This window comes from Ruegeria sp. BHSB196 (genome assembly GCF_059613135.1).
Genome location: NZ_JBXWRY010000011.1, coordinates 1 through 53072, shown reverse-complemented (window position 1 = coordinate 53072; position 53072 = coordinate 1). Strand labels below are relative to the sequence as shown.

The 53072-nt window shown below is 65.8% G+C and carries 63 protein-coding genes (1 of these 63 running past the window's edge); 36 read left to right on the top strand and 27 right to left on the bottom strand.

All coding sequences use genetic code 11. The annotated features are described in order from the left end of the window. The 4 genes from AC2FNJ_RS08320 to cobD all read right to left on the bottom strand — a co-directional run. Positions 1-1114 carry the 5' portion of a TCR/Tet family MFS transporter gene (locus AC2FNJ_RS08320; protein ID WP_496763757.1) on the bottom strand. Its footprint begins 80 nt before the window's first position, so 1114 of the gene's 1194 nt are visible here — the first part of the coding sequence; its start codon is at positions 1112-1114; its stop codon lies beyond the left edge, outside the window. 90 nt (positions 1115-1204) lie between these two features. Continuing rightward, positions 1205-2368, bottom strand: coding sequence for a lytic murein transglycosylase (locus AC2FNJ_RS08315; protein ID WP_496763756.1), 1164 nt, complete (start codon positions 2366-2368; stop codon positions 1205-1207). Positions 2369-2388: 20 nt separating this feature from the next. Then, positions 2389-3309, bottom strand: coding sequence for an adenosylcobinamide-phosphate synthase CbiB (cbiB, locus tag AC2FNJ_RS08310; protein WP_496763755.1), 921 nt, complete (start codon positions 3307-3309; stop codon positions 2389-2391). Beyond that, positions 3306-4283, bottom strand: coding sequence for a threonine-phosphate decarboxylase CobD (gene cobD, locus AC2FNJ_RS08305; RefSeq protein WP_496763754.1), 978 nt, complete (start codon positions 4281-4283; stop codon positions 3306-3308). The genes cbiB and cobD overlap by 4 nt, the downstream gene beginning before the upstream one ends. Before the next feature lie 187 nt (positions 4284-4470). Here cobD and AC2FNJ_RS08300 point away from each other — a divergent pair, with 187 nt between their 5' ends. After that, entirely contained in the window at positions 4471-4833 is a 363-nt protein-coding gene (locus AC2FNJ_RS08300; RefSeq protein WP_496763753.1) for a response regulator transcription factor, read from the top strand. Here the strand turns inward: AC2FNJ_RS08300 and AC2FNJ_RS08295 are convergent. After that, the gene (locus tag AC2FNJ_RS08295) at positions 4815-5804 is read right to left on the bottom strand and encodes a glutathione S-transferase family protein (RefSeq protein WP_496763752.1); all 990 of its coding nucleotides are present in this window, start codon (positions 5802-5804) and stop codon (positions 4815-4817) included. The two genes, AC2FNJ_RS08300 and AC2FNJ_RS08295, sit on opposite strands and share 19 nt — an antisense overlap. A gap of 211 nt (positions 5805-6015) precedes the next feature. Between AC2FNJ_RS08295 and AC2FNJ_RS08290 the strand changes: the two genes are divergently transcribed. Beyond that, a complete protein-coding gene (locus AC2FNJ_RS08290) occupies positions 6016-6369 on the top strand; it encodes a hypothetical protein (RefSeq protein WP_496763751.1) in 354 nt (117 codons plus the stop codon). Between the two features lie 10 nt (positions 6370-6379). On the opposite strand, the gene AC2FNJ_RS08285 is transcribed toward AC2FNJ_RS08290, so the two are convergent. Next, on the bottom strand, positions 6380-7552 hold the full coding sequence (locus AC2FNJ_RS08285; RefSeq protein ID WP_496763750.1) for a MalY/PatB family protein: 1173 nt from the start codon (positions 7550-7552) through the stop codon (positions 6380-6382). A 94-nt stretch (positions 7553-7646) separates the two neighbouring features. Here AC2FNJ_RS08285 and def (AC2FNJ_RS08280) point away from each other — a divergent pair, with 94 nt between their 5' ends. The 7 genes from def (AC2FNJ_RS08280) (at position 7647) to AC2FNJ_RS08250 (ending at position 12127) form a co-directional block, all read left to right on the top strand. Continuing rightward, complete coding sequence (gene def / locus AC2FNJ_RS08280) at positions 7647-8165, top strand: peptide deformylase (RefSeq protein WP_496763749.1); 519 nt, start codon at positions 7647-7649, stop codon at positions 8163-8165. After that, positions 8162-8659: a peptide deformylase gene (gene def, locus AC2FNJ_RS08275; protein ID WP_496763748.1), complete on the top strand. Its 498-nt coding sequence runs from the start codon at positions 8162-8164 to the stop codon at positions 8657-8659. The genes def (AC2FNJ_RS08280) and def (AC2FNJ_RS08275) overlap by 4 nt, the downstream gene beginning before the upstream one ends. Next, on the top strand, positions 8656-9150 hold the full coding sequence (gene def, locus AC2FNJ_RS08270; RefSeq protein WP_496763747.1) for a peptide deformylase: 495 nt from the start codon (positions 8656-8658) through the stop codon (positions 9148-9150). The genes def (AC2FNJ_RS08275) and def (AC2FNJ_RS08270) overlap by 4 nt, the downstream gene beginning before the upstream one ends. A 6-nt stretch (positions 9151-9156) precedes the next feature. Next, positions 9157-10071 carry a methionyl-tRNA formyltransferase gene (gene fmt, locus AC2FNJ_RS08265; RefSeq protein ID WP_496763746.1) on the top strand — a complete coding sequence of 305 codons (915 nt, stop codon included), beginning with the start codon at positions 9157-9159 and terminating at the stop codon, positions 10069-10071. A gap of 6 nt (positions 10072-10077) precedes the next feature. Next, on the top strand, positions 10078-10314 hold the full coding sequence (locus AC2FNJ_RS08260) for a hypothetical protein (protein ID WP_496763745.1): 237 nt from the start codon (positions 10078-10080) through the stop codon (positions 10312-10314). A gap of 1 nt (position 10315) precedes the next feature. Continuing rightward, entirely contained in the window at positions 10316-10552 is a 237-nt protein-coding gene (locus AC2FNJ_RS08255) for a GlsB/YeaQ/YmgE family stress response membrane protein (RefSeq protein WP_496763744.1), read from the top strand. Positions 10553-10627: 75 nt separating this feature from the next. Then, positions 10628-12127 carry a caspase family protein gene (locus tag AC2FNJ_RS08250; protein WP_496763743.1) on the top strand — a complete coding sequence of 500 codons (1500 nt, stop codon included), beginning with the start codon at positions 10628-10630 and terminating at the stop codon, positions 12125-12127. Here AC2FNJ_RS08250 and rnhA read toward each other — a convergent pair. The 4 genes from rnhA to AC2FNJ_RS08230 form a co-directional block, all read right to left on the bottom strand. Continuing rightward, positions 12112-12582 (bottom strand): ribonuclease HI, encoded by a 471-nt coding sequence (gene rnhA / locus AC2FNJ_RS08245; protein ID WP_496763742.1) that lies wholly within the window; start codon positions 12580-12582, stop codon positions 12112-12114. The two genes, AC2FNJ_RS08250 and rnhA, sit on opposite strands and share 16 nt — an antisense overlap. Beyond that, positions 12575-13162 carry a class I SAM-dependent methyltransferase gene (locus AC2FNJ_RS08240; RefSeq protein WP_496763741.1) on the bottom strand — a complete coding sequence of 196 codons (588 nt, stop codon included), beginning with the start codon at positions 13160-13162 and terminating at the stop codon, positions 12575-12577. The genes rnhA and AC2FNJ_RS08240 overlap by 8 nt, the downstream gene beginning before the upstream one ends. Further along, positions 13162-14112: a 4-hydroxy-3-methylbut-2-enyl diphosphate reductase gene (gene ispH, locus AC2FNJ_RS08235; protein ID WP_496763740.1), complete on the bottom strand. Its 951-nt coding sequence runs from the start codon at positions 14110-14112 to the stop codon at positions 13162-13164. The genes AC2FNJ_RS08240 and ispH overlap by 1 nt, the downstream gene beginning before the upstream one ends. Before the next feature lie 206 nt (positions 14113-14318). Then, positions 14319-14894 carry a LabA-like NYN domain-containing protein gene (locus AC2FNJ_RS08230; protein ID WP_496763739.1) on the bottom strand — a complete coding sequence of 192 codons (576 nt, stop codon included), beginning with the start codon at positions 14892-14894 and terminating at the stop codon, positions 14319-14321. Positions 14895-15032: 138 nt separating this feature from the next. On the opposite strand from AC2FNJ_RS08230, the gene folK reads away from it, so the two are divergent. The 8 genes from folK to rnc all read left to right on the top strand — a co-directional run bounded on the left by folK (position 15033) and on the right by rnc (position 21677). After that, positions 15033-15602, top strand: coding sequence for a 2-amino-4-hydroxy-6-hydroxymethyldihydropteridine diphosphokinase (gene folK / locus AC2FNJ_RS08225; RefSeq protein WP_496763738.1), 570 nt, complete (start codon positions 15033-15035; stop codon positions 15600-15602). Positions 15603-15695: 93 nt separating this feature from the next. Beyond that, a complete protein-coding gene (gene rpoZ, locus AC2FNJ_RS08220) occupies positions 15696-16049 on the top strand; it encodes a DNA-directed RNA polymerase subunit omega (protein ID WP_496763737.1) in 354 nt (117 codons plus the stop codon). A gap of 26 nt (positions 16050-16075) precedes the next feature. Continuing rightward, positions 16076-18208, top strand: coding sequence for a RelA/SpoT family protein (locus AC2FNJ_RS08215; protein WP_496763736.1), 2133 nt, complete (start codon positions 16076-16078; stop codon positions 18206-18208). 15 nt (positions 18209-18223) lie between these two features. Next, positions 18224-18922, top strand: a complete 699-nt coding sequence (locus tag AC2FNJ_RS08210) for a DUF2062 domain-containing protein (protein WP_496763735.1) — start codon at positions 18224-18226, stop codon at positions 18920-18922. Continuing rightward, complete coding sequence (locus AC2FNJ_RS08205) at positions 18915-19688, top strand: pyridoxine 5'-phosphate synthase (protein WP_496763734.1); 774 nt, start codon at positions 18915-18917, stop codon at positions 19686-19688. The genes AC2FNJ_RS08210 and AC2FNJ_RS08205 overlap by 8 nt, the downstream gene beginning before the upstream one ends. A 1-nt stretch (position 19689) precedes the next feature. Then, positions 19690-20109, top strand: a complete 420-nt coding sequence (gene acpS / locus AC2FNJ_RS08200; RefSeq protein WP_496763733.1) for a holo-ACP synthase — start codon at positions 19690-19692, stop codon at positions 20107-20109. Between the two features lie 57 nt (positions 20110-20166). Then, positions 20167-21003, top strand: a complete 837-nt coding sequence (lepB, locus tag AC2FNJ_RS08195) for a signal peptidase I (RefSeq protein ID WP_496763732.1) — start codon at positions 20167-20169, stop codon at positions 21001-21003. Then, positions 21000-21677 carry a ribonuclease III gene (gene rnc / locus AC2FNJ_RS08190; protein WP_496763731.1) on the top strand — a complete coding sequence of 226 codons (678 nt, stop codon included), beginning with the start codon at positions 21000-21002 and terminating at the stop codon, positions 21675-21677. The genes lepB and rnc overlap by 4 nt, the downstream gene beginning before the upstream one ends. 13 nt (positions 21678-21690) lie before the next feature. Here the strand turns inward: rnc and AC2FNJ_RS08185 are convergent, their stop codons facing one another. Next, positions 21691-22365, bottom strand: coding sequence for an N-acetylmuramoyl-L-alanine amidase (locus tag AC2FNJ_RS08185; protein WP_496763730.1), 675 nt, complete (start codon positions 22363-22365; stop codon positions 21691-21693). A gap of 204 nt (positions 22366-22569) precedes the next feature. Here AC2FNJ_RS08185 and era point away from each other — a divergent pair, with 204 nt between their 5' ends. The 3 genes from era to AC2FNJ_RS08170 all read left to right on the top strand — a co-directional run bounded on the left by era (position 22570) and on the right by AC2FNJ_RS08170 (position 24211). After that, positions 22570-23478, top strand: coding sequence for a GTPase Era (gene era / locus AC2FNJ_RS08180; RefSeq protein ID WP_496763729.1), 909 nt, complete (start codon positions 22570-22572; stop codon positions 23476-23478). Then, the gene (locus AC2FNJ_RS08175; RefSeq protein WP_496763728.1) at positions 23475-23804 is read left to right on the top strand and encodes a DUF1491 family protein; all 330 of its coding nucleotides are present in this window, start codon (positions 23475-23477) and stop codon (positions 23802-23804) included. Before era ends, AC2FNJ_RS08175 begins: the two co-directional genes overlap by 4 nt. A gap of 74 nt (positions 23805-23878) precedes the next feature. Beyond that, a complete protein-coding gene (locus tag AC2FNJ_RS08170; RefSeq protein ID WP_496763727.1) occupies positions 23879-24211 on the top strand; it encodes a hypothetical protein in 333 nt (110 codons plus the stop codon). 24 nt (positions 24212-24235) lie between these two features. Here AC2FNJ_RS08170 and AC2FNJ_RS08165 read toward each other — a convergent pair whose 3' ends face one another. Next, the gene (locus AC2FNJ_RS08165; protein WP_496763726.1) at positions 24236-24541 is read right to left on the bottom strand and encodes a hypothetical protein; all 306 of its coding nucleotides are present in this window, start codon (positions 24539-24541) and stop codon (positions 24236-24238) included. 125 nt (positions 24542-24666) lie between these two features. On the opposite strand from AC2FNJ_RS08165, the gene recO reads away from it, so the two are divergent. Then, a complete protein-coding gene (gene recO / locus AC2FNJ_RS08160; protein WP_496763725.1) occupies positions 24667-25392 on the top strand; it encodes a DNA repair protein RecO in 726 nt (241 codons plus the stop codon). Here the strand turns inward: recO and AC2FNJ_RS08155 are convergent. Then, a complete protein-coding gene (locus AC2FNJ_RS08155) occupies positions 25376-25768 on the bottom strand; it encodes an META domain-containing protein (RefSeq protein WP_496763724.1) in 393 nt (130 codons plus the stop codon). The genes recO and AC2FNJ_RS08155 overlap by 17 nt on opposite strands. Positions 25769-25979: 211 nt before the next feature. On the opposite strand from AC2FNJ_RS08155, the gene AC2FNJ_RS08150 reads away from it, so the two are divergent. The 3 genes from AC2FNJ_RS08150 to AC2FNJ_RS08140 all read left to right on the top strand — a co-directional run bounded on the left by AC2FNJ_RS08150 (position 25980) and on the right by AC2FNJ_RS08140 (position 27863). After that, entirely contained in the window at positions 25980-26798 is an 819-nt protein-coding gene (locus tag AC2FNJ_RS08150; RefSeq protein ID WP_496763723.1) for a class I SAM-dependent methyltransferase, read from the top strand. Between the two features lie 281 nt (positions 26799-27079). Further along, positions 27080-27415: an ArsR/SmtB family transcription factor gene (locus AC2FNJ_RS08145; protein WP_496763722.1), complete on the top strand. Its 336-nt coding sequence runs from the start codon at positions 27080-27082 to the stop codon at positions 27413-27415. Next, positions 27408-27863, top strand: coding sequence for an SRPBCC domain-containing protein (locus AC2FNJ_RS08140; protein ID WP_496763721.1), 456 nt, complete (start codon positions 27408-27410; stop codon positions 27861-27863). Before AC2FNJ_RS08145 ends, AC2FNJ_RS08140 begins: the two co-directional genes overlap by 8 nt. 53 nt (positions 27864-27916) lie before the next feature. On the opposite strand, the gene AC2FNJ_RS08135 is transcribed toward AC2FNJ_RS08140, so the two are convergent. The 3 genes from AC2FNJ_RS08135 to AC2FNJ_RS08125 all read right to left on the bottom strand — a co-directional run bounded on the left by AC2FNJ_RS08135 (position 27917) and on the right by AC2FNJ_RS08125 (position 33565). Next, on the bottom strand, positions 27917-29326 hold the full coding sequence (locus AC2FNJ_RS08135; RefSeq protein WP_496763720.1) for an adenylate/guanylate cyclase domain-containing protein: 1410 nt from the start codon (positions 29324-29326) through the stop codon (positions 27917-27919). Between the two features lie 123 nt (positions 29327-29449). After that, the gene (locus tag AC2FNJ_RS08130; protein WP_496763719.1) at positions 29450-31669 is read right to left on the bottom strand and encodes a tetratricopeptide repeat protein; all 2220 of its coding nucleotides are present in this window, start codon (positions 31667-31669) and stop codon (positions 29450-29452) included. Positions 31670-31873: 204 nt separating this feature from the next. Next, positions 31874-33565, bottom strand: coding sequence for an acyl-CoA dehydrogenase family protein (locus AC2FNJ_RS08125; protein WP_496763718.1), 1692 nt, complete (start codon positions 33563-33565; stop codon positions 31874-31876). Between the two features lie 142 nt (positions 33566-33707). Here AC2FNJ_RS08125 and AC2FNJ_RS08120 point away from each other — a divergent pair, with 142 nt between their 5' ends. Beyond that, positions 33708-34472, top strand: coding sequence for a sulfite exporter TauE/SafE family protein (locus tag AC2FNJ_RS08120; protein ID WP_496763717.1), 765 nt, complete (start codon positions 33708-33710; stop codon positions 34470-34472). A gap of 6 nt (positions 34473-34478) precedes the next feature. Here AC2FNJ_RS08120 and AC2FNJ_RS08115 read toward each other — a convergent pair whose 3' ends face one another. The 4 genes from AC2FNJ_RS08115 to AC2FNJ_RS08100 form a co-directional block, all read right to left on the bottom strand. Continuing rightward, positions 34479-35021: a hypothetical protein gene (locus AC2FNJ_RS08115; RefSeq protein ID WP_496763716.1), complete on the bottom strand. Its 543-nt coding sequence runs from the start codon at positions 35019-35021 to the stop codon at positions 34479-34481. Between the two features lie 14 nt (positions 35022-35035). Next, positions 35036-35329, bottom strand: a complete 294-nt coding sequence (locus tag AC2FNJ_RS08110; protein WP_496763715.1) for a hypothetical protein — start codon at positions 35327-35329, stop codon at positions 35036-35038. 292 nt (positions 35330-35621) lie between these two features. After that, on the bottom strand, positions 35622-36035 hold the full coding sequence (locus AC2FNJ_RS08105; RefSeq protein ID WP_496763714.1) for a nuclear transport factor 2 family protein: 414 nt from the start codon (positions 36033-36035) through the stop codon (positions 35622-35624). Between the two features lie 21 nt (positions 36036-36056). Beyond that, the gene (locus tag AC2FNJ_RS08100) at positions 36057-37655 is read right to left on the bottom strand and encodes a phosphoenolpyruvate carboxykinase (protein ID WP_496763713.1); all 1599 of its coding nucleotides are present in this window, start codon (positions 37653-37655) and stop codon (positions 36057-36059) included. A gap of 349 nt (positions 37656-38004) precedes the next feature. On the opposite strand from AC2FNJ_RS08100, the gene AC2FNJ_RS08095 reads away from it, so the two are divergent. The 7 genes from AC2FNJ_RS08095 to AC2FNJ_RS08065 are packed head-to-tail and all read left to right on the top strand — an operon-like array spanning position 38005 to position 43412. Next, positions 38005-38709 (top strand): response regulator, encoded by a 705-nt coding sequence (locus AC2FNJ_RS08095; RefSeq protein WP_496763712.1) that lies wholly within the window; start codon positions 38005-38007, stop codon positions 38707-38709. 34 nt (positions 38710-38743) lie between these two features. Further along, positions 38744-40450, top strand: a complete 1707-nt coding sequence (locus AC2FNJ_RS08090) for an ATP-binding protein (protein WP_496763711.1) — start codon at positions 38744-38746, stop codon at positions 40448-40450. Between the two features lie 2 nt (positions 40451-40452). Further along, positions 40453-40923 (top strand): HPr kinase/phosphorylase, encoded by a 471-nt coding sequence (locus AC2FNJ_RS08085; protein WP_496763710.1) that lies wholly within the window; start codon positions 40453-40455, stop codon positions 40921-40923. Then, positions 40920-41801 carry an RNase adapter RapZ gene (gene rapZ / locus AC2FNJ_RS08080; RefSeq protein ID WP_496763709.1) on the top strand — a complete coding sequence of 294 codons (882 nt, stop codon included), beginning with the start codon at positions 40920-40922 and terminating at the stop codon, positions 41799-41801. Before AC2FNJ_RS08085 ends, rapZ begins: the two co-directional genes overlap by 4 nt. Then, entirely contained in the window at positions 41798-42190 is a 393-nt protein-coding gene (locus tag AC2FNJ_RS08075; RefSeq protein ID WP_496763708.1) for a PTS sugar transporter subunit IIA, read from the top strand. Before rapZ ends, AC2FNJ_RS08075 begins: the two co-directional genes overlap by 4 nt. Positions 42191-42206: 16 nt before the next feature. Continuing rightward, positions 42207-42476 (top strand): HPr family phosphocarrier protein, encoded by a 270-nt coding sequence (locus AC2FNJ_RS08070; protein ID WP_496763707.1) that lies wholly within the window; start codon positions 42207-42209, stop codon positions 42474-42476. Between the two features lie 42 nt (positions 42477-42518). After that, positions 42519-43412 carry a lysophospholipid acyltransferase family protein gene (locus AC2FNJ_RS08065; protein WP_496763706.1) on the top strand — a complete coding sequence of 298 codons (894 nt, stop codon included), beginning with the start codon at positions 42519-42521 and terminating at the stop codon, positions 43410-43412. Positions 43413-43418: 6 nt separating this feature from the next. Here AC2FNJ_RS08065 and AC2FNJ_RS08060 read toward each other — a convergent pair whose 3' ends face one another. After that, positions 43419-44294 (bottom strand): 3-hydroxybutyryl-CoA dehydrogenase, encoded by an 876-nt coding sequence (locus tag AC2FNJ_RS08060; RefSeq protein WP_496763705.1) that lies wholly within the window; start codon positions 44292-44294, stop codon positions 43419-43421. Between the two features lie 164 nt (positions 44295-44458). On the opposite strand from AC2FNJ_RS08060, the gene AC2FNJ_RS08055 reads away from it, so the two are divergent. Then, positions 44459-45286 carry a DUF6473 family protein gene (locus tag AC2FNJ_RS08055; RefSeq protein ID WP_496763704.1) on the top strand — a complete coding sequence of 276 codons (828 nt, stop codon included), beginning with the start codon at positions 44459-44461 and terminating at the stop codon, positions 45284-45286. 51 nt (positions 45287-45337) lie between these two features. Here the strand turns inward: AC2FNJ_RS08055 and AC2FNJ_RS08050 are convergent, their stop codons facing one another. From AC2FNJ_RS08050 to AC2FNJ_RS08025, 6 genes are all read right to left on the bottom strand, one after another. After that, positions 45338-46267 (bottom strand): electron transfer flavoprotein subunit alpha/FixB family protein, encoded by a 930-nt coding sequence (locus AC2FNJ_RS08050; protein WP_496763703.1) that lies wholly within the window; start codon positions 46265-46267, stop codon positions 45338-45340. After that, positions 46267-47025: an electron transfer flavoprotein subunit beta/FixA family protein gene (locus AC2FNJ_RS08045; protein ID WP_496763702.1), complete on the bottom strand. Its 759-nt coding sequence runs from the start codon at positions 47023-47025 to the stop codon at positions 46267-46269. The genes AC2FNJ_RS08050 and AC2FNJ_RS08045 overlap by 1 nt, the downstream gene beginning before the upstream one ends. A gap of 189 nt (positions 47026-47214) precedes the next feature. Continuing rightward, on the bottom strand, positions 47215-47787 hold the full coding sequence (locus AC2FNJ_RS08040; protein ID WP_496763701.1) for a cob(I)yrinic acid a,c-diamide adenosyltransferase: 573 nt from the start codon (positions 47785-47787) through the stop codon (positions 47215-47217). Next, positions 47788-47991 carry a twin transmembrane helix small protein gene (locus AC2FNJ_RS08035; RefSeq protein WP_496763700.1) on the bottom strand — a complete coding sequence of 68 codons (204 nt, stop codon included), beginning with the start codon at positions 47989-47991 and terminating at the stop codon, positions 47788-47790. 87 nt (positions 47992-48078) lie between these two features. Further along, the gene (locus AC2FNJ_RS08030; RefSeq protein WP_496763699.1) at positions 48079-48906 is read right to left on the bottom strand and encodes an SDR family NAD(P)-dependent oxidoreductase; all 828 of its coding nucleotides are present in this window, start codon (positions 48904-48906) and stop codon (positions 48079-48081) included. Between the two features lie 69 nt (positions 48907-48975). After that, the gene (locus AC2FNJ_RS08025) at positions 48976-49611 is read right to left on the bottom strand and encodes an SH3 domain-containing protein (RefSeq protein WP_496763698.1); all 636 of its coding nucleotides are present in this window, start codon (positions 49609-49611) and stop codon (positions 48976-48978) included. 199 nt (positions 49612-49810) lie between these two features. Between AC2FNJ_RS08025 and AC2FNJ_RS08020 the strand changes: the two genes are divergently transcribed. The 3 genes from AC2FNJ_RS08020 to AC2FNJ_RS08010 all read left to right on the top strand — a co-directional run. Beyond that, on the top strand, positions 49811-52159 hold the full coding sequence (locus AC2FNJ_RS08020; RefSeq protein ID WP_496763697.1) for a DNA topoisomerase IV subunit A: 2349 nt from the start codon (positions 49811-49813) through the stop codon (positions 52157-52159). A gap of 97 nt (positions 52160-52256) precedes the next feature. Then, complete coding sequence (locus AC2FNJ_RS08015; RefSeq protein WP_496763696.1) at positions 52257-52853, top strand: hypothetical protein; 597 nt, start codon at positions 52257-52259, stop codon at positions 52851-52853. A 108-nt stretch (positions 52854-52961) separates the two neighbouring features. Continuing rightward, the coding region (locus AC2FNJ_RS08010; protein WP_170744588.1) for a GTP-binding protein at positions 52962-53072 on the top strand (111 nt) is incomplete at its 3' end.

Below are 53072 nucleotides of genomic sequence, written 5' to 3'. Positions count from 1 at the left end.
ACGGCCCGTCGCCGCTGACGAACCGCTCGAACACACCGGTCATCAGCAACGGCGCGGCCACCGCCGCGACCGAAGACAGCGACGCGATCACCCCCTGCACCAATCCCTGCTGGTCTTCGCCCACACGATTGGCGGCAAAGGCGGTCATCAGGGGCGGCGCCATGTCCGACAGGGCCGCGACCGGCAAGAATACCGCCACCGCCCAGACCGAACCGGCAAAACCGAAACCCACCATCCCGATCACGGCGGCGATGGTGGCAAAGAGCAGCGTCCGGTAATCGCCCAGGCGCCGCGTCAGTTGCGGCAGCACGCCGGCCTGCACCGCGGCGATCAACACGCCGTAGGCCGACAGGGTCAGCCCGATGGTGACCCCGTTCCAGCCGAAAACCTCGCGCCCCCAGAAGGCCCAGAGCGTCGGATAGACCATGTTGGCGAACTCGAAGACAAAGGTGCAGATCAGCGGAATCGCCAGCCCCGGCATCACGAAGGCCCGCGCGATGCTGCCAAAGGGGTTCAGGTCGCGCCTGCCGAAGGGCCGGCGGTTTTCCGGCCTGAGGGATTCCGGCAGGACAAACACCCCGAATGCCACGTTCAGCGCCGACAGCACCGCGGCAATCCAGAACGGCGCCGTGATGTGCCAGCCCGAGGCAAGCCCGCCCAGCGCCGGCCCGAGGACGAACCCGATGCCAAAGGCCGCCCCGATCATGCCGAAGCGCGCGCCGCGCTCCTCCGGTTCCGAGATGTCGGCGATGTAGGCCGTCGCCGTGATGTACGTGGCCCCGGCCATTCCGGCGAGGATCCGGCCAACCAGCAACAGCCAGTAGGTCTCGGCCAGGGCCATGATGACATAGTCGATCGTCAGCGTTGCAAGCGCCGCGATCAGCACCGGCCGGCGCCCGTGGGCATCTGAAAGGCTGCCGACCACCGGGCCGAACAGAAACATCGCCGCCGCATAGGCGGACATCATGATCCCGCCCCAGAACGCGCCCTCGGCCGTGCTGCCCGCGCCGACCCGGTTCATCAGGTCGGGCATGATCGGGAACACGATTCCGATGCCGATGGCGTCGATCATCAGCGTGATCAGAATGAAGAGGAAGGGACCGTTCAGCTTCATGCCGCCACCCGACACGTGTGGGCTCGGATTGGCAAGGTGAAAAACCCCAACCGCGCGCCGGACAAGGGATCCGGCCGGGCCGGGGTCTTCTCACAACCGGTTCAGCAACTCCACCGTCGGCCAGGCATCGGCGGGCAGTCCCAGCCGCGCCTGTTCGACCTGCACCGCGCCGCGCGTTCCGGCCCCCAGGATGCCGTCGATCTCGCCCACGTCATGGCCTCGCGCCCGCAGCTTGCGCTGAAGCTGTTTCATCTGCGGTCCCGACAGGCCCGGCTGCGGATTGCCCGCGTCATAGACCGGCGCACCCTCCAGCCGCGTCGCGAAATAGGCGGCGGTCAGGACATAGACAAAGCTCTGGTTCCACTCGAAATAGACGTCGAAATTCGGATAGGCGAGAAAGGCCGGCCCCCTGTGCCCCTGCGGCAGAATCAGCGAGGCCGGCAGATCCGCCAACGACCCGTCGCGCGCCCTGACCCCCATCGCCTGCCAGTCCGACACCGGCCGGCTCTTGCCCGGCCCCGACAGCGACCAGTCCATCCGCTCCGGCACCGTTACCTCCTGCAGCCACGGCTCGCCGGGCCGCCAGCCCAGATGCGACAGCATCCTGGCCCCGGACACCAGCGCATCCGGAGCCGAGGTCTTGAGCGACACGGTACCGTCGCCATCCGCATCGACGCCGTTGTCCAGAATGTCCTGCGGCAGCATCTGCACCATGCCGATCTCGCCCGCCCAGGCGCCGGTCGTGCGCTGCGGGTCGAACCCGCCGCGTTCGTACAGTTCGATGGCGGCAAAGATCTGCGGCCGGAACAACTCGGGCCTGCGGCAGTCATGCGCCAGCGTCACCAGCGCGTCGCGCGTGTTGAAATCCCCCTGAAAGCCGCCGTAATCCGTCTCGAACGCCCAGAACGCCAGCAGGACACCGCGGGACACGCCGTATTCCGCCTCGATCCGGTCGAATACCGCGTCATGTTTCCGGTCCATCTCGCGCCCCCGGTCGATCCGGTTCTGCGAGATCAGGCGGCGCGAGAACTCGATGAACGGTTTCTGAAACACCCCCTGCGCCCGGTCCGCCTTCAGCACCTTGGCATCCTGCCGCACGCCGCCGAAAAACGCATCCACGGCCTTGGCGTCATGGCCGCGTGCCACGGCTTCGGCCTTGAGGTCCGTGACGAAGGCGTTGAAATCCCCCCCGCATTGCGCATCGGCCTGCGCGGCAAGAAGAACGGCGGCGAGCGGGCCGAGGATCAGACGCATGGGCAAGGCTTCCTGTCGGGTCAGAACAATAGGTCCAGCACAAACCACAGCAGAACCAGCCCAAAGGCAAGCCCCCAGACCCGCCACAGCATGTCGGCCGCGCGGTCGATCTCATAAGCGCCGATGCTCCGGCGGGCATCGCCGTTCATCCAGGCCAGGTCGCGCATCTGCCCGTGATAGCTGCGCGGCCCCGCCAGCGCCACGTCCAGGGCACGCGCCATGGCCGCCTCGGGCCAGCCGGCATTGGGCGAGACATGGCGGCGCGCATCGGCCACGATCGCGCGCCACCGGCCCAGGCAGCCGGACAGGCCGGCGATCATCAGGCCGGTCAGCCGCGACGGGATCAGGTTCAGCAGATCGTCCAGACGGGCGGCGGCCCAGCCGAACTCGGCATAGGTCGCGTTGCGGTATCCGACCATGCTGTCGGCGGTGTTGACGACCTTGTAGACCAAGAGCCCCGGCAGACCCGCCACCAGAAACCAGAACGCCGGCGCGATCACCCCGTCGCTGAGGTTTTCCGCGGCACTCTCGATGGCGGCCCGCGCCACCTGGCTTTCCTCCATCGCGGAGGTGTCGCGCGACACGATCCGGCCCACCGCCGCGCGCCCCTCGGGCAGCGACCGGCGCAGGGCGTCGGCCACGTCGCGCACATGGCTCACAAGCGAGTTCTGCGCCAGCAGGATCGCACAGGTGACGACCTCCACGACCGGCCCAAACGCCGACAGCACCGCCCCGGCCGCCACGCTCCCGGCCAGCAGCGCGGCCACCAGCGCGACGCCCTTCATCCGCCGGTCCCGGCCGCTGTTCCAGCGCCGGTCCAGGGCGGCGATCACATTGCCGAACAGAACCGCCGGGTGACGGATGCGCGACCACAGCCAGTCGGGCTCGCCCAGCACCGCGTCCAGGGCCATGGCGCAGGCCAGCAGAAAGGCCGGACTCACAGCGCCGCCTCGATCCGGTCCCAACTACCGGCGGGCGGCAGGCCCAGCCGCAGCCAGCTGCGGGAATAGGGAAAGATGCGGCTCCAGACATGCGCGCGCGCCAGCCGATCCTGCCAGGCGGCGGCATCCCCGACCTCATAGAGGCGAAACAGCGACGTGCCGCCGACGACCCGCGCACCCTTGCCGGTCATCAGCGCGTCGAGCCGCCCGGCCTCGGCCGTCAGCCTGTCGCGCGTGGCACGGGCCCAGCCCGTGTCGGCCAGCGCCCGCGCGCCGATCCGCAGCGCCGGGCCGGACACCGCCCAGGGACCGGTCAGGTCGTTCAGCCGCGCGACGGCCTCGGGGCGGGCAACCGCGAATCCCAGCCGCAGCCCGGCCAGCCCCCAGAATTTGCCGAAACTTTTCAGAACCACCGTTCCGGGGCGCGCGGCCAGATCGACCAGCGACGCTTCGGGCGTCACGTCGCAAAAGCTCTCGTCGATGATCGTGAGCGGAGCCGCGGCGTCGGCGGCGCGCCACAGCCGCCCGTCCGGATTGTTGGGATGAACCAGCACCCGCGCCTCGGCCGGACCGGTCGCGCGCACGGTCCAGCCCTGCGCGGCAAAGGCGGCGGCGTGTTCGTTGTAGGTGGGCGGGGTGATCTCGACCGTTCCGGGCGCCGCCAGCGCCGGCAGCCGCGCGACGATCGCCGACGCGCCCGGTGCGGGCAATATCGCGGCCCCGTCCGGAACGCCCCAGAAGGCGCGCGCCGCCGCAACCAGCGCCTCCAGCGCCGCCTGATCGGGCAGGGCGGTCCAGTCCGACGCCGCAAGATCGCCAACCGGATAGGGGTGCGGGTTGATGCCGGTCGAAAGGTCGATCCAGTCCGCCCGCGTCCCGCCATAAACCGCCACGGCCCGGTCCAGCCCGCCGCCATGGTCGCGCGGGGCGCGGGGATCGATCGGGGCGTGATCCATGTCCGGCGTCTGTGCCATGCGCGGTCCCTGCTGAAAAAAGCGCCATCGGGTGCCCTGCTTCAAGCGGATTTTCGCCACCGACACAAGCGAAACCGCAGGGCATCGGCGGGGCCGGGCCGCGATTAACCCTTTGTTAATGAAATGGCCGGATCACGGGATCGGGGGAACGGCACGTCTCCATGCATGAGGTGCCGAGGTTTTCGGAATGAATGTTCTGATCGTCGAAAGCAACCCGGATCTGGGCCAGCTCTGGCAACGGCATCTGCAGCGGCAAGGGGCCGAGGTGACGCTCGTCGCCTCGCAGGAGGCGGCGATCCTGGCGCTCTACAACACCGCCTTCGACATCATCGTGCTGGATCTGGTGCTGGATCAGGGCAGCGCGCTGGCGGTCGCGGATTTCGCCAATTACCGCCGCCCCGAGGCGCGGGTGATCTTCGTCACCAACACCACCTTCTTCTCGGACGGATCGATCTTTGCCCACAGCTCCAACGCCTGCGCCTATGTGCAAAGCGGCACCCCGCCCGAGGATCTGGCGGCCATGGTCGAACACTATGCGGCGGTGCGCTGATCGCGCCCGTGCGGCTCCCGATAGTCCAGCACCGGATTGATCGGCACGATCCGGTGCGGGTTGATGGTGTCGTGGCTGTAGTGATAGTGGCGCACGATATGCGCCATGTTCACCGTCTGCGCGATCCCCGGCCACTGGTAGAGTTCGCGCACGTAACCCCACAGGTTGGGATAGTCGATCACCCGCTTGCGGTTGCACTTGAAATGCAGGTGATACACCGGATCGAACCGGATCAGCGTCGTGAACAGGCGCCAGTCGGCCTCGGTGATCCGGTCGCCCATCAGATAGCGGTGCGTCGCCAGCCGCGCCTCCAGCCAGTCCAGCGTGTCGAACAGCGGATGCACCGCGGCGTCATAGGCGTCCTGCGTGGTCGCGAACCCGCATTTGTAGACGCCGTTGTTCAGCGTGTCGTAGATCCGGGCGTTCACCTCTTCGATGGCCTCCCGCATCGGTTCGGGCCAGTAGTCGTCGGTGTTGCCGGTGATGGCGTCGAAGGCTGAATTGAACATCCGGATGATTTCCGAGCTTTCGTTGGACACGATGGTTTCGCGCTCGATGTCCCACAGGATCGGCACCGTGACCCGCCCCGAATAGTTCGGATCGGCCTTGGTATAGATCCGGTGCGCGTGCGACAGTCCATAAAGCTGGTCCCCGGTTGCGCCATCGGCGTCCACCTCGAACGTCCAGCCCTCGTCCAGCATGTCCGGATGCACGACCGACACGCCGATGTGGTCCGTCAGCCCCTTGAGCTGGCGGAAGATCAGCGTCCGATGCGCCCAGGGGCAGGCATAGCTGACATAGAGGTGATACCGGCCCGACGCCGCCGCGAACCCGCCGCTGCCGGACGGGCCCGGCGCGCCATCGGGGGTGATCCAGTTGCGAAACTGCGCCGCCGACCGCCGGAAGGCGCCACCGGACGATTTCGTGTCATACCACCGGTCCTGCCACTGGCCGTCCACAAGCAAACCCATGTCACATCCTCCTGCTGAGGTTCGGAACAGACAATAGGGCCCGCCGCCGGCCCTGCCCACCGAAAGCGCCGCGCACGGCCCCTGCGCCTGCGCACAAGCCCGTTGGCGTTTCGGCAACATCCGACGGAACGTCCCGCCCGCCGGTGACTTCTTCACTGGACATTTACCAAGGCTGTTGCAGACTCGTATGTGATTGAGGGGGAAGTCTTTTATGTCGACTTACATTTCCAGGGAAATGCGCGAGGAATTGAATGCCGCGCGCATTGCATCATTGAAGAAAGCCAGCCGATTGCAGGTGGAGGCCGATGGCGAATACCACCGCGTTCTGCGCCTGTGGCGCGACGGTTTCGCGGTCGAATCGGAAACGACGCCGCAGCTGCGCGGCTTGGTCGATCTCTACGACGGAAACAATCACCTGTATCAATGCCTGATTGTTGCCGCCGAGGAAGAGGCGGGCGAAATGCGCTACGAGTTCAAGCGCAACACGCGCGCCGCCGACAAGGCGCCGCTGGATTTCTACCGGTCTCCGGACGCGCCGATCGCGCTGCTCGGCAAAGAGGACTAGCGGCCGCCCGCTATTGCAGATCCCGGAACGCGTGGCGCAGCCGCCCGCAGGCGTCCTCGACCCTGGCCCTCTGGGTGGCCAGGTTGAAGCGCTGAAAGCTCTCGCCGCCGGTGCCGAAGCCGGGACCGTGCGAGGTGGCGATCCTGGCGTCCTCGCGCAGTCGCCGCACGACCTCGTCGGTCGTCATCCCGGTGCCCGAGAAATCGACCCAGGCCAGATAGGTCGCCTGCAACGGCATCGACCACAGGCCGGGGATCGCCGCGATGGTTTCATCGAAAACCTTTCGGTTGGCGTCCAGATGGGCCATCTGCGCGTCCACCCAATCCGCGCCTTCGGGGCCGTAGGCCGCGGTGATCATCGTCACGCCAAGCGCGCTCGGGCCGTAATCCAACGTGTTCAGCCGCTGCCGCATGGCCGCGCGCAGATCGGGATCGGGGATGATCATGTTGCCGGTGCGCTGCCCGGCGATGTTGAACGTCTTCGAGGGCGCGGTCAGCGTGACGGTCCAGGCGCGAGCCTCGGGCGCGGCCACATCCATCGGCACGAAACGGTTCCCCGGATAGACCAGATCGTGATGCACCTCGTCCGAGACCAGGATCAGGCCGTTGCGCCGCGCGAATTCCGCCACCGCGCGCAGCTCCGCCGGCGTCCAGATCCGGCCCGACGGGTTCTGCGGCGAACACCAAAGCAGCAGCTTTTCCGACCCGTCGAGGCGCGACTGGGCGTCCTCAAGATCCAGCGCATAGGTGTCGCCTTCCCGCACCAGCGGGCATTCCACCACCCGCCGCCCGGCCTTGTTCACCTTGTGCGCGAACTCGTGATAGACCGGCGGAAACGTCACCACCCCGTCGCCGGGCTCGGTCCAGACATCGAGGCACAGCGCAATGGCGTTGCCCAGCCCCTGCGTGGTCAGAACCCAGTCGGTGTCGATCTGCCAGCCATGGCGGTTGGCCATCCACCACCGCACCGCGTCCAGATACTCGGGATGCTCCCAGGAATACCCGAAAATCCCGTGATCGGCTGCCCTGCGCAGCGCGTCGATGACGCAGGGGGCGGTGGGATAGTCGGAATCCGCCGTCCACATGGCCAGCCCGTCCTCGGGCGAAACCCCATACAGCCTTTCCATCTTGTCCCACTTCGAGCTGTGGGTGCCGCGGCGGTCGATCAGGTCGTTGAAGGTCATGCGTGCTCCGTCCATTGCGTCGAAAGCTAACGGCTATTCGCGCGGGCGCAAGGGGGGCGTTGCGGTAGACCGCGCAATGACCTAAATCAGCCCCATGAAACGCAATATCCTGATCCATCCCGACCCCCGCCTGAAAAAGGTCTGCGATCCGGTGGCCGACATCACCGACGACCTGCGCAAGCTGGCGGCGGACATGCTCGAGACGATGTATGACGCGCCCGGCATCGGCCTGGCCGCGCCGCAGGTCGGCGTGCTCGAGCGGCTGATCGTCCTGGATTGCGTCAAGGAGGAAGGCGCCGCGCCGCGGCCGCTGATCATGTTCAACCCCGAGGTCGTTGCGGCCTCGGACGAAACCAATGTCTACGAGGAAGGCTGCCTGTCGATCCCCGATCAATACGCCGAGATCACCCGCCCGAAGGCGGTCGAGGTGGCGTGGATGGACCAGGACGGCAACCCGCAGAGCGAGTCCTTCGACGGGCTCTGGGCGACCTGCGTCCAGCACGAGATCGATCACCTCAACGGCAAGCTGTTCATCGACTATCTCAAACCGCTCAAGCGCCAGATGATCACCCGCAAGATGCAGAAGCTCAAGCGCGAGCGAGCCCGCGCGTGAGCGTCCTGCCGATCCTAACCTGGCCCGACCCGCGGCTGTCGCAGAAATGCGACCCCGTCGCGGGCGTGGTGCCGCAGGATCTGATCCGGAACATGTTCGACACGATGTATGCCGCGCAGGGCCGGGGACTCGCCGCGCCGCAGGTGGGCGTGATGCAGCGGTTCTTCGTGATGGATTGCGGCTGGAAAGACGGCGAGCCGGCGCCGATGGTGATGATCAACCCGGTCATCATGGCGGCCGAACGCATCCCCGAGGTGATGGAGGAAGGCTGCCTGTCGATCCCTGGCCTCACCGTTCCGGTGGAGCGGCCCAAGGCCGTGACCGTGCAATGGACCGCGGCCGAGGGCGACATCCACATGGCCGATTTCGACGGGTTCGAGGCGCGCTGCATCCAGCATGAATTCGACCACCTGAACGGCGTGGTGACGCTCGACCACCTGACCGCCGAGGCCCGCAAACGCGCCGAGGCCAGCTATCGCGAGGGCCGGCGATGACCGTGCGCCCCTGCCTGCCCTGGCCCGACAAGCGGCTGCGCACCGCCGCCGCCGAAGTGATCGAAATCACCGACGAGATCCGCGCCATCTGGGACGACATGATCGACACGATGGAGGCGATGCCGGGCGTCGGCCTCGCCGCGCCGCAGATCGGCGTGATGCTGCGCCTGGCCGTCGTCGATGGCTCGGCCGAGCGCGGCCGGGCGGTGCGGCTCGCCAATCCCGAGATCCTGCACGCCTCGGTCGAACTGCGCGAACACGAAGAGGCCAGCCCGAACCTGCCGGGCGTCTCGGCCAGGGTCAAGCGGCCCCGCGCCGTCACCGTCCGCTTTCTGAACGAACACGGCATGATGGACCGGCGCGAGTTCGTCGGCATCGAGGCGACCAGCGTGCAGCACCAGATCGACCATCTGAACGGCCGCATGTTTTTCGACCGCCTCGGCAAGGTCAAGCGCGACATGCTGCTGCGCAAGGCGAAGAAACTGGGGTAGGCGGGCATGCGCATCATCTTCATGGGAACGCCCGACTTCTCGGTGCCGGTGCTGGACGCGCTGGTGCAGGCCGGTCACGACATCGCCGCCGTCTACTGCCAGCCGCCGCGCCCCGCGGGCCGGGGCAAGAAAGACCGGCCTACGCCGGTGCACGCCCGTGCCGCCGAACTGGGCCTGCCGGTGCGCCATCCGACCTCGCTCAGATCGGCCGAGGAACAGGCCGAATTCGCCGCGCTGGGGGCCGATGTTGCCGTGGTCGTGGCCTATGGGCTGATCCTGCCGCAACCCATCCTGGACGCGCCCCGGCACGGCTGCCTGAACATCCATGCCAGCCTGCTGCCGCGCTGGCGCGGCGCGGCGCCGATCCACCGGGCGATCATGGCCGGCGATGCCGAGACCGGCATCTGCATCATGCAGATGGAGGCCGGTCTGGACACCGGCCCCGTCCTTCTGCGCAAGGCCACGCCGATCGGCCCCGAGGAGACCACCGCCCAACTGCATGACCGCCTGTCGGCGATGGGCGCGGAACTGATCGTCGAGGCGCTGGACCGGCTGGACGACCTCACGCCCGAGCCGCAGCCCGAGGCCGGCGCGACCTATGCCGCCAAGATCGACAAGGCCGAGGCGCGGGTGGACTGGACCCGCCCCGCCGCCGAGATCGACCGCCAGATCCGCGGCCTGTCGCCCTTTCCCGGCGCCTGGACGGAAATCGAGGGCGAGCGCGTCAAGCTGCTGGCCTCGCGCCTGGCGGACGGGCGGGGCGACCCCGGGCAGGTGCTCGACGACACCCTGCGCGTCGCCTGCGGCGCGGGGGCGGTCGAACTGCTGCGCTTGCAAAGGGCGGGCAAGGGCGCGCAGGATAGAGAAGCGTTCCTCAGAGGCTGGCCGGTTGCTGCGGGAACCCGACTGCATACGGAGTAGCGCCTCATGTTCAGCGTCCTGGTGGGAACGGTCTTCATCGCGGGAATGGTCGGATACCTGTCCGAAGTGACCGGGTTCACCCGCAACGGCTATCTCCAGTCGATCCTGATCTGCATCGGCGGCGCCTTCGTCTTTTTCTTCCTGCGGATCATGTTCGGGATCGGGTTCGGCGTTCCCGGTCTGGACGCGGTGCTCTCATCCATCGGCGCCCTGATCATCGTGCCGACCCGCTGGAGGAAGTGACATGCATGTGATCGCCCTCATCATCGTCGGCGCCGCCGCCGGATTCCTGGCGACCCGGCTGATGCGGATCGAGTCGGACATCCCCACCACCATGCTCATCGGCATCGTCGGCGCGCTGATCGGCGGGCTGATCCTGCGGACCCTGCTGGCGGTCATGGGCTGGCTGTCGGGCTTCGTCGGCGCGGTGCTGGGCGCGCTTCTGGTGATCTGGATCTGGCAGACCTATTTCCGCCGCTGATCTGCGCCCGCCGCAACCTTTGTGCCGCCGGGATTTCTCGTCTAAACTGTTGATCAAACAGTGCCGGAGGCGCCTATGCGGTTTTGCGCGGTACTTCTGTTTTGTCTCATGCTGCCGGTCGCGGCCCTTGCCGACCGGGTTGCTCTGGTGATCGGCAACTCGGACTACCGCGCCGTCGCCCGTCTGGCCAATCCGGTCAACGACTCCACCGCCGTGGCCAGCCTGCTGGAAACCCAGGGCTTCGAGGTGGTCCGCGCCGACAATCTCGACCGCGCGCAGATGCGCGAAACCCTGCGGAACTTCCGGTCCAAGGCGGACCGCGCCGATTTCGCCCTGGTCTACTATGCCGGGCACGGGATCGAGGTGAACGGCGTCAACTATCTGGTGCCGGTGGATGCCCGGCTCGAGGACGTGCGCGATGCGGGGCTCGAAATGGTCGAGATGGACCTGATCCTGCGGCAGATTTCCGGCGCCAGCCGGATGAAGATGATCGTTCTGGATGCTTGCCGCAACAACCCCTTCGTGGCGCGGATGATGCTGCGCGGCGGCACCCGCAGCGTCCGCCAGGGCCTCGCCGATGTCCGCACCACCGAGGCCGACACCCTGATCGCCTATGCCGCGGCCGCCGGCGAGATCACGCCCGATGGCGTCGCGGGCACCAATTCGCCCTTCACCTCGGCCTTTCTGGCCGCGATGGACGGTCCGCCCACCGATGTGCGCCAGTTGCTGGGCCGGGTGCGCGACCGGATGCGGCGCACGGTGCCGGGTGCGGCGCCCTTCGTCTATTCCTCGCTGGGCGGCGAGGAATACGTGATCAACCCCAACAGCCGGGGCGGCGGGGGCGACGGGACCGGGGCCGGAACGCCGCAAACCTCGTCGATCTCCCGCGACTTCATCGAGGCCGACCGCCGGAACAGCTTTGACGTGTGGGACGATTTCCTGATCAAGTTCGAAGACCAGAGCGCCCACCCGCTCTATGCCTTCGCCCTGGAAAAGCGCGAACAGCTCCGGCCCCGCGACACCGAACCGGCACAACCCGCCCCGACGCCGGACCCGAACGAAACCGCCGCCCTGCTGCAACCCGACGACCCGCCGGACCCGCAGCCCGCGCCCCAGGCGCCCGAGCCGGAACCGGACCTGACCCTCGACGCGGCCACCCGCCTGGCCCAGACCGGCCTGAAAGAGCGCGGCTGCTACGGCGGCGCCATCGACGGCGCCTTCGGGCGGCAGTCCAGGGCGGCGCGGGACGCCTTTCTGAAACAGGCGGGCGTGCCCTTGAGTGACGAATACCAGGGCGGCATAGACGGCTATCGCGCCCTGCTGGCGGTGTTGGACGCCCATCCGGACGTGACCTGCCCCACGGTGGCCCGCGCCGAACCGCCGCCGCGGACCACCACGGCACGACCCCGCAGCACGACCACGACCACGACCACGCGCCAGCCGACCACGACGACACCCGCGGCACCCAGGCAAGACACCGGCGGCGCGGTCGTGCGCGAGGACGCGACCAAGCTCGTGCCCTATTCCCGCGCCGACTGCATCGGCCCGCGCGCCAAATTCTACGACTGCGACTGAGCCTTGCTCTTGAAGGGCTTCATGCCCATCCGCGCCAGTTCGTCGGCGCGCTCGTTCTCGGGGTGCCCGGCATGGCCCTTGACCCACTCCCAGGTCACATCATGACGGTGCTGGGCCGCGTCCAGCCGCTGCCACAGCTCGGCATTCTTCACCGGCTTCCTGTTCGCGGTCTTCCAGCCGTTCTTCTTCCACCCGAAAATCCAGCCGGTGACGCCGTTCTTGACATAGGCGCTGTCGGTCACGACGGTGATCCGCGACGGCCGCTCCAGCGTCTCCAGCGCATGGATCGCGGCCAGCAGCTCCATCCGGTTGTTGGTGGTCTCGGCCTCGCCGCCCTTGAGTTCCCGCTCCTTCACAACGCGGTCGCCGTCCATGGCGCGCAGCAGCACGCCCCAGCCGCCGGGGCCGGGATTGCCGGAACAGGCGCCGTCGGTATAGGCGAAAAGCTCAGGCATGGGCCAGCACGAGGATGAAGCCGTCATACGACCCGGCCAGTCCCTTGCCCATGCCGGTGGTGATCCGGTCGATCCCGAACCCGGCCTCGGCCAGCGCGTCTTCGATCTCGGGCTGCGTGTAGTAGGTATAGAACCGGTCCAGTTCGTCGCGATGCTCCCCGGTTCCCAGCTTCATGCCCAGAAACAGCACGCCTCGGGGCTTCAGCGCCCGGTGGATGGCCCGCAAGTGGCGCGGAAACTCCGTACGCGGGGCGTGGAGCAGGGAAAAGCTGGCATAGATGCCGTCATATTCGGCGGATTCGGTCACGTCATCGAACGTGCCCAGATGCGCATCCACGCCGATTTCGCGCGCCTTGTCCACGAATTCGGCGGTGGCATCCAGCGCCCGGACCCGCAGTCCCCGGCGCAGGAAGAACGCGCTGTCCGACCCCGGCCCGGCCCCCAGGTCCAGAACATATCCGCCGGGGGCGACGGCATCGGCAAAGGCCTCGCGCGACTCGATCTGCTCGGCGGGCAGGGGAATCTTCAGATACTCGTCCAGGCGCGCCGAATAGGCGTCGATCGTTCTGCGATCCGGCATCAGGCGGTCTCTCGCAGAACCCGCGGCACCTTGAATTCCACGTTCTCGACCGCCGTTTCGACCGTTTCCACCGTGACCTCGTACCGCGCCCGGAACGCTTCGATCACCTCATCGACCAGCTCTTCCGGCGCCGATGCCCCAGCGGTGACGCCGACCGAGCCGATGCCCTCCAGCGCCCGCCAGTCGATGTCGCCGGCGCGCTGCACCAGTTGCGCATACCGGCAGCCCGCCTTGGCGGCGACCTCGACCAGACGGCGCGAGTTCGAAGAATTCGGCGCGCCCACCACCAGCAGCGCGTCGGACTTGGGCGCGATCGCCTTGACCGCCTCCTGCCGGTTGGTGGTGGCATAGCAGATGTCTTCCTTGTGCGGCCCGACGATGCCGGGAAACCGCGCCTGCAGCGCCGCCACGATGTCGCGGGTGTCATCCACCGACAGCGTGGTCTGCGTGACATAGGCCAGCCGCTCGGGGTCGCGCACCTGCACCGTCGCCACATCCTCGACCGTTTCCACCAGCAGCACCTCGCCCGCGGGCAACTGGCCCATGGTGCCCACCGTTTCCGGATGGCCCTTGTGGCCGATCATGATCATCTGCAGCCCGGCCTCGGCATGGCGCTGCGCCTCGATATGCACCTTGGACACCAGCGGGCAGGTGGCATCGACATAGATCATGTTGCGCCGTTCCGCCTCGGCGGGAACCGATTTCGGGACGCCATGCGCGGAAAAGATCACCGGGCGGTCATCGGGGCAGTCCTGCAGGTCCTCGACAAAGACCGCGCCCTTGGCCCGCAGCCCGTCCACCACGAACTTGTTGTGCACGATCTCGTGGCGCACATAGACCGGCGCGCCCCATTTCCCAAGCGCCATCTCGACGATCTTGATGGCGCGGTCCACCCCGGCGCAGAACCCGCGCGGCGCAGCCAGATAAAGGGTCAGCGGCGTTTTCGGCATCGGCAACATCTCCTTGCCGCAGACAGGTAAGGCTTTTCGCCGGGCACGTCCAGTGACCGCGGATTCGTCATTTTCCTGACACCTTCCGCTGCTATCCCGGATTCGATTTCAGCACGAGTGATTGTTAAGGGGTGCGGTCGGGATCGTCAGATCCTGACCGTTCCATTCCCCTTCCGGGTCGCCGTCCGCTGCAAAGGCTCAGCGGCCTACTTGCCGCCCGCCGCCGCATAGCTGCGGTCTTCCACCGGAACGTCCCGCGGCGGGCGTCCGATGACGTCGCGCAGCTCCTCCAGCTCGATGAAATTGTCGGCCTGCCGGCGCAGGTCGTCCGAGATCATCGGCGGCTGGCTGCGGATCGTCGAGACGACCGAAACCCGCACGCCCTGGCGCTGCAGGCTGGCCACCAGCGGGCGGAAATCCCCGTCGCCCGAAAACAGCACGATATGATCGACGCGCGGCGCCAGCTCCATGGCATCCACGGTCAGTTCGATATCCATGTTCCCCTTGACCTTCCGGCGGCCCATGCTGTCGGTGTATTCCTTGGCCGGCTTCGTCACCATCGTGAACCCGTTGTAGTGCAGCCAGTCCACCAGCGGTCTGATCGGCGAATATTCGTCGTTTTCCAGCAGCGCAGTGTAATAGAAAGCCCTGAGCAATTTGCCGCGGCGCATGAATTCCTGGCGCAGCAACTTGTAGTCGATGTCAAAACCCAGGGCTTTTGCGGCGGCATATAGATTCGAGCCGTCGATGAACAGCGCTAGCCGTTCGTCCTTATAAAACATAAAATTTTTCCTTCCGGTGTGCCCATACCGCCGGAGTGTTCCGTGAGTGAGTAAGAAAAGGTCGGCGAAATGGTGTTCCTAATGTAAGAGATTTGAGTCGTATCGCAAGTATTCTCGGACCCCGCACACGGCCAAATCATGACTTTGAAGCCCCCCCAGATCGTTCTGGCGCTCGGAGCGAACCTTGACTACGGGGATAACCCCCCCGCCGAAACGCTGCGCCGGGCGCTCGGCGCCCTGGCGGCGGCCGGAGTGGTGATTCGGTCGGTGAGCCGGTTTTTCGCCACCCCCTGCTTTCCGGCCGGCGCCGGGCCCGACTACGTGAATGCCGCCGCCACCCTGCAGACCGATCTGGAGCCCCAGGCCCTGCTGGACCTGCTGCACCGCATCGAGCACGAGTTCGGCCGCGCCCGGGCGCAGCGGTGGGGGATGCGGACGCTCGATCTCGACATCGTCTGCTGGGGCGACCGGATTCTGCCCGATCCGCAGGAATACGACCGCTGGCGGACCCTGCCGCCCGCGCGCCAGATCGAGGTCGCGCCCGAGCGGCTGATCCTGCCGCATCCGCGCCTGCAGGACCGCGCCTTCGTGCTGGTGCCCATGGCCGATATCTGCCCCGGCTGGCGCCATCCGGTTCTGGACCGCACCGTGCGCCAGATGCTGGCGGATCTGCCCGCCGCCGAGGTGGCCGCCGTAAAACCGCTTTGAACGCGCAATTCCTGGCATTTCGCGCTTGTCAAGCGGGGGATTCCCGCTTAGATAAGCCCCTTCCTGACACGGTTTCAGATTGGAGAGTGGCTCATGGCCCGCGTGACGGTAGAAGACTGCGTTGACAAGGTTCCCAACCGGTTCGAACTGGTGATGCTCGCCGCACATCGCGCCCGCGAAATCTCGGCCGGCGCGCCCATCTCCGTGGACCGCGACAACGACAAGAACCCGGTCGTGGCCCTGCGCGAGATCGCCGACGAAGCCCAGAGCGCGGACGAGCTGCGCGAACGCCTGATCGAGGCCAACCAGACCCAGATCGAGGTGGACGAGCCCGAAGAGGATCAGATGGCGCTGCTGATGGGCGCCGAGACGGACAAGCCGGCGGAAGACGACATGTCCGAAGAAAAGCTCCTGCGCGCCCTCATGGAGGCTCAGGGCCAGGGGTAAGCCCGGCACGGGAAGGTGCGGACCGGATGATCTCAGCAGAAGACCTGATTGCGCTGGTCCGCAATTACAATCCAAAGACCAACGAAGACCGCCTCGCCCGGGCCTACGCCTTCGGCGAGAAGATGCACGAGGGGCAGTTCCGCCATTCCGGCGAGCCCTATTTCTCCCATCCCGTCGCCGTCGCCGCCATCCTGACCGAACAGCGGCTGGACGACGCGACCATCATCACCGCCCTGCTGCACGACACGATCGAGGACACCAAGGCCAGCTACGGCCAGGTTGCCGAACTGTTCGGCGACGAGGTGGCGATGCTGGTCGATGGCGTCACCAAGCTGACCAACCTCCAGCTCTCCAGCCACGAGACCAAGCAGGCCGAGAACTTCCGCAAGCTGTTCATGGCCATGTCCAAGGATCTGCGGGTGATTCTGGTCAAGCTGGCCGACCGGCTGCACAACATGCGCACGATCAAGGCGATGCGCCCGGACAAACAGGTGGTCAAGGCGCGCGAAACCATGGACATCTACGCGCCGCTCGCGGGCCGCATGGGGATGCAGTGGATGCGCGAGGAGCTCGAGGATCTCGCCTTCCGCGTCCTCAACCCCGAAGGCCGCCAGTCGATCATCCGCCGCTTCATCACCCTGCAGCGCGAAACCGGCGACGTGATCCACCGCATCACCGGCGACATGCGGCACGAGCTGGACAAGGCCGGGATCGACGCCGAGGTGTTCGGCCGCGCCAAGAAACCCTATTCGATCTGGCGCAAGATGCAGGAGAAGGAACAGGGGTTTTCGCGCCTCTCCGACATCTACGGATTCCGCATCATCACCCAGTCGGAAGAGGATTGCTACCGCACCCTGGGCGCCATCCATCAGCGTTGGCGGGCGGTTCCGGGGCGGTTCAAGGACTATATCAGCCAGCCGAAATCGAACGGCTACCGCTCGATCCACACCACGGTCTCGGGCCGCGACGGCAAACGGGTCGAGGTGCAGATCCGCACCCGCCAGATGCACGACGTGGCCGAAACAGGGGTGGCGGCGCACTGGTCCTATCGCGACGGGGTGCGCTCGGAAAACCCCTTTGCCGTCGATCCGGCCAAGTGGATTTCCAGCCTGACCGAACAGTTCGACACCGAGGAGGACCACGAGGACTTCCTCGAAGCGGTCAAGCTGGAGATGTATTCCGACCAGGTGTTCTGCTTCACCCCCAAGGGCGACGTGGTGAAACTGCCGCGCGGCGCGACGCCGATCGATTTCGCCTATGCCATCCACACGCGCATCGGCCACGCCTGCGTCGGCGCCAAGGTCGATGGCATCCGGGTGCCGCTCTGGACCCGGCTCAAGAACGGGCAGTCGGTGGACATCATCACCGCCGACGGCCAGACCCCGCAGGTCACATGGCTGGAAATCGCGGTGACGGGCAAGGCGCGCACCGCCATCCGCCGCGCCCTGCGCGAAGTGGACCGCGAACGCTTCATCAAGCTCGGCCGCGAACTGGCCCGCGCCGCCTTCGAGCATGTCGGCCGCAAGGCCACGGACAAGGCGCTCGACACCGCCGCCAAGCACTTGCGCCTCAAGGACCGCGGCGAGCTTCTGGCCCGGCTGGGCAGCGCCGAACTGACCGCGCACGAGGTGATCGGCGCGGTCTATCCCGAACTCACCCAGGACGAGGGCGACACCGTTCCGATGCGCCGCGCGGTGATCGGTCTGGAGCCGGGGCAGAGCTTTGAGCGCGCGCCCTGCTGCCAGCCCCTGCCGGGCGAACGGATCGTCGGGATCACCTATCGCGGCAAGGGCGTGATCGTCCACGCCATCGACTGCGACCGCCTCTCCACCTACGAGGACCAGCCGGAACGCTGGGTCGATCTGCACTGGCATTCCGGCACCCACCCGGCGGTCTACGGCGCGACGCTGGACCTGACCATCGGCAACGACGCCGGCGTGCTGGGACGTATTTGCACATTGATCGGCGAGAAAAAGGCCAATATCTCGAACCTGGAATTCGTGGACCGGAAACCGGACTTTTACCGACTGCTGATCAACGTCGAATTGCGGGATGTCGAACAATTGCATTCGTTGATTCTGATGCTGGAGGCGGAAAGTGACGTCGCCGCCGTCGAGCGGTATCGGGAACCTGCGCCCGTAGCAACGCAAACCGGCTGAAGAGGACGATCAGGAGTGGTATTCAAGCGCCGAGACCGACGCTCCCCCGTCCAGATCGCCTCGGAGTTCGTGTACCCGCGCGGGGGTTGGACCCGCGCCTTCCACTATGTCAAGCACCGCGTCCGGCGCCTGCCGGATTCCCCCGAACGCATCGCGCGCGGCGTCGGGGCGGGGGTCTTTGCCTCGTTCACCCCCTTCTACGGGATGCATTTCGTCATCGCCGCCCTGCTGGCCCGCCTGATCAACGGCAATTTTCTCGCCTCGCTCAGCGGCACGTTTTTCGGCAATCCGCTGACCTATGTCCCGATCGGCGTGATCTGCCTGCAGACCGGCCATTTCCTTCTGGGCACCGACTTCGACGAGGGCGACACCAAGGGCCTGATGGGCAAGTTCGCCAGCGCCCTGTCGGATCTCAAGGACAATTTCATCGCGCTCTTCACCGACCGGGACGCGGACTGGCGCGGGCTTGCGGTCTTCTATGACGAGGTGTTCTTTCCCTACCTGATCGGCGGCATCCTTCCCGGCATCGTCGCCGGTGTGGTCTGCTACTATCTCAGCCTGCCGCTGATCCGCACCTATCAGCTGCGGCGGCGCGCCAAGATCAAGGCGAAATTCGAGGAAATCAAGCGCCTGGCGCATGTCAGGACTGCCGCTCCACCGTCAAACCCACTAGGCTCGCCGGCACGGCAGGAAAAGGATTCGAGCGATGTCTGAGCATCATCTGCGTCTGGGCGTGAACATCGACCACGTGGCCACCGTCCGCAACGCCCGCGGCGGCGCCTATCCCGACCCGCTGCGCGCCGCCAAACTGGCCGAAGAGGCGGGCGCCGACGGCATCACCGCGCATCTGCGCGAAGACCGCCGCCACATCTCGGACGCCGATATCGAAGGGCTGATGGAGGTTCTCTCGGTGCCGCTGAACTTCGAGATGGCGGCGACCGACGAGATGCAGAGGATCGCCCTGCGCCACAAGCCGCACGCGGTCTGCATCGTGCCCGAAAAGCGCGAGGAACGCACCACCGAAGGCGGGCTCGAAGTCGCGCGCGAGGAAAACAGGCTGGCCCATTACATCGCCCCCCTGCGCGAGGCCGGTTGCCGGGTGTCGATCTTCATCGCCGCCGACCGCAAGCAGATCGAGGCCGCCCACCGCATCGGCGCCGAGGTGATCGAGCTGCACACCGGCGCCTATTGCGACGCCCATGCCGAGGGCCACGCGGACGTGGCCGACCGCGAATTGCAGGCCCTGCGCGAGATGTCCGCCTATGCCCATTCCCTGGGGCTCGAAGTGCACGCCGGCCACGGCCTGACCTACGACACCGTTCAGCCCGTGGCGGCCTTCCCCGAAGTGCGCGAACTCAACATCGGCCACTTCCTGATCGGCGAAGCCATCTTCCGCGGCCTCACCCCTGCCATCCGGGAAATGCGCCGCCTGATGGACGAGGCGCGGGCGCACTCCCGGCCGACAAAGGCCGACATCTGACATGATCCTCGGCATCGGCACCGATCTGGCCAATATCGACCGCATCCAGGGCACGCTCGACCGGTTCGGCGACCGGTTCCGCAACCGGGTCTTCACCGAGACCGAACAGCGCAAGGCCGAACGCCGCGCCGACACCGCAGGCACCTATGCCAAGCGATGGGCCGCGAAAGAAGCGTGTTCCAAGGCGCTGGGCACCGGTCTGCGCATGGGCATCGCCTGGAAGGACATGGCGGTGTCCAACCTGCGCAGCGGCCAGCCGGTGATGCACGTGACCGGCTGGGCGGCCGAGCGGCTCAGGGAACTGACCCCCGAAGGGCACGAGGCGATCATCCACGTCACCCTGACCGACGATCACCCCTGGGCGCAGGCCTTCGTGGTGATCGAGGCGCGTCCCGTGGCGGAACACGACGCCCAGCCTTGACTCGCCCCCACCCGCCCCGCATGTAGCAGCCCATCAGAGCAAGGACTGGAGAGCAGCATGGCCGAGAAAGCCAAATCCGGAAGCGCATTCTGGGAGACGATCAAGACCATCGTCTATGCCCTGCTGATCGCGGGCGTCTTCCGCACGCTGTTCTTTCAGCCGTTCTGGATTCCCTCGGGCTCGATGAAACAGACGCTGCTGATCGGCGATTTCCTGTTCGTCAACAAGATGGCCTACGGCTATTCCTACGCCTCCTGTCCCAGCCTGATCCTCCCCCGTTTCGGCATCAACATCGACGCCAAGAACATCTGCGGCTGGATCCGGGGCGACAATACCCGCATCCTCGGCGGCGAACCCGAACGCGGCGACGTGGTGGTCTTTCGCCACCCGGTCTCGGGCCGCGACTACATCAAGCGCCTGATCGGCCTGCCGGGCGACCGGATCCAGATCCGCGAGGGCGTGCTGATCATCAACGGAACACCCGTCAAACTGCAGGACGACGGCGTGTTCGAAGAGATCGAGGAACCGCAGGGGCCGCAGCGGCTGCGGCCGCGCTGCGAAAACGGCCCGGTCGGCCTCGGCGGCCTCTGCCTCAAGTCCCGCCAGATCGAAACCCTGCCCAACGGCGTCTCGCACACGATCCTGAACATCGGCAACCAGGCGTCCGACAATACCGGCATCTATGTCGTGCCCGAAGGCCACTTTTTCTTCATGGGCGACAACCGCGACAATTCCAGCGACAGCCGCCTGCCGCAGGCGGCGGGGGGCGTCGGCTTCGTGCCCTACGAGAACCTGATCGGCCGCGCCGACCGCGTGATGTTCTCGTCGGCGGGCCGGTCGATGCTGTTCTTCTGGACCTGGCGCGGCGACCGGTTCTTCAAGGCGATCCATTGACTCTCTCGGCTGATCTGAAGGCGTTCCAGGACCGCATCGGGTACGAATTCCAGCGCCCGAAGCTGCTGCAACGGGCGCTGACGCATGGCTCGGTCTCCTCGGCCACCCGGCCCGACAACCAGCGGCTCGAATTCCTCGGCGACCGGGTGCTGGGCCTGGTCATGGCCACTGCCCTGCTCGAAGCCGACAAGGACGCGACCGAGGGCCAGCTGGCCCCCCGCTTCAACGCGCTGGTGCGCAAGGAAACCTGCGCCGACGTGGCGCGCCAGGTCGATTTGGGCGCGGTGCTGAAACTCGGCCGGTCCGAGATGCTGTCGGGCGGCCGCCGCAAGCAGGCGCTTCTGGGTGACGCGATGGAGGCGGTGATCGCCGCCGTCTACCGCGACGGCGGGTTCGAGGCGGCGCGCGACGTGATCCTGCACCTCTGGGGCGACCGCATCCACCAGGTCGAAGAGGATGCCCGCGACGCCAAGACCGCGCTGCAGGAATGGGCGCAGGCCCGGCGGCAGAAACCGCCCGCCTATGTCGAGGTGGCGCGCAGCGGCCCCGACCACGCCCCCACCTTCACCATCGCCGTCCGGCTGCAGGACGGGACCGAGGCGCAGGCGACCGCAGGCTCGAAACGCCAGGCCGAACAGGCCGCCGCCAAGGCGCTGCTCGACCGGCTAGGCTGACCGCGAAACGCCGTCAGACCGGCATGCAGCAGCCGCGCCCGGTGGCTTCCGCCGCGTTGGGCACGGGGGCGCTGGCGACCAGCGCCGGCACCGCCGGGGTGGCGCCGTTCAGAACCAGATCGCGCAGCCTGTCCCAGGCGAACTGCGTCCCCGGATCGGTTCTCCGGCCGGGGTCGAGCTTGGCATGGCTGACCACATGCCTGAGGTTGGGGTATTTCGCCCAGCAATAGCGTATGATCTCGGCGGTGGCTTCGATCTGCCAGTCGGAAAACGCATCGTTCGGCGTCTGCGCGTTCACCACCTCGATGCCCAGCGAGAAATGGTTGGTCCGGTTGCGCCCGTTCCAGACATCGGGATGCGACACCGCGTTGCGGACATGCCAGGCGGCGCGGGCCTCGTGGCAGGTCGCCCAGACGAACTGCCCGTGCTGCGCCTCGTTCTCGTCCGGCACCAGCCAGTGAAAGCTGGCCCGCCCGGCGGTGATCACGCTGGCCGCCCCGGCCGAGGACGACCCCGCCGTGGCATGCACCACCACCGCGCGGACGCCCAGGATGGAATCGAACATGCGGCTGGACGAGGCCCGGATCGCCGCAGGCCGTATGCCGGGATACCATTCCTCGTTCAGGGGCGAATGCGCGGGTCGGCCGGCGTCGGGCAGATCGAACTGATACGTCCTGGGATCACTCATCATCTGTCTCCGAAATCTGTGTCATGAAATGAAATTCGTGCAAAATCCTAGCAATTTTGGCGCGAAAAGTCACATTGGCGCCGCCGTCGTCGGCCCCGTCCGGGCAGGATCGCGGGCACCTCCCGTCGCCCGCGCGCCAAATCCCTCTGGCCCGGCGCCGCAATCTCCTATAGGGGTTCTGGCCGGCAAACAGGACAGCAAGACATGACAAGACGCGCCGGATTCATCGCCCTGATCGGCGAGCCCAATGCGGGCAAATCCACCCTTCTCAACCGCATGGTCGGGGCCAAGGTCTCGATCGTGACGCACAAGGTGCAGACCACCCGCGCCCGCATCCGCGGCGTGGCGATGGAGGGCGAGGCGCAACTGGTCTTTGTCGATACGCCCGGCCTGTTCAAACCGCGCCGCCGGCTGGACCGTGCCATGGTGGCGGCGGCCTGGGGCGGGGCGGCGGATGCCGACATCGTGGTGCTGCTGGTCGAGGCGCATCGCGGCATCACCGAAGGGGTCGAGAGGATTCTCGAAGGTCTCACCGAGATCGGGCAGGGCCGCACCGTGGCGCTGGCGATCAACAAGATCGACAAGGTGCCGTCCGAGGTGCTGCTGGGCCTCACCCGCGACCTGAACGACCGCTACCCGTTTGCCGAAACCTTCATGATCTCGGCCGAAAAGGGCCATGGCGTCGATGACCTGCGCAAATGGCTCGCCTCGGAACTGCCCGAGGGGCCGTGGCTCTACCCCGAGGATCAGATCGCCGACCTGCCCATGCGCATGATCGCCGCCGAGATGACGCGCGAGAAACTGACCCTGCGCCTGCACCAGGAACTGCCCTACCAGCTGACGGTCGAAACCGAAAGCTGGCAGGAACGCAAGGACGGTTCGGCCCGCGTCGATCAGGTGATCTATGTCGCCCGCGACGGCCACAAGGGCATCGTCCTGGGCAAGCGCGGCGAAACCATCAAGGCGGTCAGCCAGGCCGCGCGCGCCGAACTCGAAGCGTTTCTGGGCCGCAAGGTCCACCTGTTCCTGCAGGTCAAGGTGCGGCCCAACTGGCTGGAAGAGGCCGAGCGTTATTCGGAAATGGGCCTGGATTTCAAAGACGGCAACGCATGACCCGGCTGACCGCGCAATTCTGGGTCCACGCCTACCTGGCCCGGCTGCGCCTGCGCGACATTCCGGCCTTTGTCGTGGCCCATGGCGACGACACCGCCGGCGCGGTCCTGGTCAAGCTCAACACGCTGGACGGTCAGGCGGCGGCCTTTCAGCGCAGCTTCGACCTGCTCAGCGGCGCGCGGCAATGGGTCGAACTCGCCTCCGGCCCCGAGGCCGAGGTGGATGCCGCCGTCGCCCGCCAGCGCGGCTTTGACCCCGACCTCTGGGTGATCGAGGTCGAAGACCGGCAGGGCCGCCACCTTCTGGGCGAGGACGGGCTGGACTAGGCCGCAGCCTTGCCAAACCCGCGCGCCGCGGCGTACCGTGCCCGCAGGTACCGGAACCGCAAGGAGGCGCGATCATGGCCGAGCAGTCACGGAAAACGGCAGGGGCGATCCGCGCCCTCTGCGGCGCAACCCTCCTGAGCCTCGCCGCCAGCGCCGGTCTGGCCCAGTCGGCCACCGTGGACCCGCCGATCAACTGCGCCACCGCCGAAGGCGACATTCGCGCGCTCAACTCCGAACTCGATCACGTCAACAAGCAGCAGGCCCTCGACATCGCCGCGGTGACGCCCGCGGGCGCGCTGATCGGCCTGGTGACGGGAACCGAGAAAAAGCGGTTCGAAATGCTCACCGGCGAATATCAGGACAAGCTCAAGGCGCGCATCGCGGCGATCCAGGCGAAATGCGGCTAGCGCCGCCGCACCCCGGTCTGTCCGCTACCATCCGCCGGTCTTGGCATGGATATCGTGGCCCGTTGCGCTGGGCGCGCCGCCGGCGAAGTCCCGCACCTGCGCCGCGAAGGTCTTGAAGTAGTCCTGCGCCTGCACGTGCGCCAGCGTCTCCTTGCCGTCCCAGCGCCCCCAATGGAACCGGGTCTCGCCATCGTCCGCCACCGCGACCTGATAGGTGAACCTGCCCGCCGCCCGCGGATCGCCGTCGATGGCCCGGATGAAGGCGTCGATCGCCGATTGCCAGGCGCCCTCGTCGCCCGAATACCGGTAGGTGATGGTAATGCCGCGCATGGCGCACCTCCTTTTTAACGTAACCGTTAAACAATGACGCGCCGACCGGCCCTGTCAACCCCGACCCCTTGCGACCGGTCCGGTGTTGAGGGCATTCTGGCCCGAGGCAACGGGCAGGGCGCGCGATGGACTGGCGGGATCACGGCATATTGCTGACGGCGCGCCCGCATGGCGAGACCGCAGCGATCATCGAAGTGTTCACCGAGCACCACGGCCGCCATGCCGGCGTCGTGCGCGGCGGCACCAGCCGCAAGATCGCACCCATCCTGCAACCCGGCGCGCAGCTCGACGTGACCTGGCGCGCCCGGCTCGAAGACCATATCGGCACCTTCGCCGTCGAACCCCTGCGGTCGCGCGCCGCGGCGGCGTTCTCGGGTCGGCTGGCGCTGGCCGGGCTGAACGCGGTGGTGTCGCTGCTGTCCTTCTGCCTGCCCGAACGCGAACCGCATCCCGCCCTCTACCGGCGCACCGAACAACTGCTCGACCTGCTGGGACAGGACGGGATCTGGCCGCTCGCCTATCTGCGCTGGGAGCTGGCGCTGCTGGACGAGCTGGGCTTCGGCCTCGACCTGACCCGCTGCGCCGTCACCGGCGCGACCGAGGGGCTGGTCTATGTCTCGCCGAAATCCGGCCGCGCGGTGACGGTGCAGGGGGCAGGGGACTGGGCCGACCGGATGCTGCCCCTGCCGCCCTGCCTGCGCGGCCAAGGACCGGCCCCCGATGCCGAGGTGGCCGAGGCGCTGCGGACCACCGGCCATTTTCTGGAACACCACGTCGCGCCGGCGCTGGGCAACCGGCCGCTGCCCGAGGCGCGGGCGCGGTTCCTGGCGCAGTTCACCCGCGCGCTCTGAACACCATCTCGTGACCCGCGTCGTTGCGCAGGATCAGAACGTCGCCCGACACTTCCGACAGGGTCATCGCCATCAGCGCCGCAAAAAACGTGCCCTCGGCCTCAAGGTCGGGACAGGCCCGCTGCGTCGCGGCGATGTCGCGCAGCTCGAACCACGGATAGGGCGCGTCCAGCACGCCGGAGAAGGAATTGCACGGGCCATCCCCGGCGATCCGTCCCGGCTCGGGAAAGGTCAGGGTCGCACGGGGCCCGAACGGCTGCCCGTCGATCTCCTGCAGGGTCCAGGTCTTGTCCGCGGCGCCATAGGCGGCCACGGATTCATCGCGCTCGCACTGCCAGAAGGCCAGCAGAGGCAGGATCAGCACAAGACGCAACATGCGACCTCCGGTTCCCGGGCGGGTTTCCTGCCGGCACCCTAATCCGGTTCGGCGCCCCTGTCTGCCCTGGCGTCGGGGTGGCGGTCGGGGTGTTGCCGAAGGTTGCCGGAGAACCGACCATGGGCACAGCGCAGACTTCGAGGCGCAAAGCCGCTCCTCTTGGACCCGGATTTCTGGTATGTATGGTGATCCGTCCGAAAGGACCGCACCAATGAACTATGACGATTTTGCCGCGGCCGAAAAGGCCGGCTGGTCGGAAGACGCGCGTGTAGACACCTATGTGGATCTTTTCGCGCCGGTTTCCGATCAACTGATCCCGACTTTGGTCGGGGCCGTGGGGGCCGCGCCGGGCAAGACCATTCTGGATCTGTGTTGTGGGCATGGAAACGCGGCGGACGCGCTGGCGAAAAAGGGCGCGACCGTCATCGGTCTGGACTTCTCGCCGGCCATGCTTTCCCGCGCCCGGACCCGCGTGCCGCAGGCGACCTTTGTCCAGGGCGATGCCGCCGACCTGCCGATGGAAGACGACCGGTTCGATGCGGTCGTGTGCAATGTCGGGTTCGGGCATTTGCCCGACGCGGACGCGGTGCTTTCCGAAATTGCCAGAGTGCTCCGTCCCGGCGGCATGGCCGCTCTGACATCGTGGCGAGAGCCCGAAGTTTCGCCGACGTTCCAAATCCTGTTTTCCGCGGTGAAAGCACATGGCGATCCGACGCTTGCGCCTCCGGCCCCCGATTTCCACCTGTTTTCAAGGCGCACGGCGGCCAAGGACGCGCTTGTTGCAGCCGGCTTCACCAACCCGGTCTTCGCAGACATCGATGTGGCGTTCGAATTCTCGGATCCCAGTGGCTTTGCCGATGTGTTCGAATACGCAACGGTGCGCGCCGCCATGCTGATCCGGTCTCAGAACCCTTCCGCCCGCAGCGCCATTCGCAATGCAGTGACCGATCAGGTTCGAAAGGACTTCGCGGTTGGAGAGGGCACCTGGCGCGTTCCGTTTCCGGCAACCATGGTGACGGCCCGTGCATAGGGGCGACCGCCGCGCGCTGAACTCGGCTCAAGAGGATCGGCAAGAAAAGGTGCTTCTGCACTGACCGTTGTGTTTCTGGATGCGGTGGCCTGCCTCCCGGCGCTGCGACACCCCGGTGTCCCATGCCCGCTCCGAATTCCCGGCAGCAGATATGGCGCGACACCGGAGCCGGCGGAAAGCGTGCAGGATGGCGCCTCTATCGGCGTCCGCACCCGGAAAAACACCTAGCCATCTGGCTATGTTTTTCTTGACGACAGAGATTTGCGTCGTTACTTAGCCATATGGATAACAAACTTGACGCCCTCTTTTCCGCCCTTGCCGACCCGACCCGGCGCGCCGTGATCGAGCGCCTGATCACCGGCCCGGCCGCGGTGTCAGATCTGCATGATCCTCACGACATGGCCCTTCCGTCCTTTCTGAAGCATCTCGGCAAACTCGAATCCGCCGGGATGATCCGGTCCGAAAAGATCGGCCGGGTCCGCATGGTGCATATCGAAGCGGCCCCGATTGCCGAAGCGGAGGGGTGGCTGAAACAGCAGCGGCGCCTCTGGGAAGGCCGCCTCGACCGCCTGTCCGCTCTCGCCGAGCGCATTGAGAAGGAAAGCAACGATGGCTGACTATGATACCGTGGTGTTGGAACGCGACATCGCCTGTGCCCCCGACCGGCTCTTTCACGTGATCACCGATCGCGAACTGCGCCAGACATGGGCCGCGCCCGACGACGAAAGCGTCGTCCTCATCGACACGTATGATTGTCGCCCCGGAGGCCGAGAGGAAACGCGATGCGGACCGAAAGAAGCCCCGGAATTCAACACGATCGGTCTCTTTCACGTTGTCACGCCCGATTTTCTGTCCTTCACGGAAACGCTCTTTGTAGGCGGGCAGCTGATGTCGATCTCACTTTGCGGACACGAAATCTCCAAAAGCGATGTCGGCAGCACCCTGCGCGTCACCCTGCAGATCACCAGCCTCGCCGGGCCGGACCTCTTCGAAGACTACCGAAACGGTTGGTCCGCAGCCCTCGACAACCTCTCAAGGCTGGCGTCAGGCGGCGACCGATCCTGACCGGGCCTGACGCCGCGTTTTCGCGCAAACGGGCCTCACCGCTCAAACCGCGTTCACCCCGCGCTGACCTCGAACAGTCTCCAACTGTCCGGCACCCCCTTCAGCACATGCGCGCCCCGGTCCTCGAAGCGAAAGCGCGAGCCGAGCATGAGTTGCCGGGTCAGATCCGAGGCCAGAACCTGCCCGCCATCGGCCTGGCCCATGATCCGCGCCGCCACCACCACGCCCAGGCCGCTGATATCCTCGCCGCGAATCTCGATCTCGCCGGTATGCGCACCAAAGCGGGCGTCCAGCTCCAGCTCCGACAGGGCCGCGCGCAGCGCCCCGGCGCAGCTCAGCGCGCTCGTCGGCGAGTCGAACGTCGCCAGAATGCCGTCGCCGGTGAACTTGACCAGACGGCCGCCGTGGCGCGCGACCTCGGCGCGGCACATCTCGTCGTGGCGGTTCATCAGTCTCCGCCACGCCGCATCGCCGATGCGCGCCTGTACGCCCGTCGAGTCCTTGAGATCGGAGAACAGCACCGTGGCCAGCAGGCGCGTGGCGGGCGCGGTTGACGGCGCGCTGCCGGTGATGAATGCGATGATCGCCGCGGCATAACGATCCACGTCGCCCTCCCACGGCACATGCTGATGGCCCGGAACCGTGCGGTGCTCCGCCGCGGGCATCAGCCGCAGGAACTCCTCGGCGCAGTCGCGGCCGTTGGGCTGTTCGTCCTCGCGATGCACGACCAGCGTCGGCTGCGCTATGGACGGCAGCAGGGCGCGGATGTCGATATGGGCGGCCAGTTCGAACAGGGTCGCGACGGTCGTCGGCGTGGCGCTCATCCGCTGGAAATGCGCGAACCACTCCTGTCCGGCCTGATCCTCAGGGTCGGGACCGAAGGCGAAGAACGGGTGCGGCCGGCCCGGCTTGCCCCAGTTCTGCTGGAACTGGGCCATCGACTCCTGCAACGCCGCTTCCGACAGATACCCCCGCACCAGCCGGCCGGTTGCATAGCCGCCGCACAGCACCAGCCGTTCGACCCGTTCGGGACGCATCGCGGCATAGACGCAGGCCAGCGAGGCGCCTTCCGAAAACCCGATCAGCGTCGCCGATTCCATGCCGGCGGCCTCCATCACCGCCTCGATATCCATCACCCGCTCGTCCAGCGTCGGCGCGCCCTGGATGCGGTCGGACATGCCGTTGCCGCGCTTGTCGAATACGGCCAGACGGCCGATCGCGCCGAGCGCCTCCATCCATTGCAGATAGCCTGGATGCTCCAGCGACGCTTCCAGATGCGAGATCATGCCGGGCACCATCACCAGGTTCCGCGGGCCACTCCCCCAGACCTGATAGGCGATGGACAGGCCGTCGCTCTGGGCGAAACTTGTTTCCACGCTGGCGGTCATGACGTGCAACGCCCCCGGTCCGGTTGCCGCGCGCCGCCGCGAACGGGCGGTGGCGGATCTGGTCAACACCATCATGGGCCGACACCCGGAACGGCGTCAATTGCCGGCGGGCGGACGGGTCGTGCAACCCGCCGCGCCATTCGTCCCGGCGCCCCACGGGCAATCATCCCGGTGCGGACTCGTGCTCGATGCCTGCGATCAATCCGCCAGATCGCCCCGGATCTGATCAATGGCACGGGCAGCGAGCCTGCCGGACAGGGACGTGTCGGCGCGGGCCTCCAATGCAGGCAGGGCAGGGGCGGCCGCTGCGCCGATCTGGCCCAGCGCTATCGCAGCCTCCTTGCGCACGAAGGCCGACGGGCTTTCCAGCATTGTGATCAGTTCCGGCACGGCAGGCGCCGCATCCGCGCCGAAAAGCGCCAGCGCCCGTGCCGCCGTCCGCTGTTCATAGGCATCGCCGCGCACCAGATCCGCCCTGAGGCTGGCAACCGAGGTGCCCACCGGCAGCGCCGCCAATCGCAATCCGTCGGTCAGCCGGCGGTTCAGAAATCGGTGATCGCCACCCCAGCGCACGACAAAGAAATACTCGTCAACGGTTTCCTCAAGCGATCCTGCGTTTTCTCCGGTTTGCCAGCGGTCGACCATCTCGCGCGCGGCGCGCCTGTCGCCGTTCAGCGCCAGGATCGACGCTGCCAGCGGCATCAGCTCCTTGGCCTGCGGGTTGCGCTCCAGCTCGGCGCGCAGAACCTCGCTGGCCTGATCCAGATCCCCCATCGCGTAAAGCGCGGCTGCCTCAAGCAGGACATAGTGGCTGGGATGCCTGGGATCGAGCCGCATGGCCGCCTGCACAAAGGCAAGCCCCTCCTCGGGCTCGCCCGCCGCGATCAGGGCCCAGCCCATCGTCAGATGTGCCTCGGGGTCGCTGGGCTGCAACGCGATGGCCTTCGCCGCCTCTTGCCGCGCCTCGTCAACGCCGCGCCCGGTGTCCCCGGCGCTGCCCCAATCGCGCAGGTTCAGGCTGACCATGGCCCGGATGACATGGATCAGCGAAGTCTCGCGTTTCGAGGCCTCCTGCAAATACTTGTAGAACAACCCGATATGGAGCCGGTCGCGGTTGCTGGTGAATGCATTCCAGTGGTGAAAGATATGCGGGCGTAGATGCGTCAGCGCCAACGCCGCCCAGGCGCGCGCATAGTCGGGATCAAGTGCGACCGCCTCTTCGAAATGCGGTATCGCCGCAAGATTGTCGGCTTCGTTGAACTTCGAATACAGAGTCCATCCGCGCTGGAACGCCTCGCGGGCTTCGAGCGTGTCCGTTTCCACCTTCTCGATTTCGACCCGGTTCCGGGCGTCCAAAGGCAAGTCCAGAACCTCGGCGATGTCCAGAACGATCCGGTTCTGGACCGCAAACAGATCGTTCAGTTCGCCGTCAAAACGCTCGGCCCACAACAGCCGACCGTTCGACGTGTCGGTCAGGCGGACATTGACCCGAAACGCCTCTCCCGTACGCCGCAGACTGCCATCCACCACGTATCTGACGCCCAACTCCTCGGCAAAGCGCGCGATGTCGATCTCCCGGTCCCGATACGCGAACGAGGTATTGCCGGCGATCACGAACAGGCCCGACATCCGCGACAGGTCCGTGATCAGGTCTTCGGATATTCCGTCCACCAGCATCTCGTTTGCCCGGTCGTCGGAATGGTTTGAAATCGGCAGCACCGCAACCGAGGGCAGATCGGGCAGCGGATAGCTCATTCGTGCTTCCGACGCCCGCATCTGACCCTGCGTCCATGGGACGGCCCAATAGACGCCGGCCCCAACGAGGGCCGCAAGGGCCAGCGCCGCCAACACCGGCCTTGCCGGGCTTCGGGGTTTCTTCGCGACCTTGACCGCGTCGGATACGACCCGAAACGCCTCAACCGGCTCGGCGATGTTCTTGACCTTCTGCGGCCCCATCGGAACAAACTCCGCCGTGACATTGGCGCGCGCATAGTTCACCACCGCCCGCGAGGCGACGATGCCCCCCGGCTCCGCCAGCGCTTCAAGGCGCGCGGCGACGTTCACCCCGTCGCCCAGAATGTCATCTCCGTTGGAAACCACATCGCCCACGTTCAACCCGATGCGCAGCACGATGGCGCGATCCGGGTCGAGGTTTGCGTTGCGCTCCGTCAGACTGGACTGGATTTCGATGGCCGCGCGCACTGCATCGACGGCGCTCCGAAACTCGATCAGGAAACTGTCACCAGCGGTGTTCGAGATCCGTCCGCCATGGTCGCTCACCACCGGCTCGATCACCTCGTGGCGCAGATGTCGCAGCCCGGCGATGGTGCCTTCCTCATCGAGGCCGATCAGACGGGAATACCCCGCGACATCGGCGGCAAGGATCGCCGCCAGGCGGCGGTTTAGGCTGCTGTGCATGATATCGAAGGTTAACAGCTTCGAAATATCGTGGGAACTGGTTTCCCGTTTCCCAGGGCCTGGGTCCGGCTCAAGCCGTTGTACAAAACGGACAAGCGGGGGTCCGAGGCCGGTACGTTCCGGACGGTTCAGCCGTACATCGACAAAAAGACCCGGCACTGGGGCCGGGCCGAGTTGGGGAATGTCAGGCCACGTCCCGAGGGGTCATCCCAGCAGACGCCGGGCAATCACCTGCGCCTGGATTTCCGCCGCGCCCTCGAAAATGTTGAGGATCCGGGCGTCGCACAGCACGCGGGAAATCTTGTATTCCAGTGCAAAACCGTTGCCGCCATGGATCTGCAGCCCGTTATCCGCCGCCGCCCAGGCCACCCGCGCACCCAGCAGCTTGGCCATCCCGGCCTCCAGATCGCAGCGATGCCCGTGGTCTTTTTCCCAGGCGCTGAAATAGGTTAGCTGCCGCGCGATCATGATCTCCACCGCCATCATCGCCAGCTTGCCCGACACGCGCGGGAAGTTGATCAGCGCCTTGCCGAACTGCTTGCGCTCCTGCGCGTATTGCATGGCGATGTCCAGCGCGCTTTGCGCCACGCCGATGGCGCGCGCCGCGGTCTGGATGCGGGCGGATTCGAAGGTTTCCATCAACTGCTTGAAACCCTTGCCTTCTTCGCCGCCCAGCAGGTTCTCGCCCTTGACGTGGAACCCGTCGAAGGCCAGTTCGTATTCCTTCATCCCGCGATAGCCCAGCACCTCGATCTCGCCGCCGGTCATGCCTTCGGTCGGGAAGGGATCGGCATCGGTTCCGGGGGTCTTTTCCGCCAGGAACATGCTGAGGCCGCGATGGTCCGTGGTCTCCGGATTCGTCCGCGCCAGCAGGGTCATCACATGGGTGCGCGCGGCATGGGTGATCCAGGTCTTGTTGCCGGTGATCTTGTAATCGCCGTTCTCGTCCCTGACCGCGCGGGTGCGCAGGCTGCCGAGGTCGGACCCGGTGTTGGGTTCGGTGAAAACGGCGGTGGGCAGGATCTCGGCGCTGGCGATCCTGGGCAGCCACTGCGCCTTCTGGTCGTCGGTGCCGCCGGCAAGGATCAGTTCCGCTGCGATCTCGGACCGGGTGCCGAGCGACCCGACACCGATATAGCCGCGCGACAGTTCCTCCGAGACCACGCACATCGAGGCCTTGGACAGGCCGAACCCGCCATATTCCTCGGGGATGGTCAGGCCGAACACGCCCATCTCGGCCAGTTCCTCGATGATCTCGATCGGGATCAGCTCGTCCTTCAGGTGCCAGTCATGGGCGTTGGGCTCGACCTTTTCCTGCGCATAGCGGCGGAACTGGTCGCGGATCATTTCCAGTTCCTCGTCCAGTCCCGAAGCGCCGAACATCGTCGCACCGGCCTGCGCCTCCATCAACGCGACCAGCCGTGTCCGCGCCGCCTGCGTGTTTCCGGCGCGCATCAGGGTCTGAACCTCGTCGCACTGGAACCCCGACAGCGCATCCCAGCCCAGGCCCAGTTCCTGCAGACGCACGACTTCGCCCTGGTTCATCGGGATGCCGCCGGCGATCTGGTGCAGGTATTCGCCGAACGCGATCTGATGGATCAGCTGTTCCATCTCGCCGAACGTGCCGGCCGCCTCCAGCGCCTCGGCCCAGCGTTGCATCTGCCTCAGCGACTGGTGATAGGTGGCCATCCAGGACAAGCCGTGCGCCGCGGTCTGATGCGCTTCGATGAGGGCGCCCGAGACCTTGCCATCGGTCGTGACCAGAGCGCGGACGGCCTCCCGCGCGCGTTCATAGACGGCCTCCACCGGGGCGAGCGCCGCTCCGGTCAGCCGCAGAAGATCGGGCAATATCACGGGGTTTGTCATCGTCGTCACATCCTGTCCGTCATGGGCCATGAATCACGTCCTCTCTGGGGTCATCCGGTCATATCACTTTGCACATGCAGCGCAACAAAAATACGCAGTAATGCCCGGAAAGGTTCAAAAATTACGTGACGATTTTTGCGGTGCAGAGAAAAAGCCGGTGCTATCAAGGGGCATGACGTGGCTTACCCTGCTTCCCCCGCTGGACTTGGCACTGGCCTGCGCGATCGCGGTTCTGGCCGGGCTGGTCAAGGGCCTGGTCGGCTTTGCCATGCCGATGGTGCTGGTTTCGGGCCTCAGCATGTTGCTGCCCCCGGACCTGGCGTTGGCGGGGCTGATCCTGCCCACCCTTGTCACCAATGCCATGCAGGCGCTGCGCCAGGGGTCCGCGGCGGCGCTGTCCTCGATGCGCCAGTTTCGCGTGTTCCTGGCCGTCGGTCTGGTCTTTCTGCTGGTCAGCGCGCAGCTGGTGGCCCGGGTGCCCGCAACGACCTTTCTCATCATGATCGGGGCGCCGGTCGTGTTCTTTGCGCTCATCCAGCTGTTGGGCGTGTCGCTGACCCTGCGGCGCCAGTCCCGTGTCGTCGAGGCCGCGGCCGGGGCCGTCGCGGGGTTCATCGGGGGGATGTCGGGCGTCTGGGGGCCGCCCACGGTGGCCTATCTCACCGCGCTCGATACGCCAAAACGCGATCAGGTGCGGATCCAGGGGGTGATCTATGGGCTGGGGGCGGTGGCGCTCGCCGTCGCCCATGTCGGCTCGGGCATCCTGCGCACGGACACGGTGGGGCTGTCGGTGCTGCTGATCTTTCCTGCGGTGGTCGGCATGTGGATCGGCCTGCAGCTGCACGACCGGATCGATCAGGCCACGTTCCGTCAGGCGACCCTGTTCGTGCTGTTGATCGCCGGGCTGAACCTGCTGCGCCGGGGCATCGGACTGTGACGCACGTCAGCGCGCGCCGCGTTGCAATCGAAAGACAACCAGCAGCCCGAGCATCAGAAAGAACAGCCCGGCCACATCTCCGATCAGAAAGGCCACGTATTCGACGATCGAGCTGCCGAATGCCATGTTGGTCAGCAGCGCCATCAGCAGCGAGGTCAGAACACCGACGCCCATCACGCAGCTCCAGCAGGCCGGACGGTCACGATGCGGAAACACGTTCCAGCCCCATGCCCTGAGCAGGTGAAACACGGCAGGAGCGGTGACGACCGCAACCACGATGGCCCACAGCCGGCTGGCCATGAACACGTCGGACCCGCCCAGATGGACAAAGACCAGAACCACCCCCGGCAGAAGCGCCGGGATCGCCCGCCAGCCCAGCAGCCAGGCGGCCAGAACCCTGACCCCATGCGGCAGGAACAGCAGGCTGGCGCGGCTGGGATATTCGGGAAAGAACATGTTCTGCAACGGCATCAGCACGTCGAAGGTGATCAACGATGCCGCCACATAGGCCAGCGACGCGACCGCCGTTTCGGTGATCCAGTTGCGCACGGTTCGGTCAGAGTTCAGGGCCGGGGGTCATGCACGACATAGCGCCCCCGCAGCGACGAGTCGCATTGGGACAGATAGCCCTTCTGGACCAGCGATTTCAGCGCACGAAAGAAGGTCGGCCGGGAGATCGGTTGGACCAGCGTATGCTCGATCAGGCCGAAGGTCCGGACTTCGCGCCCCGAGCGCGCCAGTTCCCCCGCGGCATAATAGATGTCCCGCTCGGCCGGCGACAGGTCTTCCAGCCCCAGCGTGTGTTCCATGCTCTGCACCAGTTTGCGCAGTTCGGCGAGTTTTGAGATGTCCGACATGACGCCACCTGTCCCTACTTGTTCAAAACCTGTGCAAATCCGCAAGGGCAGGGGATGTCTGGCCCCGCCGCCGACTGGTTTTCGCGTGTCTCATGTTGACACAAAATTCCCGACTGCCGTATGCTCGGAGTCCGATTAGGCTGCTTTCCTCGGAAATGTGAGTGAGTGCGCATTTGCAGCCCCCATGTCCTTTCAGTCCCGGCCCGGCGTATCAACGCCGGGTTATTTTCGTTCCGAAAGGAATATTTGATCAGATTGCGCCCCGCAAGCCTCCGATCCGCAGTCCGGCCGCTCAGGCCGGGCCGCCACCCTCGTTGCTTTCCATGATCGAGCAGATCAGGGCCGAGTCCAGATAGGCGGTGACGGCCGAAATCCGGCCGTCGCGGTCGAAATGCATCACCCAGCAATAGGTGTTCCTGTAGGGCATGCCGTTCAGGGCCTTGCCTTCGGACCGCAGCTCGGCAATGGCGGTGGAGCCATCCACATAGACGCCCTCGACAGTCATGCGCATGCCGTCGCGCAACACCTTCAGCAGCCTGCCGAACGCCTCGTCGAACAGTTCCTGCTTGCTCTCGAAGCGGCCGGCCAGGGGGTGGCTGCCCATGACCGTCCATTTCACGTCGTCGCGAACGATCGAGAAAAAGGGATCGTGATCGCCCGCGCACCAGGCATCGAACAGGCCGCGGACATAAGCGTGATCGATCATCGCATCCCTTTTCCGGCGCGGTCAGCCGATGGCCACCGCCTTTACGTCCTCGTCGATGAACGGCAGGTACTGTTCGAAGTTCTCGGCGAACATGCGCACCAGCTTGTCGGCCTGCTTGTCGAACGCCGCCTGATCGTCCCAGGTGCGGCGCGGGTCCAGCAGAACCTCGGGCACGCCCGGCACTGAAACCGGAACGTCAAAGCCGAAATTGGCGTCCTTGCGGAACTCGGCCTCGGCCAGCGATCCGTCCAGCGCGGCCGTCAGCAGGGCGCGGGTCGCCTTGATCGGCATCCGGCTGCCGACGCCATAGGCGCCGCCGGTCCAGCCGGTGTTGACCAGCCAGCAGGTGGCGCCGTGCCGGGCGATCTTCTCGCGCAGCAGGTTGCCGTAGACCTCGGGCCGGCGCGGCATGAACGGAGCGCCGAAGCAGGTCGAGAAGGTCGGCTGCGGCTCGGTGACGCCGCGTTCGGTGCCGGCCACTTTCGAGGTGAAGCCGGACAGGAAGTGATACATCGCCTGGGCCGGGGTCAGCCGGGCGATCGGCGGCAGCACGCCGAACGCATCGCAGGTCAGCATGATGATGTTCTTGGGATGCCCGCCCATCGCCGATTTCGAGGCGTTCGAGATGTATTCCAGCGGATAGGCGCAGCGCATGTTCGCGGTCAGGCTGTCGTCGTTGAAATCCAGCTTCTTGGTCTCGGGATCGAACACCATGTTCTCGATCACCGTGCCGAACTTGGTGGTGGTCGCGTAGATTTCCGGCTCGGCCTCGGGATTGAGGTTGATGGTCTTGGCATAGCAGCCGCCCTCGAAGTTGAAGGTGCCGCGGTCCGACCAGCCATGTTCGTCATCGCCGATCAGCACCCGCGCCGGATCGGCGGACAGCGTGGTCTTGCCGGTGCCGCTGAGGCCGAAGAAAACGGCGGTGTCCACCGGGTTGCCGACCGCATGGTTGGCCGAGCAATGCATCGGCATCACACCTTTTTCCGGCAGCAGGTAGTTCAGCAGGGTGAACACGGATTTCTTGTTCTCGCCCGCATATTCGGTGCCGCCGATCAGGATCAGCCTGGCGTCGAAATTCAGCGCGATCACCGTTTCGCTGCGGCAGCCGTGCCTTTTCGGGTCCGCCTTGAAGCTGGGGCAGTTGACGACCGTGAAATCGGCCACGAATTCGTCCAGATCCTCGCGGTCCGGGCGGCGCAGCATGTGACGGATGAACAGGCTGTGCCAGGCCAGTTCCGTCACCATGCGCACATTGATCGAATAGGCCGGATCCGCGCCGCCGACGAGATCCTGGACGAAATAATCCTTGCCCTTCATGTGCTCCAGCATGTCGGCATGCAGCGCGTCGAAGCCTTCGGGACTCATCGCGGCGTTGTTCTCCCACCAGATGCCGTCGGCCACGCTGTCGGTCTTGACCACATGCTTGTCCTTGGGGGACCGGCCGGTGAACTTGCCGGTGGAAACCAGGAATGCGCCGCCGTTGCCCAAGGTGCCTTCGCCGCGCTTCAGCGCCTCTTCGATCAGCGCCGGTTCCATGAAGTTGTAATAGACATTTCCCAGACCCTCGATGCCCTGATCCTCGAGGCGGAATTGCGGGTTAACCCGTCCAGATGTCATGCGTTTTTTCTCCTATGGCGGCGCTGCGGTTCATGCTGTCCCGCGTGCGCTCTTGGGGCAATGGACCGGAACCATTCTCCGGCGGACGCGGGGGTCTTATCACGGCGGTTCCGGGCATGAACAGGACGGTTTGGCGCAGTTAGCGCCACCAGCGCGATGTTTAGCGCAACCATACATTTCCTGCCCGACCGCCGGTCGCGGATTTCGCGTCGGGCGACATTTATGTCTCCAATTCCGCAACAGTTGCGAAGTGATTCGCAGATATTCGTTGATTCGGTTCGCCAAAAGGGGGAAGATCGATGAAAATTTTCGCACTGAGCAGTAGAGAGCAGCAACAGGGGCATCCCAAATGTCAAAGATTGCACTGGTGGATGACGACAGAAACATTCTGACGTCCGTATCCATGACTCTCGAGGCCGAAGGTTTCGAGGTCGAAACATACAACGACGGACAGGCAGCGTTGGATGCCTTCAACAAGAAACTGCCGGACATGGCGGTGCTGGACATCAAGATGCCCCGGATGGACGGCATGGACCTGTTGCAGCGGCTGCGGCAGAAGACCCAGATGCCGGTCATCTTCCTGACTTCCAAGGACGACGAGATCGACGAGGTTCTGGGCCTTCGCATGGGCGCGGACGATTACGTGAAAAAGCCGTTCTCGCAGCGCCTTCTGGTTGAGCGTATCCGCGCGCTCCTGCGGCGACAGGAGGCCAATGCCGGTGACGCCACCGCGACCGGGACAGGCGATGCCAAGGTGATGGAGCGGGGGCATCTGCGGATGGACCCGCTGCGCCACGCGGTGAGCTGGAAGGGCGTGGACGTTTCCCTGACCGTGACCGAATTCCTGCTGCTGCAGGCCCTGGCCCAGCGTCCCGGCTTCGTCAAGAGCCGCGATCAGCTGATGGATGTCGCCTATGACGATCAGGTCTATGTGGACGACCGCACCATCGACAGCCACATCAAGCGCCTGCGCAAGAAGATGCGCACGGCCGATCCCGAATTTTCGGCCATCGAAACGCTTTACGGCATAGGCTACAGGTACAACGAAGAATAACCGCCCTTGCTGGGGGGGAAGGCGAAGGTCATTCGTGCGTGACACGGGATCAGTGAACGGACCGCGCGACGGAGATGTGGTTCTGGGGGATGACTGGGTCATTCCGCTCGACCCCAACTCCGACGACATGCGCTTCGTCCGCCCGCGGCGCAGCATCTTTGCCCTGCGCGGCTCGACCCTGGCGCGCAAGATCATCACCTTCAACCTGATCGCGCTGGTCATTCTGGTGGCCGGGCTGCTCTATCTCGACGACACCCGCGAAGATCAGGTCATGCAGCGCGCCAACGCTCTGGTCAGCGAGGCGGAACTGGTCAGCGACGTGTTCGAGGCGCGGATCGCCGACAATCCCGAGGCGTTCACCGACAACAGCGAAATCGACATCGGCAAGACGCTGGCGGGGCTCAGCCTCAGAAGCGGCGTGGAAGTCTTCGTGTTCGGCGAGTCGGGCGCCCTGGCCGGGTGGGTGCGCGGCGCGGCCCCGGCGCCGAATGTCGCCTTGAAGGCGGGCGCCGACGGCAGCCCGACCATCATCAGCGACGGGTTGAACGCACTGTGGACCGGTGTGTCCTCGATCTTCAGCGGTGGTACCGCCCGCCCGTCCCCCGACCTTGCCGATCAGGTTTCGGCGATGGTTCCGGCAACGCTGGGGACCGGGACTCAGGTCAAGGCGCTGACCGATGCCCAGGGCGGAACGGTCATCGTGGCCGCAACCCCGATCCTGCGCGGCGGCGTCCCCATCGGGGTTCTGGCCATGGCCGGCCCGGCCGGTGAAATCGACGCCATCGCCCGCCGGGAACAGGAGCGCGTGCTGCAGATGTTCATCGTGGCGCTTCTGGTGTCGGTGGGTCTCAGCCTGGTGCTGGCCTCGACCATCGCCAATCCGCTGGCCGATCTGGCCTCGGCCGCCGAGATGGGCAACGATCACAACAACCAGCGCATCAACCCGGGCCGCATCCGCATCCCGGACCTGAGCGCGCGGCCGGACGAGATCGGCCGCCTCAGCCGCGCCCTGCGCGGCATGGTGGCGGCGCTCTACAACCGGATCGAGGGCAACGAACAGTTCGCGGCCGACGTGGCGCACGAGATCAAGAATCCGCTGGCCAGCCTGCAATCCGCCGTCGGCACGCTGCGGGTGGTCAAGCGGGACGACCAGCGCGACAAGCTGCTGGAGATCATCGAGCACGACGTGCGCCGCCTCGATCGCCTGGTCAGCGACATCTCCAACGCCTCGCGGCTGGATGCCGAGCTGGTCAAGGAAGATGAACAGCCCTTCGACGTGCTCAAGCTGCTCGAAAACATCGGCCAGTATCTCGGCGAAGAGGCGCGCGCCAAGGGCGTGGACTATATCACGGACATGCCGCGCGAGCCGATCGTCATCAAGGGGCTTGAGGCGCGGCTGGCGCAGGTCTTCGTGAACCTGATCACCAATGCGATCTCGTTCTGCGACGAGGGGGACGCGATCCGCGTCTGGGCGCGGCGGCGCGACAACCGGGTGCTGGTGGTGGTCGAGGATACCGGGCCGGGCATCCCCGACGAAGCCCTCTCCAAGATCTTCAAGCGGTTCTATTCGCAGCGCCCCGAGGAGCATTTCGGCAACAACTCCGGCCTGGGGCTGGCGATTTCCAAGCAGATCGTCGAGGCGCATGGCGGCGTGATCTGGGCCGAAAACATCCGGCCCACCGATGCGGATGTCACCTCGGATCCGCTGGGCGCGCGGTTTGTCGTGGCGCTGCCGGCCTGACGATGACCGTCCAAGACCTCGAGTCGTTGCAAAAGGGCGACCACGCGACGGTTCACGCCAGTTGCGTGGCGGTGGCGGGCAACGGCCTGCTGATCGTTGGCAAGTCCGGCGCCGGCAAGTCGTCGCTGGCGCTCACCCTGATCGGCCTCGGGGCCGGGCTTGTCGCGGACGACCGGGTGGCGCTGTCCGCGCAGGGCGGCGCCGTTCTGGCGCAGGCGCCCGCGGCGATCGCCGGGCTGATCGAGGCGCGCGGGCTTGGCCTGATCCGGTGCGAGAGTTTCGGTCCGGTCCCGCTGGGCGCGGTGCTCGACCTCGACCGCGCCGAGACCGCCCGCCTTCCCGAACCGCGCACCATCGTGCTCCTGGGCACGCCCTTGCCCTTGCTTCGCGCGGTCCAGGCCCCACATTTCGCACCATCACTGTTGCAACTGCTCAAGGCGGGGCGTGTCGAACCGGAATGGCCCGAAGGATGAACACGCAGACACGGATCGTTCTCGTCACCGGGCCGTCGGGCGCGGGACGCTCGACGGCGATTCACGTGCTCGAGGATCTCGGCTTCGAGGCAATCGACAACCTGCCCATGGGGCTGCTCCTGCGGCTGCTGGACGGGCCGGAAGAGCCGCGCCCGATGGCGCTGGGCATCGATGCCCGCAACCGCGACTTTTCGACCACCGGCTTTCTGGACCTGGTGGACCGTCTGGGCCAGATGGAGCAGATCGACCTGGCGACGCTGTATCTCGATTGCAGCGAAGAGGTGCTGCTGCGCCGGTATTCCGAAACGCGGCGGCGTCATCCGATGGCGCCGGGTTCCAGCCCCCAGGCGGGCATCCGTCAGGAACTGGAGCTTTTGCGACCCATCCGCGAGGTCGCGGACACGCTGATCGACACCAGCACGTTGAACGTCCACCAGTTGCGCGACGAAGTGGAACGCTGGTTCGCCCCCGAGGGCGGGCGGCACCTGGCCGTTTCCATCGAGTCCTTTTCCTACAAGCGCGGCCTGCCGCGCGGGCTCGACATGGTGTTCGACTGCCGGTTTCTGGCCAACCCCTACTGGAAACCGGAACTGCGTGCCGCCGATGGGAGGAACCCGGATGTCGCCGCCTATGTGGCCACCGATCCGAACTATGCGCCGTTCCATGACAGGGTGGTGGACCTGTTGCGCCTGTTGCTGCCCGCCTACCGGGCCGAGGGCAAGGCGCATCTGTCGGTGGCCTTCGGGTGTACCGGAGGGCAACATCGGTCGGTGGCCCTGGCCGAAGCGGTCGCAAAGGCCCTTGCGGAGGGGGGGCAGCAGGTGTCAATTAGGCACCGCGAAATGGAACGTCGCGAAACCAGGATGAAGCCGGATTGATCGGGATCGTAATCGTAGCGCATGGCGGGTTGGCCAAGGAATACCTGGCCGCGATGCAGCATGTCGTGGGCAAACAGCCCGGATTGGCGGCGGTTTCGATCGAGGCGGATCACGACCGCGAGGAAAAGCAGCGCGAAATCTGCATCGCCGCAGACGAGGTGGATGCCGGCGACGGCGTGGTTGTCGTGACCGACCTGTTCGGCGGCAGCCCCTCGAATCTGAGCCTGCGGGCCTGCGCGCCGCATGACCGGCGCATCCTTTACGGGGCGAATCTGCCGATGCTCATCAAACTGGCCAAAAGCCGCCACTTGCCGGTCGGGGATGCGGTCCGGCAGGCGATGGAGGCCGGAAGAAAATACATTAACACCAAAAACGTGACACTCGATTGAAACTGGACAGACACAGATGGTGACGCGAAGCCTTAAAATAATCAACGAAAAGGGCCTTCATGCCCGCGCTTCGGCCAAGCTGGTGGAGGTGGTCGAGGGATTTGACGCGACGGCAGAGGTGACAAAAGACGGCTTGTCGGCCTCGGGCGACAGCATCATGGGGCTTTTGATGTTGGCAGCATCGCGCGGAACAACTATTGACGTTGAAACATCTGGTCCGGATGCTGAGGCGTTGGCGGATGCGTTGGAGACTCTGGTGAACGAGAAGTTCGGGGAAGGGTTCTGATCGCGCCGTCCTGTGCGACGTGAAGAACAGGAAGACCAAGAATTGGCGGAGACCGCGCACAATAGCAAGACTGAGCCTGTGGTGGATGGGGCCGCAGATCGGGGCGAAATCTACGACCGTAGAACCCTGACCTACGCGAATTCCTTTGACGATCCATGGACGGCGACGGCGATCCGGGCCATCGAATGGTGCACCGGCAAGCTGACGATTCTGCGCATGGTCAGCAAGTTCGAGAAGAAGAACGAATACTATCGCGGGCAGAAGTTCTGGGGCGGCGCGCTGGAGACCATGGGCATCGATCTGCTGACGCCAGAAGAGCAGTTGGCGCGCATTCCCAAGGAAGGCCCGGTCGTGGTCGTCGCCAACCATCCGCATGGCATGGTCGATGGCATGATCTTGGCGGAACTGATCGGACGGGTCCGGCAGGATTACCGCATTCTGACCCGCTCGGTCCTGACCGGCCTGGACGAGGCCGCCACATCCTTCATGATCCCGGTGCCGTTCCCGCACGATCCCGAAGCGCAGACCAAGATGCTGGAAATGCGCGGCAAGGCGATGGCGCATCTGTCCGAGGGCGGCGTCGTGGCCCTGTTCCCCTCGGGCGTCGTGATGTCCTCGGACACCTGGTTCGGCCCGGTCAAGGAACGGGAATGGAACGTCTTTACCGCCAAGATGATCCGCCGGTCGCGGGCCAAGGTGGTGCCGATCTATTTCCCGGGGCGCAATTCCCGCGCCTATCAGATCGCCTGCCAGGTCTCTCCGATCCTGCGGCAGGGCCTGCTGCTGCACGAGATCGTGCGCTCCTGCAACAAGCCGCAGGCGCCGGTGATCGGCGAGCCGGTCTCGGAGGCCGACATGGAATTGCTGGAACGCGATCCGCGCGGCTTCATGGCGTGGCTGCGCGAACACACGATGGCGCTGGCCGACGCGGACTGACCGCCCTTACCGCGTCGGAACCGGCACCTCGCCGCGGTAGTCATAGAATCCGCGCTCGGTCTTGCGGCCCAGCCACCCGGCCTCGACATATTTCGTGAGCAGCGGGCAGGGGCGGTACTTGGTGTCCGCCAACCCTTCATGCAGCACGTTCATGATCGCCAGACAGGTGTCCAGCCCGATGAAATCCGCCAGTTCCAGCGGCCCCATCGGGTGATTGGCGCCCAGCTTCATCGACTGGTCGATCGACTGCACGCTGCCGACGCCCTCATACAGCGTATAGACCGCCTCGTTGATCATCGGCATCAGGATGCGGTTGACGATGAAGGCGGGGAAATCCTCGGCGCTGGCGGCGGTCTTGCCCAGCTTGTCCACCACCGCCTTGCAGGCGTTGAACGTCTCTTCGTCCGTGGCGATGCCGCGGATCAGCTCGACCAGCTGCATCACCGGAACCGGGTTCATGAAATGGAACCCCATGAAGCGTTCCGGCCGGTCGGTGCGGCTGGCCAGGCGCGTGATCGAGATCGACGACGTGTTCGATGTCAGGATCGTGTGCGGCAGCAGATGCGGCTGAAGATCCTCGAAGATCGCCTGCTTGATCGTCTCGCGTTCGGTCGCGGCCTCGATCACCAGATCGGTCTTGCCCAGGTCGGGCAGGTTCAGGGTGATCTCGATCCGCTTCAGCGCGGCCTGCATCTCGTCGTCGGTGATCTTACCGCGCGAGGCCTGGCGCGCCATGTTGGTTTCGATCGTCGCCATGGCGTCATCCAGCGCCTGCTGGCTGACATCGGTCATCAGCACGTCATACCCGGCCAGCGCCATCACATGCGCGATGCCGTTGCCCATCTGACCTGCGCCAATCACTCCGACCTTCTTGATGTCCATCTCTGCGATGCCTTTCCCACGAGTTGCCGGGACATTACCGGCAGCGCGGGGGCGGCGGCAAGGGGCCGCGATGCGCGGCCTTTGCTTCAAATGCGCGCATTAGGGAAATCGCAAGGACTGTGGCCACATTGTGCCAGCCGGGTGAAACAACCGGGGTGCGAGCGATGAGCTATGACAGGCTGGGCGTGAATGCGCCCGAGGATCCGATCTGCCGCTATACGCCCGAGGGGCCGGAGTTTCGCGGCCCCCCGCGCGCCTTCGATCCGCCCTATTCGGTCTGCATCGGCGGGGCCGAGACCTTTGGCCGTTTCGTCCGCGACCCGTTTCCGGAGCTGCTCGGACACCGCTTGGGTCGGACCTGCATCAACTTCGGCAGCGCCAATTGCGGGTTCGAGGCGCTGGCGGCCGATCCCTTCCTGCGTGAGCGCGCCCAAAGGGCCACCTGCGCGATCGTGCAGGTGCCGGGGGCGCAGAACCTGTCAAACCGCCTCTACCGCGTGCATCCGCGCCGCAATGACCGGTTTCTGGAACCGACGGCGGCGCTGCGGGCGCTTTATCCGGACGTGGATTTTTCCGAGATTCATTTCACGCGCCACCTGCTGTCCTGCCTGCGGGCCTGCGACGACGCGCGGTTCGAGGTGGTCCGGCAGGATCTGCGCCAGGCATGGACCGACCGGATGCAGGGCTTTCTCGGGGCGCTGCGGCGGCCGGTCCTTCTGCTCTGGCTTCGCTATCACGGGCCGCTGGCCCGGGACCATGCCGGGGCGCTGGGTGCCGAGCCGTGCCTGGTGGATGCCGGCATGGTCGCGCAGTTGCAACCGCATTGCGCGCAAGTCGTGGAAGTGCCGGTGCAGGCCAGCGCCGACTCGGACGAGCTGGAGGATGTGCTGTTCGGCACCCTGCAGCAGCCGATGGCCGAGCATCTGATCGGCCCCGCGACCCACCGGATGATCGCGGACCGGCTGTACCGCGCGGTTCTGGATCTGCAATGAAAAGGCCCGCCGGATTGGCGGGCCTTTCGGGGGTTCGGTCTGGACCGGTGTTCAGCCCAGCTTTTCGGTCAGTTCCGGCACGGCCTGGAACAGGTCGGCGACCAGTCCGTAATCGGCGACCTGAAAGATCGGCGCTTCCTCGTCCTTGTTGATGGCGACGATGATCTTGCTGTCCTTCATGCCTGCCAGGTGCTGGATCGCGCCCGAGATGCCGACGGCGACATAGAGGTTCGGAGCGACGACCTTGCCGGTCTGGCCCACCTGCCAGTCGTTCGGCGCGTAGCCCGAGTCGACCGCCGCGCGCGAGGCGCCGACGGCGGCGCCCAGCTTGTCGGCCAGCGTTTCGATCAGCTTGAAGTCCTCTTCCGAGCCGACCCCGCGGCCGCCCGACACGACCACACCGGCCGAGGTCAGTTCCGGGCGGTCGCTTTCGGCCACCTTGTCCTCGACCCATTCCGACAGGCCCGGGTTGTCGCCGACCGAGATGGTCTCGACCGGGGCCGAGCCGCCTTCGCCGGCGGCGTCGAAGGTCGAGGTGCGGATGGTGACAACCTTCTTGGCGTCGCTCGATTTCACGGTCTGGATCGCGTTGCCGGCATAGATCGGACGCTCGAAGGTCGAGCCGTCCACCACGCCGGACACGTCCGAGATCACCATCGCGTCCAGCAGCGCGGCGACCCGCGGCATCACGTTCTTGGCGTCGGTGGTGGCCGGGGCGACGATGTGCTCATAGTCACCGGACAGGCCGACGATCAGCGCCGCCGTGGATTCCGCCAGGCGGTGGCCCAGCGACGGGTCTTCGGCGACCAGAACCTTGGAGACCCCGTCGATCTTGGCGGCGGCCTCGCCGGCGGCGGCGGCCGAGGCGCCCGCGGCCAGAACCGTCACGTCGCCCAGTTGCCTGGCCGCGGTCACCGCCTTGGCGGTGGCGTCCAGCGACAGTTCACCATTGTTGACTTCGGCGAGAAGAAGAACAGCCATCACACAGCCCCCGCTTCCTTGAGTTTCGCGACCAGCTCGTCCACCGAGCCCACGATGATCCCCGCGGCCCGCGCCGGCGGCTCCTCGGTCTTGACGATTTCCAGCCGCGGCGTGACATCGACGCCGTAATCGGCGGCGGTCTTTTCATCCAGCGGCTTCTTCTTTGCCTTCATGATGTTGGGCAGCGAGGCATAGCGCGGCTCGTTCAGGCGCAGATCGACGGTGACGATGGTCGGCATCTTGACCGAGATCGTCTGCAATCCGCCATCGACCTCGCGGGTGACTTTCGCGCTGTCGCCCGCGATCTCCAGTTCCGAGGCGAATGTAGCCTGGCTCCAGCCCAAGAGCGCCGACAGCATCTGCCCGGTGGCGTTCATGTCGTTGTCGATGGCCTGCTTGCCGCAGAGCACCAGCCCCGGCTGTTCTTCCTCGACCACCTTGGCCAGGATCTTGGCCACCGCCAGCGGCTCGATGTCGGTATGCACGTCATCGGCGGCCACCACCAGGATCGCGCGATCCGCGCCCATCGCCAGCGCCGTGCGCAGCGTCTCCTGCGCCTGCTTGACGCCGATCGAAACCGCCACGACCTCGTCGGCCTGGCCCTTTTCCTTCAGGCGGATCGCCTCTTCCACCGCGATCTCGTCGAACGGGTTCATGGACATCTTGACATTGGCGAGATCGACACCGCTCCCGTCCGCCTTCACGCGAACCTTCACGTTGTAGTCAATCACGCGCTTGACAGGCACAAGTACCTTCATTTTTGCGTATGCTCCTTACAAAAACGGCAAGCCGCGTCGCGACTCCACCAATGCTCTCGCCGCGTTTGATAGCGGTTCGATAGGCCTTGCAACAGGGCAAAATCGTCACGTCTTGGCTCCGGGACGTCGCGTTTCGCGATTTTTGGCGGCGCCGAGGCGGCAAAGCTGCCGGGCGGCGCGGGCCGGTTTCTAGCGGTTGGCGCCCGGAACCCAGAGAACATCCGACTTTCCGTCGTCATTCGCGCAGCGCGCGGCGACGAAGAACCAGTCGCTCAGGCGGTTGAGGTACTTCACCGCCACGTCGTTGACCGGCTCTATGTTCGACAGCTCCACCGCCAGGCGCTCGGCCCGCCGCGACACGGTGCGGCAGACATGCAGCTGCGCGGCCAGCCGCGACCCGCCGGGCAGGATGAAACTGCGCAGCGGCTCCAGCCCGGCATTCATCGAGTCGATCTCGGCCTCCAGCCGTTCGACCTGGCTTTCGGCCATGCGCAGCGGCGGATAGTCGGCCTCGGCATCCTTGTCCATGTCCGGCCGGCACAGATCCGCGCCCAGGTCGAACAGATCGTTCTGGATGCGCGACAGGGCGGCATCCGTGTCGCCCGCGGCTTCGAGCCGCGCCACCCCGACAAAGGAATTCAGCTCGTCCACCGTGCCATAGGCCGCCACACGCCCGGCGTATTTCGCGACGCGCTCGCCATTGCCCAGCGCGGTCTTTCCGCTGTCGCCGGTCCGGGTATAGATTTTGTTCAGGACGACCATCTAGTGCACTCCCTGTCCACGCAGAAAGACGTAGAGCACGATCAGCACCACGGCAATGAACTGAAACAGGATGCGCAGGCGCATCATCTTGTTGCTTTTCTTGGCGTGGTCCTGCCCGCCCTTGGCGAAGTTGCCGATCCCGATCATCAGAACGACGACGACAGCCGCCATGGCCAACAGCAAGACCGCAAAGAGAAGGTCCATAATGCCCCCGTCCGCTTGTTTTGGTTGCGTTCGGCCTGATCTAGCCCTCCCGCGCTCAAAAGCGAACCACTAATTTCTAATTTCCGCTCAGACCCGGGAAAGGATGCGGTCCACGGCTCCGGTCGGCAGGATCCGGCGCAGGTAGCCGGCGATATAGGTCGGCGTGGTGACGTAATACCGCGACCGGGGGCGTTTCGATTCGACCGCGTGGATCAGCTTTTCCGTCACCGCCGAGGGCGGCAGTTCGAACCGGTCCGGCCCGGTTCCTTCGTACAGCCGTTTCAGCAGCGACCGTTCGTATTTCTCGCGCAGGGCCGAATTCTCCCAGTCGATGAACCGTTCAAAGATCGGGATCGCCTTTTCCCGCAGTTTCGACGTGATCGGCCCGGGTTCGATCAGGATGACCTTGATCTCGGTGTCCCGCAGTTCCAGCCGCAACGTGTCGCTCAGCCCTTCGACCGCGTATTTCGTCGCCACATAGGCGCCGCGCCACGGAAACGCGACAAGCCCCAGCACCGATGAGTTCTGGACGATTCGCCCGTGCCCCTGGGCCCGCATCACCGGGATCACCTGCCGGGTGAGTTCGTGCCAGCCGAAGACATTGGTTTCAAAGATGTGCCGCAGCCCGTCCGTGGGCACATCCTCGACCGCGCCGGGCAGGCCGTGCGCGCCGTTGTTGAACAGCGCGTCCAGCGTGCCGCCGGTCTGCTCCAGCACCTGCTCCAGCCCCGAGCGGATGCTGTCGCTGTCGGTGTAGTCGATTCGCGGGCTGTCGAACCCCTGCGCCCGCAACCGGTCGCAATCGCGCTGTTGCCGGCACGAGGCAAAGACGCGCCAGCCCTTTGCACGCATACCGTGTGCCGCGTCCAGGCCGATTCCCGAAGAGCAGCCGGTGATGAGAATGGATTTCTGCATGACGATCCCGAAGATGAACCTCGCCTATAGGTATTGCGAGGTGCATCTCAGGGCAATGACAGCCCGGCGTCAGTTCACGCTTTTGCTGATCAGCGAGGCCGAAATCCATCCGACATGTTGCTCGGGCAACACGCGCAGGCGCAGCCAGCCGGTGCCACTGTCGTCCAGCACCTCGACCTCGTGGCCGATGTTGAGCCGGGCGATGACCGGATAGATGGTTCCGGGTCCGCCGCGCATGTTCACGCGGTTGCCGATCACCTCGCGGATGTCGCGGGCCGGGACGGTGGCGATGGGCGTTTCGACCGACTCCGGGACGGGCACCGCCGCCTCCTGCTGCAGGCCCGTCACGCCGTCCTGAAGCGAGGCAAGGGTGAGCGTCGCCGCATCCTGCTGGAACAGCGTTCCGTCCGCGTTGAGCCGCACCGCCGCCTGCGAAAGCAGCGCCATCGTCTCGCCGCGGTCCGGATCCGCCGCCGCGGGGGCGGGATCTTGCGGTGCAACCGGTGCGGCCGCGGTCAGCGCGGTCCGGGTGACAAGTTCTTCGGCCTTCACGGCCGGTTTCGCGGGTACGGCCGCCGTCGTGTCGACCGATGCGACCGTCTGGGGCGCTTCGCGCACCCCGCGCGGCTCGAAATCGGTGCCGCCGCTCATTTCGAAAAAGGCCCAGCCAAGAAAAGCGAAGGTCAGAACAATAAGGCGCGTCATGGCGCATCCCCCGGTAATCGTTAAAGCAAAGAACTACAAAAGGTTCACTGGTGAAATCCTAGCATAGTTTCGCCCCTGAGTCGAAAAACGGGGAAAATCCGCGCGTTACCTCCCCCTTGTTGCAAAAGGCCGACTTGTCCCCAGCAAAAAGCGCGTTGCTCGCTTTACCCGCGCGCGCTGGCGGCGTATCACATCATCTATGAACGACACCGTCGATGACCCCAACATGGAGGCCCCCGAAGGCGTTTCCGAGGTGGCCGAGCCGCTGCGCCGCGCGATTGGCGAGCGGTATCTGACCTATGCGCTCAGCACCATCATGCACCGGGCGCTGCCCGATGCGCGCGACGGGCTCAAGCCGGTTCACCGGCGAATCCTCTATGCGATGCGCGAGCTGCGACTCGGTTCCGGCGGCGGGTTCCGCAAGTCGGCCAAGATTTCGGGCGACGTGATGGGCAACTATCACCCGCACGGGGATGCGGCGATCTATGACGCCATGGCCCGCCTGGCGCAGGATTTCAACGTCCGCTACCCGCTGGTGGACGGGCAGGGCAATTTCGGCAACATCGACGGCGACAACCCGGCCGCCTCGCGCTATACCGAAGCGCGGATGACGATCGTGGCCGAAGCTCTGCTGGAAGGGCTGGACGAGGATGCCGTCGATTTCCGAGACAACTATGACGGTACGCTGACCGAACCGGTCGTGCTGCCGGCGAGTTTCCCGAACCTGCTGGCCAACGGCGCCAGCGGCATCGCCGTGGGCATGGCCACCAACATTCCCCCGCACAACATCGCCGAGCTGTGCGACGCCTGCCTGCATCTGATCAAGACGCCGGACGCGCGCGACGACACGCTGCTGAACTACGTGCCGGGGCCGGACTTTCCCACCGGCGGCATCGTCGTCGAGCCGCCCGAGAACATCGCGCAGGCCTATCGCACCGGGCGGGGTTCCTTCCGCCTGCGCTGCAAATACGAAGTCGAGGATCTGGGCCGCGGCCAGTGGCAGATCGTCGTCACCGAGATCCCCTATCAGGTTCAGAAATCGAAGCTGATCGAAAAGATCGCGGAACTGATCCAGACCAAGAAGATCCCGATCCTGGCAGATGTCCGCGACGAATCCGCCGACGACATCCGCCTGATCCTGGAACCACGCTCCAAGAACGTGGACCCCGAGGTGCTGATGGGGATGCTCTACCGCAACTCGGACCTCGAAGTGCGGTTCAGCCTGAACATGAACGTGCTGATCGACGGGGTGACGCCCAAGGTCTGCTCGATGAAGGAAGTGCTGCGCGCCTTCCTCGATCACCGGCAAGAGGTGCTGCTGCGCCGCTCGCGGCACCGCATGGCCAAGATCGACCACCGGCTTGAGGTGCTCGAAGGCTTCATCGTCGCCTTCCTCAACCTCGACCGCGTGATCGACATCATCCGTTATGACGACGACCCCAAGGCCGCGCTGATGCGCGAGAACTGGGGAATCGACCATGTCCGCGCCACCAGCGAGGCGGATTACGTGTCGCCCGCGCCGGGCGAGGGCGAACTCAGCGAGCTGCAGGTCGATGCCATCCTCAACATGCGCTTGCGCTCCCTGCGCCGCCTGGAGGAGATGGAACTGGTCCGCGAGCGCGACAAGCTCATGGAGGAACGCGCCGATCTTGAGGATCTGCTGGCTGACGAATCTCTGCAATGGGCGCGGATTGCCGAGCAGATCAAGGAGACAAGGAAGAAGTTCGGCAAGGATTACGAGGGCGGCGCCCGCCGCACCCGTTTTGCCGAAGCCGGCGAGGTCGAGGAGGTGCCGCTCGAGGCGATGATCGACCGCGAGCCGATCACGGTGGTCTGTTCGCAGATGGGCTGGATCCGCGCCATGACCGGCCATATCGACCTGACCCGCGAGCTGAAGTTCAAGGACGGCGACGGCCCGCGCTTCATCTTCCACGCCGAAACCACCGACCGGCTGCTTGTCTTTGCCTCGAACGGGCGGTTCTACACGGTCAGCGCCGCCAGCCTGCCCGGCGGGCGCGGCACAGGCGAACCGCTGCGCCTGATGGTGGACCTGCCGAACGAGGCGCAGATCGTCGATCTCTTCATTCATCGTCCGGGGCGCAGGCTGCTGGTGGCCTCGGATGCCGGCAACGGCTTCATGGTGCCCGAGGACGACGTGGTGGCCCAGACCCGCGCCGGCAAGCAGGTGCTCAACGTCAAGGACACCGAGCGCGCGCTGATCTGCAGGCCGGTCGAGGGCGATCACGTCGCCGTCGTGTCGCAGAACGGCAAGTTCCTGGTCTTCCCGGTGGCCGAACTGCCCGAGATGACCCGCGGCAAGGGCGTGCGCCTGCAGAAATACAACATGGCGCGCGGGCGGCAGGGCACGCTGGAACTGGATGGCGGGCTCAGCGACGTGACCACCTTCAACTGGCAGGACGGGCTGAAATGGTCAATGGGCGGCGACAAGACCCGGCACGAGGCGGACCTGAGCCAATGGCTCGGCAAGCGGGCCAGCGTCGGGAAGAAGCCGCCCTACGGTTTTCCGCGCGACTACAAATTCTCATGACCGGGCGGCGCGCTGCGAAAATTTCCGCCGAAACCGATTGGCACGCGCCGGCCTGCTGCGCTACATCCTCCCGAAACGGACCTGTCGAGAGCCTGAAATGTTCCGCATACTGACCCTGACTGCCGGATTGGCCCTGTTGGGCGCCTGCACCCAAACGCTGGAAAACGAAGCTCCGGAAGATCTGGGCGAATTCAAGCTGCGCGTGAACTATGCCTATGCGGACAAGGCGGTGCAGGGTCCGGTCTCGCGCGATGCCACGCCGCAGGAATGGACCACCGCCATTCAAAAGGCGGTCGATACCCGGCTGGGCCGGTATCAGGGCTCGCAGGAATACGATATCGGCATCAGCCTCGAAGGCTACATGCTGGCCCCGCCGGGCGTTCCCGTCGTCTTCAACCCGCGCAGCACCGCCATCGTCCTGGTCAATGTCTACGATGTCGAAAAGGAAACCTTCCTGGCCAAGGGCGAGCAGATCCAGGTGCTGGAAGACACCACCAGCGAAAGCGCCCTGGTCGGCTCGGGCCATGCGCGCACCAAGGAAGAGCAGATGAACGGCCTGGCGCTCAAGGTGGCCGACCGGGTCGAGGAATGGTTCGCCCAGCAGCACAAGAAGAACGGGTGGTTCGACAAGCGGCCGGACCCGGCCGCGCCGGTGCAGGACACGGCGGTGACGCAGAATCCGGCGCAAGGTTAGGCCGTTGCCGCAGGATGTGCTTGATTTTCCCCTTTGAACCAAATATCCCGCGCGCGCAGAGGAAACCGGGACCGACCGTCCCCCAAACCGCAAAAGGGCGCCTGAGGAATGGCAAAGGAAAAGTTTGAGCGTACGAAACCGCATGTCAACATCGGCACGATCGGGCATGTTGACCACGGCAAGACCACGCTGACCGCAGCGATCACCAAGTATTTCGGC

Excerpts from the sequence above, each read along its gene's own strand:
- AC2FNJ_RS08130 (WP_496763719.1), bottom strand. The coding sequence starts at position 31,669 with ATGCACAGCAGCCTAAACCGCCGCCTGGCGGCGATCCTTGCCGCCGAT.
- AC2FNJ_RS08015 (WP_496763696.1), top strand. The coding sequence starts at position 52,257 with ATGTTCCGCATACTGACCCTGACTGCCGGATTGGCCCTGTTGGGCGCC.
- AC2FNJ_RS08260 (WP_496763745.1), top strand. The coding sequence starts at position 10,078 with ATGTTCAGCGTCCTGGTGGGAACGGTCTTCATCGCGGGAATGGTCGGA.
- AC2FNJ_RS08255 (WP_496763744.1), top strand. The coding sequence starts at position 10,316 with ATGCATGTGATCGCCCTCATCATCGTCGGCGCCGCCGCCGGATTCCTG.
- AC2FNJ_RS08295 (WP_496763752.1), bottom strand. The coding sequence starts at position 5,804 with ATGGGTTTGCTTGTGGACGGCCAGTGGCAGGACCGGTGGTATGACACG.
- AC2FNJ_RS08040 (WP_496763701.1), bottom strand. The coding sequence starts at position 47,787 with ATGGTCGTCCTGAACAAAATCTATACCCGGACCGGCGACAGCGGAAAG.
- rpoZ (WP_496763737.1), top strand. The coding sequence starts at position 15,696 with ATGGCCCGCGTGACGGTAGAAGACTGCGTTGACAAGGTTCCCAACCGG.
- AC2FNJ_RS08290 (WP_496763751.1), top strand. The coding sequence starts at position 6,016 with ATGTCGACTTACATTTCCAGGGAAATGCGCGAGGAATTGAATGCCGCG.
- AC2FNJ_RS08205 (WP_496763734.1), top strand. The coding sequence starts at position 18,915 with ATGTCTGAGCATCATCTGCGTCTGGGCGTGAACATCGACCACGTGGCC.
- AC2FNJ_RS08315 (WP_496763756.1), bottom strand. The coding sequence starts at position 2,368 with ATGCGTCTGATCCTCGGCCCGCTCGCCGCCGTTCTTCTTGCCGCGCAG.
- AC2FNJ_RS08085 (WP_496763710.1), top strand. The coding sequence starts at position 40,453 with ATGACCGTCCAAGACCTCGAGTCGTTGCAAAAGGGCGACCACGCGACG.
- AC2FNJ_RS08060 (WP_496763705.1), bottom strand. The coding sequence starts at position 44,294 with ATGGACATCAAGAAGGTCGGAGTGATTGGCGCAGGTCAGATGGGCAAC.
- AC2FNJ_RS08150 (WP_496763723.1), top strand. The coding sequence starts at position 25,980 with ATGAACTATGACGATTTTGCCGCGGCCGAAAAGGCCGGCTGGTCGGAA.
- AC2FNJ_RS08300 (WP_496763753.1), top strand. The coding sequence starts at position 4,471 with ATGAATGTTCTGATCGTCGAAAGCAACCCGGATCTGGGCCAGCTCTGG.
- rapZ (WP_496763709.1), top strand. The coding sequence starts at position 40,920 with ATGAACACGCAGACACGGATCGTTCTCGTCACCGGGCCGTCGGGCGCG.
- AC2FNJ_RS08185 (WP_496763730.1), bottom strand. The coding sequence starts at position 22,365 with ATGAGTGATCCCAGGACGTATCAGTTCGATCTGCCCGACGCCGGCCGA.
- AC2FNJ_RS08030 (WP_496763699.1), bottom strand. The coding sequence starts at position 48,906 with ATGCAGAAATCCATTCTCATCACCGGCTGCTCTTCGGGAATCGGCCTG.
- AC2FNJ_RS08155 (WP_496763724.1), bottom strand. The coding sequence starts at position 25,768 with ATGTTGCGTCTTGTGCTGATCCTGCCTCTGCTGGCCTTCTGGCAGTGC.
- AC2FNJ_RS08025 (WP_496763698.1), bottom strand. The coding sequence starts at position 49,611 with ATGACGCGCCTTATTGTTCTGACCTTCGCTTTTCTTGGCTGGGCCTTT.
- acpS (WP_496763733.1), top strand. The coding sequence starts at position 19,690 with ATGATCCTCGGCATCGGCACCGATCTGGCCAATATCGACCGCATCCAG.
- AC2FNJ_RS08135 (WP_496763720.1), bottom strand. The coding sequence starts at position 29,326 with ATGATGGTGTTGACCAGATCCGCCACCGCCCGTTCGCGGCGGCGCGCG.
- folK (WP_496763738.1), top strand. The coding sequence starts at position 15,033 with ATGACTTTGAAGCCCCCCCAGATCGTTCTGGCGCTCGGAGCGAACCTT.
- AC2FNJ_RS08170 (WP_496763727.1), top strand. The coding sequence starts at position 23,879 with ATGGCCGAGCAGTCACGGAAAACGGCAGGGGCGATCCGCGCCCTCTGC.
- AC2FNJ_RS08105 (WP_496763714.1), bottom strand. The coding sequence starts at position 36,035 with ATGATCGATCACGCTTATGTCCGCGGCCTGTTCGATGCCTGGTGCGCG.
- AC2FNJ_RS08250 (WP_496763743.1), top strand. The coding sequence starts at position 10,628 with ATGCGGTTTTGCGCGGTACTTCTGTTTTGTCTCATGCTGCCGGTCGCG.
- AC2FNJ_RS08140 (WP_496763721.1), top strand. The coding sequence starts at position 27,408 with ATGGCTGACTATGATACCGTGGTGTTGGAACGCGACATCGCCTGTGCC.
- AC2FNJ_RS08095 (WP_496763712.1), top strand. The coding sequence starts at position 38,005 with ATGTCAAAGATTGCACTGGTGGATGACGACAGAAACATTCTGACGTCC.
- era (WP_496763729.1), top strand. The coding sequence starts at position 22,570 with ATGACAAGACGCGCCGGATTCATCGCCCTGATCGGCGAGCCCAATGCG.
- AC2FNJ_RS08020 (WP_496763697.1), top strand. The coding sequence starts at position 49,811 with ATGAACGACACCGTCGATGACCCCAACATGGAGGCCCCCGAAGGCGTT.
- AC2FNJ_RS08035 (WP_496763700.1), bottom strand. The coding sequence starts at position 47,991 with ATGGACCTTCTCTTTGCGGTCTTGCTGTTGGCCATGGCGGCTGTCGTC.
- AC2FNJ_RS08070 (WP_496763707.1), top strand. The coding sequence starts at position 42,207 with ATGGTGACGCGAAGCCTTAAAATAATCAACGAAAAGGGCCTTCATGCC.
- AC2FNJ_RS08145 (WP_496763722.1), top strand. The coding sequence starts at position 27,080 with ATGGATAACAAACTTGACGCCCTCTTTTCCGCCCTTGCCGACCCGACC.
- cobD (WP_496763754.1), bottom strand. The coding sequence starts at position 4,283 with ATGGCACAGACGCCGGACATGGATCACGCCCCGATCGATCCCCGCGCC.
- recO (WP_496763725.1), top strand. The coding sequence starts at position 24,667 with ATGGACTGGCGGGATCACGGCATATTGCTGACGGCGCGCCCGCATGGC.
- def (WP_496763747.1), top strand. The coding sequence starts at position 8,656 with ATGACCGTGCGCCCCTGCCTGCCCTGGCCCGACAAGCGGCTGCGCACC.
- AC2FNJ_RS08120 (WP_496763717.1), top strand. The coding sequence starts at position 33,708 with ATGACGTGGCTTACCCTGCTTCCCCCGCTGGACTTGGCACTGGCCTGC.
- AC2FNJ_RS08230 (WP_496763739.1), bottom strand. The coding sequence starts at position 14,894 with ATGTTTTATAAGGACGAACGGCTAGCGCTGTTCATCGACGGCTCGAAT.
- AC2FNJ_RS08045 (WP_496763702.1), bottom strand. The coding sequence starts at position 47,025 with ATGAAGGTACTTGTGCCTGTCAAGCGCGTGATTGACTACAACGTGAAG.
- ispH (WP_496763740.1), bottom strand. The coding sequence starts at position 14,112 with ATGCCGAAAACGCCGCTGACCCTTTATCTGGCTGCGCCGCGCGGGTTC.
- AC2FNJ_RS08110 (WP_496763715.1), bottom strand. The coding sequence starts at position 35,329 with ATGTCGGACATCTCAAAACTCGCCGAACTGCGCAAACTGGTGCAGAGC.
- AC2FNJ_RS08100 (WP_496763713.1), bottom strand. The coding sequence starts at position 37,655 with ATGACATCTGGACGGGTTAACCCGCAATTCCGCCTCGAGGATCAGGGC.
- AC2FNJ_RS08165 (WP_496763726.1), bottom strand. The coding sequence starts at position 24,541 with ATGCGCGGCATTACCATCACCTACCGGTATTCGGGCGACGAGGGCGCC.
- AC2FNJ_RS08055 (WP_496763704.1), top strand. The coding sequence starts at position 44,459 with ATGAGCTATGACAGGCTGGGCGTGAATGCGCCCGAGGATCCGATCTGC.
- fmt (WP_496763746.1), top strand. The coding sequence starts at position 9,157 with ATGCGCATCATCTTCATGGGAACGCCCGACTTCTCGGTGCCGGTGCTG.
- AC2FNJ_RS08240 (WP_496763741.1), bottom strand. The coding sequence starts at position 13,162 with ATGCCGGATCGCAGAACGATCGACGCCTATTCGGCGCGCCTGGACGAG.
- AC2FNJ_RS08125 (WP_496763718.1), bottom strand. The coding sequence starts at position 33,565 with ATGGCCCATGACGGACAGGATGTGACGACGATGACAAACCCCGTGATA.
- lepB (WP_496763732.1), top strand. The coding sequence starts at position 20,167 with ATGGCCGAGAAAGCCAAATCCGGAAGCGCATTCTGGGAGACGATCAAG.
- AC2FNJ_RS08285 (WP_496763750.1), bottom strand. The coding sequence starts at position 7,552 with ATGACCTTCAACGACCTGATCGACCGCCGCGGCACCCACAGCTCGAAG.
- AC2FNJ_RS08050 (WP_496763703.1), bottom strand. The coding sequence starts at position 46,267 with ATGGCTGTTCTTCTTCTCGCCGAAGTCAACAATGGTGAACTGTCGCTG.
- AC2FNJ_RS08215 (WP_496763736.1), top strand. The coding sequence starts at position 16,076 with ATGATCTCAGCAGAAGACCTGATTGCGCTGGTCCGCAATTACAATCCA.
- AC2FNJ_RS08175 (WP_496763728.1), top strand. The coding sequence starts at position 23,475 with ATGACCCGGCTGACCGCGCAATTCTGGGTCCACGCCTACCTGGCCCGG.
- def (WP_496763749.1), top strand. The coding sequence starts at position 7,647 with ATGAAACGCAATATCCTGATCCATCCCGACCCCCGCCTGAAAAAGGTC.
- rnhA (WP_496763742.1), bottom strand. The coding sequence starts at position 12,582 with ATGCCTGAGCTTTTCGCCTATACCGACGGCGCCTGTTCCGGCAATCCC.